The sequence below is a fragment of the Kineococcus sp. AC630 genome, from assembly GCF_979255925.1.
Map to the genome: position 1 here is coordinate 1 of NZ_CEEDMJ010000033.1, position 45,462 is coordinate 45,462.

46 protein-coding genes are annotated in these 45,462 nt (G+C 72.0%); 33 read left to right on the top strand and 13 right to left on the bottom strand.

What is annotated here, in order from left to right:
• The 3 genes from cydD to AC0I8G_RS23510 form a co-directional block, all read right to left on the bottom strand.
• A partial coding sequence (gene cydD / locus AC0I8G_RS23500) for a thiol reductant ABC exporter subunit CydD (RefSeq protein WP_471732111.1) occupies positions 1 to 1,597 on the bottom strand: 1,597 nt, incomplete at its 3' end.
• The gene (gene cydB, locus AC0I8G_RS23505) at positions 1,594 to 2,619 is read right to left on the bottom strand and encodes a cytochrome d ubiquinol oxidase subunit II (protein WP_471732112.1); all 1,026 of its coding nucleotides are present in this window, start codon (positions 2,617 to 2,619) and stop codon (positions 1,594 to 1,596) included. The genes cydD and cydB, both read right to left, overlap by 4 nt.
• 10 nt (positions 2,620 to 2,629) lie before the next feature.
• Entirely contained in the window at positions 2,630 to 4,072 is a 1,443-nt protein-coding gene (locus AC0I8G_RS23510) for a cytochrome ubiquinol oxidase subunit I (protein WP_471732113.1), read from the bottom strand.
• Positions 4,073 to 4,185: 113 nt separating this feature from the next.
• Here AC0I8G_RS23510 and AC0I8G_RS23515 point away from each other — a divergent pair, with 113 nt between their 5' ends.
• Together AC0I8G_RS23515 and AC0I8G_RS23520 are read left to right on the top strand one after the other, a co-directional pair.
• Positions 4,186 to 4,581 (top strand): BlaI/MecI/CopY family transcriptional regulator, encoded by a 396-nt coding sequence (locus AC0I8G_RS23515; protein WP_380161805.1) that lies wholly within the window; start codon positions 4,186 to 4,188, stop codon positions 4,579 to 4,581.
• Positions 4,582 to 4,602: 21 nt separating this feature from the next.
• Positions 4,603 to 5,532, top strand: coding sequence for a M56 family metallopeptidase (locus AC0I8G_RS23520; RefSeq protein ID WP_471732114.1), 930 nt, complete (start codon positions 4,603 to 4,605; stop codon positions 5,530 to 5,532).
• A 73-nt stretch (positions 5,533 to 5,605) separates the two neighbouring features.
• Here the strand turns inward: AC0I8G_RS23520 and AC0I8G_RS23525 are convergent, their stop codons facing one another.
• Complete coding sequence (locus AC0I8G_RS23525) at positions 5,606 to 6,190, bottom strand: hypothetical protein (protein ID WP_471732115.1); 585 nt, start codon at positions 6,188 to 6,190, stop codon at positions 5,606 to 5,608.
• Complete coding sequence (locus AC0I8G_RS23530) at positions 6,187 to 8,352, bottom strand: hypothetical protein (protein ID WP_471732116.1); 2,166 nt, start codon at positions 8,350 to 8,352, stop codon at positions 6,187 to 6,189. Before AC0I8G_RS23530 ends, AC0I8G_RS23525 begins: the two co-directional genes overlap by 4 nt.
• 434 nt (positions 8,353 to 8,786) lie before the next feature.
• On the opposite strand from AC0I8G_RS23530, the gene flgB reads away from it, so the two are divergent.
• The 16 genes from flgB to AC0I8G_RS23610 all read left to right on the top strand — a co-directional run bounded on the left by flgB (position 8,787) and on the right by AC0I8G_RS23610 (position 23,405).
• Positions 8,787 to 9,137, top strand: a complete 351-nt coding sequence (flgB, locus tag AC0I8G_RS23535) for a flagellar basal body rod protein FlgB (protein ID WP_471732117.1) — start codon at positions 8,787 to 8,789, stop codon at positions 9,135 to 9,137.
• 49 nt (positions 9,138 to 9,186) lie between these two features.
• On the top strand, positions 9,187 to 9,582 hold the full coding sequence (flgC, locus tag AC0I8G_RS23540) for a flagellar basal body rod protein FlgC (RefSeq protein ID WP_380262488.1): 396 nt from the start codon (positions 9,187 to 9,189) through the stop codon (positions 9,580 to 9,582).
• Positions 9,583 to 9,695: 113 nt separating this feature from the next.
• A complete protein-coding gene (gene fliE / locus AC0I8G_RS23545) occupies positions 9,696 to 10,034 on the top strand; it encodes a flagellar hook-basal body complex protein FliE (protein WP_471732145.1) in 339 nt (112 codons plus the stop codon).
• Positions 10,034 to 11,650, top strand: a complete 1,617-nt coding sequence (gene fliF, locus AC0I8G_RS23550; protein WP_471732118.1) for a flagellar basal-body MS-ring/collar protein FliF — start codon at positions 10,034 to 10,036, stop codon at positions 11,648 to 11,650. Before fliE ends, fliF begins: the two co-directional genes overlap by 1 nt.
• Positions 11,651 to 11,653: 3 nt before the next feature.
• The gene (gene fliG, locus AC0I8G_RS23555) at positions 11,654 to 12,679 is read left to right on the top strand and encodes a flagellar motor switch protein FliG (RefSeq protein WP_380262492.1); all 1,026 of its coding nucleotides are present in this window, start codon (positions 11,654 to 11,656) and stop codon (positions 12,677 to 12,679) included.
• The gene (locus AC0I8G_RS23560) at positions 12,663 to 13,418 is read left to right on the top strand and encodes a FliH/SctL family protein (protein WP_471732119.1); all 756 of its coding nucleotides are present in this window, start codon (positions 12,663 to 12,665) and stop codon (positions 13,416 to 13,418) included. The genes fliG and AC0I8G_RS23560 overlap by 17 nt, the downstream gene beginning before the upstream one ends.
• Positions 13,415 to 14,776 (top strand): FliI/YscN family ATPase, encoded by a 1,362-nt coding sequence (locus AC0I8G_RS23565; RefSeq protein WP_471732120.1) that lies wholly within the window; start codon positions 13,415 to 13,417, stop codon positions 14,774 to 14,776. Before AC0I8G_RS23560 ends, AC0I8G_RS23565 begins: the two co-directional genes overlap by 4 nt.
• Positions 14,773 to 15,225 (top strand): hypothetical protein, encoded by a 453-nt coding sequence (locus AC0I8G_RS23570; RefSeq protein ID WP_328291720.1) that lies wholly within the window; start codon positions 14,773 to 14,775, stop codon positions 15,223 to 15,225. The genes AC0I8G_RS23565 and AC0I8G_RS23570 overlap by 4 nt, the downstream gene beginning before the upstream one ends.
• The gene (locus AC0I8G_RS23575; protein WP_471732121.1) at positions 15,222 to 16,298 is read left to right on the top strand and encodes an NlpC/P60 family protein; all 1,077 of its coding nucleotides are present in this window, start codon (positions 15,222 to 15,224) and stop codon (positions 16,296 to 16,298) included. Before AC0I8G_RS23570 ends, AC0I8G_RS23575 begins: the two co-directional genes overlap by 4 nt.
• On the top strand, positions 16,295 to 18,193 hold the full coding sequence (locus tag AC0I8G_RS23580; protein ID WP_471732122.1) for a flagellar hook-length control protein FliK: 1,899 nt from the start codon (positions 16,295 to 16,297) through the stop codon (positions 18,191 to 18,193). Before AC0I8G_RS23575 ends, AC0I8G_RS23580 begins: the two co-directional genes overlap by 4 nt.
• An 88-nt stretch (positions 18,194 to 18,281) precedes the next feature.
• On the top strand, positions 18,282 to 19,079 hold the full coding sequence (locus tag AC0I8G_RS23585; RefSeq protein WP_471732123.1) for a flagellar hook capping FlgD N-terminal domain-containing protein: 798 nt from the start codon (positions 18,282 to 18,284) through the stop codon (positions 19,077 to 19,079).
• Positions 19,080 to 19,135: 56 nt separating this feature from the next.
• Entirely contained in the window at positions 19,136 to 20,530 is a 1,395-nt protein-coding gene (locus AC0I8G_RS23590; protein ID WP_471732124.1) for a flagellar hook protein FlgE, read from the top strand.
• 227 nt (positions 20,531 to 20,757) lie between these two features.
• Positions 20,758 to 21,069 carry a flagellar FlbD family protein gene (locus AC0I8G_RS23595; RefSeq protein ID WP_328291715.1) on the top strand — a complete coding sequence of 104 codons (312 nt, stop codon included), beginning with the start codon at positions 20,758 to 20,760 and terminating at the stop codon, positions 21,067 to 21,069.
• 3 nt (positions 21,070 to 21,072) lie between these two features.
• Positions 21,073 to 21,846 (top strand): motility protein A, encoded by a 774-nt coding sequence (locus tag AC0I8G_RS23600; RefSeq protein WP_380262508.1) that lies wholly within the window; start codon positions 21,073 to 21,075, stop codon positions 21,844 to 21,846.
• Entirely contained in the window at positions 21,846 to 22,862 is a 1,017-nt protein-coding gene (locus tag AC0I8G_RS23605; protein ID WP_471732125.1) for an OmpA/MotB family protein, read from the top strand. The genes AC0I8G_RS23600 and AC0I8G_RS23605 overlap by 1 nt, the downstream gene beginning before the upstream one ends.
• A gap of 33 nt (positions 22,863 to 22,895) precedes the next feature.
• Positions 22,896 to 23,405: a flagellar basal body-associated FliL family protein gene (locus AC0I8G_RS23610; RefSeq protein ID WP_471732126.1), complete on the top strand. Its 510-nt coding sequence runs from the start codon at positions 22,896 to 22,898 to the stop codon at positions 23,403 to 23,405.
• Positions 23,406 to 23,469: 64 nt separating this feature from the next.
• Here AC0I8G_RS23610 and AC0I8G_RS23615 read toward each other — a convergent pair whose 3' ends face one another.
• Positions 23,470 to 24,615, bottom strand: coding sequence for a hypothetical protein (locus tag AC0I8G_RS23615; protein ID WP_471732127.1), 1,146 nt, complete (start codon positions 24,613 to 24,615; stop codon positions 23,470 to 23,472).
• Positions 24,616 to 24,687: 72 nt separating this feature from the next.
• Entirely contained in the window at positions 24,688 to 25,464 is a 777-nt protein-coding gene (locus AC0I8G_RS23620; protein WP_471732128.1) for a COG4705 family protein, read from the bottom strand.
• 140 nt (positions 25,465 to 25,604) lie between these two features.
• Here AC0I8G_RS23620 and AC0I8G_RS23625 point away from each other — a divergent pair, with 140 nt between their 5' ends.
• Both AC0I8G_RS23625 and AC0I8G_RS23630 read left to right on the top strand, forming a co-directional pair.
• The gene (locus AC0I8G_RS23625; RefSeq protein ID WP_471732129.1) at positions 25,605 to 26,207 is read left to right on the top strand and encodes a DedA family protein; all 603 of its coding nucleotides are present in this window, start codon (positions 25,605 to 25,607) and stop codon (positions 26,205 to 26,207) included.
• 140 nt (positions 26,208 to 26,347) lie between these two features.
• Positions 26,348 to 27,007: a response regulator transcription factor gene (locus tag AC0I8G_RS23630; RefSeq protein ID WP_471732146.1), complete on the top strand. Its 660-nt coding sequence runs from the start codon at positions 26,348 to 26,350 to the stop codon at positions 27,005 to 27,007.
• Here AC0I8G_RS23630 and AC0I8G_RS23635 read toward each other — a convergent pair.
• Complete coding sequence (locus tag AC0I8G_RS23635) at positions 26,997 to 28,475, bottom strand: sensor histidine kinase (protein WP_471732130.1); 1,479 nt, start codon at positions 28,473 to 28,475, stop codon at positions 26,997 to 26,999. The genes AC0I8G_RS23630 and AC0I8G_RS23635 overlap by 11 nt on opposite strands.
• A 113-nt stretch (positions 28,476 to 28,588) precedes the next feature.
• Here AC0I8G_RS23635 and AC0I8G_RS23640 point away from each other — a divergent pair, with 113 nt between their 5' ends.
• From AC0I8G_RS23640 to AC0I8G_RS23660, 5 genes are all read left to right on the top strand, one after another.
• On the top strand, positions 28,589 to 29,437 hold the full coding sequence (locus AC0I8G_RS23640; RefSeq protein WP_471732131.1) for a COG4705 family protein: 849 nt from the start codon (positions 28,589 to 28,591) through the stop codon (positions 29,435 to 29,437).
• Positions 29,434 to 30,060: a DedA family protein gene (locus AC0I8G_RS23645; RefSeq protein WP_471732132.1), complete on the top strand. Its 627-nt coding sequence runs from the start codon at positions 29,434 to 29,436 to the stop codon at positions 30,058 to 30,060. Before AC0I8G_RS23640 ends, AC0I8G_RS23645 begins: the two co-directional genes overlap by 4 nt.
• 98 nt (positions 30,061 to 30,158) lie before the next feature.
• The gene (locus AC0I8G_RS23650) at positions 30,159 to 31,061 is read left to right on the top strand and encodes a COG4705 family protein (protein WP_471732133.1); all 903 of its coding nucleotides are present in this window, start codon (positions 30,159 to 30,161) and stop codon (positions 31,059 to 31,061) included.
• Positions 31,062 to 31,095: 34 nt separating this feature from the next.
• A complete protein-coding gene (locus AC0I8G_RS23655; RefSeq protein ID WP_471732134.1) occupies positions 31,096 to 31,854 on the top strand; it encodes a COG4280 domain-containing protein in 759 nt (252 codons plus the stop codon).
• Positions 31,851 to 32,081: a hypothetical protein gene (locus AC0I8G_RS23660; RefSeq protein ID WP_471732135.1), complete on the top strand. Its 231-nt coding sequence runs from the start codon at positions 31,851 to 31,853 to the stop codon at positions 32,079 to 32,081. Before AC0I8G_RS23655 ends, AC0I8G_RS23660 begins: the two co-directional genes overlap by 4 nt.
• An 8-nt stretch (positions 32,082 to 32,089) precedes the next feature.
• On the opposite strand, the gene AC0I8G_RS23665 is transcribed toward AC0I8G_RS23660, so the two are convergent.
• The 5 genes from AC0I8G_RS23665 to AC0I8G_RS23685 form a co-directional block, all read right to left on the bottom strand.
• Positions 32,090 to 33,094, bottom strand: a complete 1,005-nt coding sequence (locus AC0I8G_RS23665; RefSeq protein ID WP_471732136.1) for an aldo/keto reductase — start codon at positions 33,092 to 33,094, stop codon at positions 32,090 to 32,092.
• Between the two features lie 10 nt (positions 33,095 to 33,104).
• Positions 33,105 to 34,502, bottom strand: coding sequence for an MFS transporter (locus tag AC0I8G_RS23670; RefSeq protein WP_471732137.1), 1,398 nt, complete (start codon positions 34,500 to 34,502; stop codon positions 33,105 to 33,107).
• Between the two features lie 72 nt (positions 34,503 to 34,574).
• Entirely contained in the window at positions 34,575 to 35,351 is a 777-nt protein-coding gene (locus tag AC0I8G_RS23675; protein WP_471732138.1) for an FAD:protein FMN transferase, read from the bottom strand.
• Positions 35,348 to 35,791 (bottom strand): FMN-binding protein, encoded by a 444-nt coding sequence (locus tag AC0I8G_RS23680; RefSeq protein WP_471732147.1) that lies wholly within the window; start codon positions 35,789 to 35,791, stop codon positions 35,348 to 35,350. The genes AC0I8G_RS23675 and AC0I8G_RS23680 overlap by 4 nt, the downstream gene beginning before the upstream one ends.
• Positions 35,792 to 35,865: 74 nt before the next feature.
• Positions 35,866 to 37,278 carry a ferredoxin reductase family protein gene (locus AC0I8G_RS23685; protein WP_471732139.1) on the bottom strand — a complete coding sequence of 471 codons (1,413 nt, stop codon included), beginning with the start codon at positions 37,276 to 37,278 and terminating at the stop codon, positions 35,866 to 35,868.
• Positions 37,279 to 37,608: 330 nt separating this feature from the next.
• Here AC0I8G_RS23685 and AC0I8G_RS23690 point away from each other — a divergent pair, with 330 nt between their 5' ends.
• The 8 genes from AC0I8G_RS23690 (at position 37,609) to AC0I8G_RS23725 (ending at position 45,446) form a co-directional block, all read left to right on the top strand.
• The gene (locus tag AC0I8G_RS23690) at positions 37,609 to 38,553 is read left to right on the top strand and encodes a flagellar motor switch protein FliM (protein ID WP_328291683.1); all 945 of its coding nucleotides are present in this window, start codon (positions 37,609 to 37,611) and stop codon (positions 38,551 to 38,553) included.
• The gene (gene fliN / locus AC0I8G_RS23695) at positions 38,550 to 39,290 is read left to right on the top strand and encodes a flagellar motor switch protein FliN (RefSeq protein ID WP_380262530.1); all 741 of its coding nucleotides are present in this window, start codon (positions 38,550 to 38,552) and stop codon (positions 39,288 to 39,290) included. The genes AC0I8G_RS23690 and fliN overlap by 4 nt, the downstream gene beginning before the upstream one ends.
• Positions 39,290 to 39,820, top strand: coding sequence for a FliO/MopB family protein (locus AC0I8G_RS23700; RefSeq protein WP_471732140.1), 531 nt, complete (start codon positions 39,290 to 39,292; stop codon positions 39,818 to 39,820). Before fliN ends, AC0I8G_RS23700 begins: the two co-directional genes overlap by 1 nt.
• Entirely contained in the window at positions 39,817 to 40,704 is an 888-nt protein-coding gene (fliP, locus tag AC0I8G_RS23705) for a flagellar type III secretion system pore protein FliP (protein WP_471732141.1), read from the top strand. Before AC0I8G_RS23700 ends, fliP begins: the two co-directional genes overlap by 4 nt.
• A gap of 261 nt (positions 40,705 to 40,965) precedes the next feature.
• Positions 40,966 to 41,244, top strand: coding sequence for a flagellar biosynthetic protein FliQ (locus tag AC0I8G_RS23710; RefSeq protein WP_328291679.1), 279 nt, complete (start codon positions 40,966 to 40,968; stop codon positions 41,242 to 41,244).
• Between the two features lie 5 nt (positions 41,245 to 41,249).
• Entirely contained in the window at positions 41,250 to 42,056 is an 807-nt protein-coding gene (locus AC0I8G_RS23715) for a flagellar biosynthetic protein FliR (protein ID WP_471732142.1), read from the top strand.
• The gene (locus AC0I8G_RS23720; protein ID WP_471732143.1) at positions 42,053 to 43,135 is read left to right on the top strand and encodes an EscU/YscU/HrcU family type III secretion system export apparatus switch protein; all 1,083 of its coding nucleotides are present in this window, start codon (positions 42,053 to 42,055) and stop codon (positions 43,133 to 43,135) included. The genes AC0I8G_RS23715 and AC0I8G_RS23720 overlap by 4 nt, the downstream gene beginning before the upstream one ends.
• Before the next feature lie 91 nt (positions 43,136 to 43,226).
• Positions 43,227 to 45,446 carry an ATP-binding protein gene (locus AC0I8G_RS23725; protein WP_471732144.1) on the top strand — a complete coding sequence of 740 codons (2,220 nt, stop codon included), beginning with the start codon at positions 43,227 to 43,229 and terminating at the stop codon, positions 45,444 to 45,446.
• Positions 45,447 to 45,462 lie beyond the last annotated feature (16 nt).

The window sequence follows — 45,462 nt, forward strand, 5'->3', positions numbered from 1 at the left end:
GGACGGGACGGGTGAGGGTGGTCGTGCGGTCCGCGGCGGCGAGGAGGGCGGGGCGGTGGGCGACGACGAGGACGGTGCAGCCCACGTCGTGGGCGAAGGAGCGCAGGGAGTCCACGACCACGGCTTCGCTCACCGGGTCCAGGTGGGCGGTCGGCTCGTCGAGGACGAGGACCCGTGCGCCGCACCGGACCGCGAGGAAGGTGCGGGCCAGGGCGACCCGCTGGCGCTGGCCCGCGGAGAGCCCTGCGGCGTTCTCCCCGAGCGGGGTGTCGAGGCTCAGCTCGGGCGCGGCGGCGAGGTCGAGGGCGTGGCGGACGTCGTCGTCGGACACGTCGGGGGCGTCACGACCAGCACGGACGGCGTCCCCGACCGTGCTCGCGTAGGGGAAGGCCGGACGCTGGGGGAGGTGCGCGACCCCGTCGAGGGTGTGCTCGACCGAGCCCGCGTCGGGGACCAGGACACCGGCCGCGACGCGGGCCAGGGTCGTCTTGCCCGCCCCCGAGGGGCCGGCGAGGGCGTGCAATTCACCGGGGACGGCGTCGAGGTCGACGCCGTCGAGGACGGGGGTGGTGTCGGCGCGCCGCACCGTGATCCCGCGCAGCCGGACCCCGTCGGCGAAACCCGAACCGGGGACCGGCAGGGGAGCGGTGAGCACCTGGTCGACGTCGTCGACGACCGCGGCGGCGTCGGCGGAGTCGTGGAAGCGGGCGCCCACCTCGCGCAGCGGCCGGTAGGCCTCCGGCGCCAGCAGGATCACCAGCAGGGCGGTGTGCAGGTCCAGGGTCCCGCCGGCCAGGCGCATCCCGGCGGTCACGGCGACGAGACCGACCGACAGCGTCCCGACGAGGTCGAGGGCGGTGGAGGAGAGGAACGCGATGCGCAGCACCGACATCGTCGCCCGGCGGTGGGCGTCGGTGACGGCGGCTACGGCGCCGACCTGACGCTGCGCGCGGCGGTGCGCGCGCAGGGTCGGCAGCCCGCGGACGGTGTCGAGGAAGTGCGCGGCCAGCGTCCGCTGCGCCGACCACTGCCGGTCCGCGCGGGACTGAGCCGCGCGGCCCAGCAGGATCGCGAAGACCGGGATCAGCGGCAGCGTCACGGCGACGGTGATCGCCGACTCCAGGTCGGAGAACGCCAGGACCACCAGCACCAGCGGCGGCAGCAGCACCCCCGGCACCAGGGCCGGGAGGTAGCGGGTGAACCAGGCGTCGAGGGCGGGCAGGCCCTGGGTCAGCACCGCGGAGAGCCGGGCCCGCCCGAACCGCTCGACCCATGCGGGGCCCAGCGCCAGCGTGCGGGCCAGCACCTGCTCGCGCAGGTCGCTGCGGACGGCGCTCGCCGTCCGCTGGGCCAGACGGGCTGCGGCCCAACCGGTCACGACCCGCCCGGCGACCGCGGCGATCAGCACCGACAGTGCCCCGGAGGCCGGGGCCCCCCGCCACAGCGCCACGACGAGGTCGGTCAGGGCGAGGGCCTGGGCGAGGAGCAGCCCCGCGGAGACGGCCTCGACGACGCCGATCGCGGCGATCCCGGCCCGGGCCGGGCGGGCGTGGCGGAGGAGCCGGGGATCGACGGGTCCTCTGGATCGCGGGCTCACCGGGTCACGGGCACCCGACGCGGGCGGGACGTCGTCGAGAACCCGGTGTGGACCCGCTTGCGGAACACGACGTAGGACCAGACCTGGTAGGCGATGACCGCGGGCAGGACGATCACCCCGGCGACGGTGATGAGGTGCAGTGCCCCCTCGGAGGCCGCCGCACCCCGCAGGGTCACGTCGTTCGCGCTCGACAGCGTGCTGGGCAGGAGCACCCAGGTGGAGCCGAGGTGGGCGGTGAACACCGCCACGACGCTACCCGCGACCGCGAGCGACGTCGCCGCGAAGGCCAGCACCTCCGCGCGCCGCCAGGCGGCGACCGCGGCGACCGCGAGCAACGCCAGCGCACCCGCGACGGCGGCGTGCCCGGCCGCGATGAACAGGGCGAGAGCGATGACGGCCAGCGCGGGGGCGGTGGCGACGGTGAGGCGACGGGCCCGGGCACGCACGGGGCCGGTGGTGCGCAGGGCCAGGAACGTCGCCCCGTGGACGGTGGTCAGCAGCACGCCGGCGAAACCGCCGAGCACGGCCCAGGGCCCGAGGACGGGGGCCAGGGAGCGGCCCAGCCCGCTGCCCCGCACGTTCCCGCCGGGGTCGAGGGCGAGGCCGACGACGAGCGCGCCGAGGACCGCGCCCCAGGTCGCGGCCAGCAGCAGCGAGGAGGTGGCGAGGAACGCGTCGCAGCGCAGGTGCCAGCTCGCGGTGTCGTGCTTGCCGCGGAACTCGATGGCGACACCGCGCACGGCCAGCAGCAGCAGGATCGCGATCATCGGCAGGTAGAGGCCGGAGAGGAGGGCGGCGTACCAGTCGGGGAAGGCGGCGAAGGTGACGCCGATCGCGGCGACCAGCCACACCTCGTTGCCGTCCCAGACGGGGCCGACGGTCCGGATCGCGGCGCCGCGTTCGGCGTCGGTGCGTCCCAGCAGCGGCCCGAGGAACCCGACGCCGAAGTCGAACCCCTCCAGGACGAAGAAGAGCACCCAGGCCAGGACAGCGATGCCGAACCAGATGACGGGGAGGTCCATCACTCGCTCCTCAGTAGCTCACGGCGTAGGGCTCGACTGCTTCTTCGTCCACCGTCTGGGGCACCGGCATCGACGGGAGCCCCTTGCGCACGAGGCGGGTCACCAGCAGCGTCCAGGCCCAGGCCAGCGCGCCGTAGACGACGGTGAAGGCGACCAGGCTGGTGGCGACCTCGGCCCAGGTCAGCCCGGGGGAGACGCCGTCGGCGGTCTTGAACAACCCGAACACCAGCCACGGCTGGCGGGCGGTCTCGGTGAAGATCCAGCCGAAGGAGTTCGCGAACAGCGGCATCAGCGGCAGGACCGGCAGGGTCCAGAGGATCCCGCGGGCCAGGCGCGGGTCGGGGTTCAGGACGACCGACTTCCGGGTGACCCACAGGTGGACCAGGGCGATCATCGCGGCGGTCATCCCGACGCCGATCATCAGGCGGAAGCTCCAGAACGCGACCGGCACCCAGGGGATGTAGTCGCCCGCACCGAACTGCGCGGAGTAGGAGTCCTGCAGGTCCTTGAGGCCGAGGACCGTCGAGGAGAAGGACCCCTTGGCCAGGAAGGAGAGGAAACCGGGGACCTCGAGGGCGAAGGTCGGGCGGTCGGAGCCGAGCGGGGCGTAGGAGAAGATCGAGAACGGCGCGCCCGTCGTGGTCCGGTAGAGCCCTTCCGCCGCAGCCATCTTCATCGGCTGGACGGCGGTGATGACCTTGCCGAGGGCGTCGCCGCTGAGGGCGACCCCGGCGCCGGCGACGAGGGTGAACCAGGCGCCGAAGCGGGACAGCGTGCGGAACGCGGCGAACTCCTCGGAGGTCACGTCGTGGCCTCCGCGCAGCAGGTGCCAGACCCCGACGGCCATGACGAGCGCGCCGCCGGCCATGACGGCACCGGCGTAGGTGTGGGGGAAGGCGGCGAGGTTCAGCTCGTTGGTCAGCAGGTCCTCGAAGCTGCCGAGCCGCGCGCGGCCGGTGGCCGCGTCGATGCTGTAGGCGACGGGGTTCTGCATGAAGGAGTTGGCCGCGAGGATGACGAAGGCGGAGATGGCGGTGCCGATGGCGACGACCCAGATCGTCGCGAGGTGCACGAGCTTCGGCAGCCGGTCGCGGCCGAACCACCACAGGCCGATGAAGGTCGCCTCGAGGAAGAAGGCGAGCATCCCCTCGATGGCCAGGGTGGGCCCGAACACGTCGCCGTAGAAGCGGGCGAACGCGCTCCAGGAGAGGCCGAACTGGAACTCCTGGACCAGGCCGGTCACGACGCCGACGGCGAAGGTGATCATCATCAGCTTGCCGGTCAGCAGCGAGAGCCGGCCGTAGCGGTCGCTCCCGGTCCTCGCCTCGACGCGCAGGTGCGCGGTCTGCAGGATCGCGGTGAAGAGCGCGAGGCTGATCGAGAGCGGTACGAAGAGGTAGTGGTACAGCGTCGTCACGGCGAACTGCAGACGGGTCAGCGATTCGATGCTCACGGCTGGTTCCTGGCCTTCCTACGACGTCCTGTCGTACTACGACCAACTGTAGTACTTCAATCGGTAGTACGACGGCTCGCGTTCAGCGGTGTGGTTGACGTAACATCCACCCCGTGGCCCTGGGAGAACTCGAACGCGACGTCATGGACCGGCTGTGGGCGGCCGGTACGCCCCTCACGGTCCGCGAGGTCCACGAGCAGCTCGCCGAGCACCGCAAGATCGCCTACACGACGGTCATGACCGTGCTCGACCGCCTCGCCAAGAAGCACGTCGTGCGCCAGGAGCGCGAGGGTCGCGCCTTCCGCTACACCCCCGCCGCCACCCGCGAGCAGATGGTCGCCGACCTCATGCTCGACGCCCTCGGGGGAGTGCCCTCCGTCGACGACCGCCAGGCCGCGCTCGTCCACTTCATCGGCGGCGTCTCGCCCGCCGAGGCCGCCGCGCTGCGCGAGGCCCTGGACGCGATGGCGGGGACCGACCAGTCCGGGGACGCGACCACCACCGCCTAGGCGACCCCGTAGGTTCGTGGCGTGACCGCCGTCTGGTTCGCAGCGCTGGCGCTGCTCCTGGCGGGTCCGGCGCCGGCGCTGCTGGCCCGTGCCCGCTGGACCTGGCAGGTGCCCCGGGCCGCCCTGGTGCTGTGGCAGGCGATCGCCCTCGGCGCCGTCCTCGCCACCCTCGGAGCCGGCCTCGCCTCGCTCTCGCTGCTCTTCACCGAGGAGCCCGGCTTTCCCTTCCTCGAGCGCCACGGCCCCGTCCAGACGACCCTCATCGGACTCACCTCCACGCTCGTGGCCATCGTCACCGTGCGGTTCTGGGTCGTCGCGACCCTCGTCGGCATCCGCACCCGGCGACGCCGCAACCGCCACCGCGACATGGTGGACCTGTTGCACCGCAAGGAGTCCACCGGCGAGATCGACGCCGCCCTGCTCTCCCAGGCGGGGGTGCGGGTGCTCACCGGACCCGGCCGCGTCGCCTACTGCGTCCCCGGGGTGCGCTCCCGCGTCGTCGTCTCCGACGCCATGCTGAACTGCCTGACCCCGGAGGAGGTGCGCGCGGTCCTGGCCCACGAACGGGCCCACCTGCGCGCCCGCCACGACCTCGTCCTCGAGGGCTTCACCGCCCTGCACGCCGCGTTCCCGCGCTTCGTCTCCAGCCAGGCCGCGCTCGACTCCGTGCGACTGCTCGTGGAGATGCTCGCCGACGACTCCGCCCGCCGCCACACCGGATCGCTGCCCCTGGCCCGCGCGCTGGTGGCGCTCGCGGGCCAGCCGGACGGGGCCTCGGAGATGCCGCTCGGCTCGGCCGCCCTCGCCCGGGTGCGGCGACTCGCCGCCCGGCCCGCGACCCGCGGGCTCTCGCTGGCGACCTACGTCGCCGCGGCGCTCGTGCTCGGCGGGCCCACGCTGGCCGTCGCCGTGCCCTGGTTGCTGACCAGCTACCACGCCTTCGTCCACTGACCCACCCGTCGACGCGAAAGGCCGTGATCGTGCAGGGATTCCCTGCATGATCACGGCTTCTCGGTTCAGCGGGTCACTGCTGGATGAGGTAGAGCTCCAGCTGGACGACCCCGGCCTGGGGGGCGTCGGCGTTCACAGCCCGCCAGAAGTCGCGCTTGCCCGACCCGGTGAACACGTTCGGGGCGGCGACGTCGAGCTGGGCGTTGACCCGGCGGGCCAGCGCGGTGCCCGCACCCGGGGTGCCGGCGGTGCCGAAGGTCAGCACGAACGCGGCGCGGCGTCCCTGGGCGGCGAGGTCACCGACGGCCCCGGCCACCGCGGCGCGGATCGCCTCGTCGTCGGCCCCGCCGACGTTGACGTCCAGCACGACCGGAGCCTGGGCGACGCCGGCCGGCATCGTGGGCACGTCCACCGGGAGCGGTGCGGCGGTCACGGTGACCGTGGGGACCGGCGTGGGCACCGCGGTCGGGGTGGCGGTGGGGGCCACCGTGGCCGCGACGGCCGTGGCCTGCCCGGCCCCGGCGTGCACGGCACCCCCGGCGGCGAGACCGATGATCGTGAGGGCCAGGAGGGCGTCGGCGAACACCCAGCCCGCGAGGCCGATGGCGGGGTTCTCCTTGTTCCGCGGGCGCAGCGCGCCGCGGCCGGGGCGCCTCACTGGCCGGCCCGGGAGTAGCGGCGGGCCGCGAGGGCCTGCAGCGTGCGGGGCGCGACCGCCACGAACTGCTCCTCGACCTCGGGCTCGGCCGCCCGGACCGGACGGCGCTCCTCGACCCGGGGCTCGACCCGGGGCTGGGGTGCGCGCTCGACGCGCGGTTCGGGACGCGGTTCCTGACGCGGTTCCGGGCGGAGTTCCGGGCGCGGTTCCTGACGCACGACCGGACGGTGCGCCGGCACCGGGCGACGCTCCGGAGCGGGCTGGACCGGGGGCTGGACGGGGGTGCGCTGGCGCTGCTGACGGGCGGTCGCGGAGGCGATCCGCTCGGGCAGGGCCTCGACCTGGTCGGAGAGGCGGTCCATCACCTGGTCGACGACGGTCCCGAGCCCCGACCCGAGGGTCTGGGTCAGGTCGTGGGTCAGCTGACGGCTGGCGTCGCGGTAGGCGCGGTTGACCTGGCGGACGTGGTCGTCCTGGGCCATCGCGAGGGTCTCGGTGACGGCACCGGAGACGTCGTCGCGCAGCGTCGCACCGATGCTGCGCAGGGCGCGGCCCGTCGCGTCGGCGTGCTCGTGCTGCACCTTCTCCATCCAGCGCGGGACCGAGCGCATGTCGTGCGCGGCCTCCACGAGGCGGTTCTCGATCCCGCGCCAGGAGTCCAGGACCTCGTTCTGGGTGGTGAGCAGGTCCGCGAGACGCTCCTCGTGGCGCACCCGGCGGTCGGCGGACTCGGCCGCGGTGGCCAGCACGCGACTCGCGGTGGAGAGCGCGGACTCCGCGGCGGAGGAGGTGCGCTCGACGTCGCGACGCAGCGTCTCCATCGTCTGCGCAGCGTGCTCGGCGGAGGCCGAGACGTGCTCGCTGAACGCCTCGCCGGTCATCCGGGTGACCTTCTCGACGCTCTCCACGACCGCGAGGTGCATCGTCTCCACCGATTCCTTCGCCGTGCTCGAGAGCGCGGCGACGTGGCCGGTGACCTTCTCGCCGAAGTCGGCGCTGTGCCGGGTCATCGCGGAGGCGGAGGTGGCCAGCTCGGCCATCGACTCCCGGGTGGCGCTGGAGAGCAGCTCGACGGAGGCGCTGACGCCCTCGACGGCGGAGAGGACGCGGTCGCGTCCCTGCAGACCCTCGCGCAGCGCCTCGGCGGTGCCCTCCCGGACCTGGCTGAGGTGGTGGACCAGGGTCTCGGTCGACTCCGCCAGCGTGCGGGTGTGCTGCTCGCGATCCGCCGCGATCAGCTCGCCGTGACTGCTGACCGCCGCGGTCACGGCGCCCTGCAGTTCCAGCGCGGCGCGGGCCACGTCGGCGCCGCCGGTGTTCGCGGCGTTCGCGGCGACGATGGCGGTCTCGCTGGAGGTGCGGACGGTCGCGACGAGGGCGGAGGTGTCGGCGTGCAGGCGGATCGTCTCCGCCACCAGGCGACCCAGCTCCGTCAGCCCGCGTTCGAAGTGCGCGCCGAGCTGCTCGGCGGCGTTGGCGCGGTGCGGCGCGAGGGCCACCGTGGCGCGTGCGGCGAAACCGCGCAGGAGTTGACGGTGGGACTCGTCCGCGCTCGCGGCCTGGACCTCGTCGGTGCGCTGACGGCGGTCGGTGGCGACGCTGATCGCGATGGCGCCGGCGATCAGCAGGACGGCCATCTCCGCGACGCGGTCCAGGGAGAAGAACGTGCGCCCGCCGAAACCGTCGAGCCACAGCTGCAGGAACGACTCGCCGTCGGCGGCCTCACCGTCGGCGCTCATCCCGCCGTAGGCGCGGCCGGCGAAGAGCAGACCGACCCAGGTCACCATGACCGGGGCGAAGACGAGGATGGTGCGCAGCGAACCGGAGCGCAGGACGCTGCGGCGCTGGTCCAGCGGGGCGACGGCGGCGTCGACGTCGAGGACCTCGAAGAGGTCCGCGTCGGCCCAGCGGCCGAGGTGTCCGTCACCTCCGGTGGCGGCGGTGCGCAGGGCCGTGCTCAGCGAGGCGAGAGCGGTCGCGCGGTGCTGCGCGGGTTCAGCGGCGGCGAGCCCGTCCGCCTCGACGGCGAGCCCACCGAGTTCGGGGTCGCTGAAACGTTGCTCGCCCGCCTCGGCCTGCGCGGCAGGGGAACGCTCGATCGAGTCGTCGCCCTCCGCAGGGGCGGCGGTTCCCGCTGGAGTGCTCTCGTCCGCTGTGGTCATGGCCACTGCCTCGGCGGGAGTCGGCGCCGACTTGAGCCGCTGGATCGGCCGATCGGGTGACACCCGTCCGGTCGCACCGTGAGTGGGCGGTGAACCTCCCGCCCGACCGGGTCCCCCCGCTCGGCTGCGCCCGAACCGGTGACGACGGGTACGGGAAGGAGCACCCGGCAGGGTGTTCCCGGTCACTCAGGGTGCCGGCCCGTCCGTGTCAGCCGCCGAACGGGTGAACGGTGCGATCCCGTTCGGCGGAGCCACTGGTGATCGGTGGCGAAACGCACCGGTTGGGCACTCGTCCGGGCTCAAGACCCCGCCTGGATGGGCCGAAGGAGTGTGCAGGCCCCGGGGACCGCAACGGTCCCTCAGGGAGCACCCGAACACCTCGCACAACACCTCGCAAACGCAAGAGCCAGCAATCACCTACGGAGGGTGGCCTCGTGTCCGATCTCACCAGCGTCGCGCTGCACACGGCGTTGAACGGTCTGCAGGCGCGGCAGCGAGCCATCGCCGACAACATCGCCAACATCAACACGCCGAAGTACCTGGCGAACAAGGTGTCCTTCGAGAGCGAGTTGCAGAGCGCGGTCGCCAGCGGCGACGCGTCCTCGGCGCAGAGCTCGGGCATCGTCACGCAGAAGTCCCTGGAGCCGACTCGCGAGGACGGCAACAACGTCAACCTCGACGAGGAGACGATCTCCAACATCTCCACGAACCTCAGCTACCAGACGGTGCTCTCGGCACTGAACACCAAGTACTCGCTGCTGCGCACCGCGATGAGCAGCCAATGACGGGGAACACCCCCTGACCCCCGTCCCCTGACATCCGGAGCGAAACCCCATGAGCATCTTCGACGCGATCGGCATCGCCGGCACCGGCGTCACCGTCAACCGCAAGTGGATGGACGCCGTCAGCGACAACCTGGCGAACATCAACACCGCGACCAGGACGTCCGACCCCGCCTACGAGGCCAAGTACGTCGTCGCCACCGAGGCCGCGGACGGCAAGGGCACCCAGGTCGCCGGCATCGTCACCGGCAGTGCCGCAGGGCGGATGGAGTACGACCCGACCAACCCCCTCGCCGATGCCCAGGGGTACGTGAAGTATCCCGACATCGACATGAGCTCGCAGATGACGAGCCTGATGATGGCCCAGCGCGCCTACCAGGCGAACCTGCAGACCATCACGACGGCCAAGGAGGCCTACACGGCCGCCCTGCAACTCGGGAAGGGCTGACCGTGAGCATCGAATCGATCGGCGCGATCGGGTCCTCCACCGACATCGCCGGCACCCTGGGAACCCTCGCCACCGGCTACGGCCAGGGGATCGCCGACACCGACAACGCGCAGATGACCTCCTCGATCGGGGGCGGCACCGGGACCAGCTACACCGGCTCGGTCACCGGAACCCCCTCCGCCCTCGGGATCAGCGGCGTGGGCACCGACACCTCCGTCGACGGGACCTCGGGAACCGACTTCGCGTCCCTCCTCTCGGGCGGCATCGACAAGCTGCAGGGCCTGCAGTCCACGTCGGACGACCTGGCGGTGAAGGCCGCCACCGGTGACCTCACCAACGTCCACGACTACATGATCGCCAGCAACGAGGCCCAGCTGGCCACCCAGCTCACCGTCGCCATCCGCAACAAGGCAGTCGATGCCTTCAACGAGATCATGAGGATGCAGGTCTGATGGCCAAGGCCAAGGGAAGCGCGGCGATCGTCGAGAACGCCCAGAACTTCGTCTCCGGATTCCGGACCTTCTCGACCGGCCAGAAGGCCGTCGTCATCGCGGTGATCGCCGCACTCATCGGGGGAGCGGTCTTCTTCTCCCGCTGGGCCTCCACGCCCTCCTACACGCCGATGTTCTCGAACCTCTCGGGAACCGACGCGAGCGCCATCGTCGACAAGCTCACCGCCGACGGGGTGAAGTACCAGCTCAGCGACAACGGCGCGACGATCGCCGTCCCCGCCGACGTCGTCGACAGCGAGCGCCTGGCGATGGCCGGCGCGGGGCTGCCCGCCGAGACCGACTCCAGCTCCGGTTCCTCCCTGCTCTCCCAGCAGGGCGTCACCGCCTCGGAGTTCGTCCAGCAGCAGGCCTACCAGCAGGACCTGAAGAAGACGCTGGAGAAGACCATCGGCTCCATCGACGGCATCGACTCCGCCGTGGTGAACCTGGCCATCCCGCCGAAGGACGTGTTCCTCGACGAGCAGGACCCGGTGACCGCCTCGGTCCTGGTCAAGCTGCGCGCCGGCAAGACGCTGTCCAACGACAACGTCACCTCGATCGTCAACCTGGTCGCCGGCGGCGTCCCGGGCATGGACGTGAAGAACGTCTCCGTGGTCGACGACAAGGGCAACACCCTCTCCACCGACGGCACCGGCTCCAGCGCGCAGAACGAGAAGACCAGCGACTACAACGTCTCGGCCAGCTCGGACCTGCAGCGCTACCTCGAGAGCATCTACGGGGCCGGCAACGTCAAGGCCACCGTCAAGGCCACGCTGAACTACGACGACAAGACCACGCAGGCCACGGAGTACAGCCAGCCGACCACGATCGCCCCGCTGGCCCAGTCGACCTCCTCGGAGGTCTACAACGGGTCCGCCTCGGGCTCCGCGGCGACCGGTGTCCTCGGACCCGACAACATCGCGGTCCCCACCGGCACCTCGACCGCCGGGACCGGCGGGTACTCCAAGACGTCGTCGACGAACAACAACACGATCAACAAGACCGAGATCGTCACCAAGCAGGCCCCCGGCAAGCTGGAGAAGCAGACGGTCTCCGTCGTCGTCAACGCCGGCGCTAAGGGTGCCGCCGGCGCTGCCGACGTCAACCAGATCACCCAGATCGTCAACCAGGCGGCGGGGATCGACGCCACCCGCGGCGACAGCGTCTCCGTCGTCAAGACGGCCTTCGACAACACCGCCGCGACCGACGCCCAGGCCCAGCTGGCCGAGGCGAAGAAGGCCGACCAGCAGAACGCCTACATCGGCTACGCCAAGACCGCCGCCCTCGGGCTCCTGGTCCTGATCATGCTGATCGTGATCCTGGTGGCCTTCCGCCGCCGCAAGGTGGAGACGGTGGACGTCCTGGACGTCGACCCCCTTCAGCTCGGTGACATCACCGGAGAGCTCAAGGAAATCGCGCCGGCTGTCGAAAGGCCGGTGGCGCTCGAAGCAGCACCGGTGGACCCGGCCCTGGAGGCCGCGGCCGCCCGCCGCACCGAGGTCGTCGAACTCGTCTCCCGCCAGCCCGAGGAAGTCGCGGAACTGCTCCGCGGCTGGCTCGCCGATCGGAGGTCCTGACCCGTGTCGTCCACCGAGCTCGAGGTCGCCCCCATGTCCGGGGCACAGAAGGCCGCCGTCCTGCTCCTGCAGGTCGGACAGGACAACGCCGCCAAGGTGCTGTCCCACCTGCGACCCGCTGAGATCGAAGAACTCACCGCGGAGATCCTCCGGCTCCGTGCGGTCTCCCCGGAGATCGCCGGCATCGTCCTGGAGGAGTTCCACGGGATGATCTCCTCGCCGCTGCGCGGCGGGCTCGGTGGCCTCGACTTCGCCCAGTCCCTCCTCGAGGGCGCCCTGGGTGCGGAGGGGGCCGCGGAGGTCCTCGGCCGCGTCGCCGAGGCGGCCGTGGTGCAGCCCTTCCAGTTCCTGCACCAGGCCGACCCGCAGCAGATCCTCACCTTCCTCACCGGTGAGCACCCGCAGACCATCGCCCTGGTCGTGGCGCACCTGCGTCCCGACCAGGCCTCGATGATCCTCGGCGGGCTGAGCGCGGACATGCAGGCCGACATCGCGCTGCGCATCGCCACCATGGAGGCGACCAGCTCCGAGTACGTCCGCCTCGTCGAGGACGTCGTCCAGCGCCGCACCTCCACCGTGCTGCAGGCGAAGACGAACTCCGCCGTCGGCGGCGTCCAGCCCCTGGTCGACATCATCAACCGCGCCGACCGCGGCACCGAACGCTCGATCCTGGAAGGCCTGGCGACCAAGAACTCCGCCCTGGCCGAGGAGATCCGCGCGCTCATGTTCGTCTTCGAGGACATCACGACCCTCGACGACCGTGCCATCCAGCTCGTGCTGCGCGGCGTCGAGACCGCCGACCTCGCCACGGCGCTCAAGGGCGTCACCGAGACCGTCCGGGACAAGATCCTCAAGAACGTCTCCGAACGTGCCCGGGAGAACCTCATCGACGAGATCGAGCTCATGGGCCCGGTCCGCATGTCCGCGGTCGAGGAGTCCCAGCAGAAGGTCGTCGCGATCATCCGCCAGCTCGAGGAGTCGGGTCAGATCGTGCTGACGCGCGGTGGTGACGATGACTTCGTCGCGTAACACCTTCCAGGTCGCCGACACCACCCCCACGACCACCCGCGCCCCGCGGGTGTTCGTGGCGGCCCCGGCCGCCGCCCCCGGGTTCGAGCGCGCCTTCACCGGCCTCGACCTGGGCGACCGCGAGGACAGCGACACCGCCCGCCAGGTCCGCGAACAGGCCCGCACCCAGGGCTACGCGGCCGGCTGGGCCGCGGGCATGCGCCAGGCGGCGGAGAAGGCCGCCGCCGAGCTCGACGCCCAGCGCGAGGCCGCCCACGCGGCGGCCCGCGTGGAACGCGAGGAACGCCGCGCGTCCCGCAACCGGGCCGAGGAGGCGCTCTTCGCGGCCGGGGAGGCGTTGCGGGCCGAACGGGAACCCTCCATCGGGGCGCTCGCGGACACCGTCCTCGAGCTCGCCCTCGAACTCGCGGGGGCCGTCCTGGACCGCGAGGTCAGCGCCATGGACTCCCCGGTCCAGGAGGCCGTCCTGCGGTCGCTGCGGCCGCTGGAGGGCGAGAAACCCGTCACCGTGCGCGTCAACCCCGCCGACTTGAGCGCCCTGATGGGTGACAGCCTCAAGGGTCGCCACGCTCTGGCCGATGCAGACCTCGTGAGCTACCAGTCAGACCCCACCGTCCAACCGGGTGACGCCGTCGCGCGCCAGGGTGACACCGAGGTGGACGCCGGCCTGCGAGCCAGCGTCTCCCGGGCCCTGGCCGCACTCGTGGGTGACGAAGGGCCTGCCGGAGTCCTGGCATGACCGCCTCCCTGGTGTCGGACCGCCTCGCGGCCGGCGTGCGCGAGATCCTCGCGCCGCAGGTCGCGCGGGCCGTCAGCGCCGCCGCCCCGGAGATCCGCGGCCGGGTCTCGTCCATCGTCGGGCTCTCCGTCGAGGTCGCCGGTCTGGAGGCCGCCGTCGGCGAGACCATCCGTCTCGGTGACGCCACGCACTCCATCCCCGCCGAAGTGGTCGCAGCGGAGGGTGGGAAGCTCCGCTGCCTGCCGCTGGGCCACCTCACCGGCCTCGCCGCCGGTGCCCCCGCCACCGCCACCCGCCGCCCCTCCGACGTCCCCGTCGGCGCGGCCCTGCTCGGTCGCGTCGTCGACGCGCTCGGCAACCCCCTCGACGGTGGCCCGCCGCTGCACGCCGCGCCCCGCGCACCGCTGCACGCCACCCCGCCGCCGGCCATGACCCGCGGCCGCGTCGACGCACCCCTGTCCCTGGGCGTGCGCGCCCTCGACACCCTCGTGCCCGCCGGTCGCGGTCAGCGCTTCGGCATCTTCGCCGGTTCCGGCGTCGGCAAGTCCTCGCTGCTCTCGATGATCGCCCGCGGCACCTCCGCGGACGTCTCCGTGCTGGCGCTGGTCGGTGAACGTGGCCGGGAGGTCCGCGAGTTCCTCGAGGACGACCTCGGCCCCGAAGGCCTCGCCCGCTCCGTCGTCGTCATCGCCACCTCCGACGAGGCCCCCGTGCTGCGCCTGCGCGCCGCGCTCACCGCGACCGCGGTCTCGGAGTCGTTCCGCGACATGGGCGCCGACTGCGTCCTCATGATGGACTCCCTCACCCGCGTCGCCATGGCCCAGCGGGAGATCGGCCTCTCCGTCGGCGAACCGCCCGCGACCCGGGGTTACCCGCCCAGCGTCTTCGCCCTCATGCCGCGCCTGCTGGAACGCGCCGGCCCCGGCGTGACCGGGTCCATCACCGGGATCTACACCGTCCTGGTCGACGGCGACGACCACAACGAACCCATCGCCGACAGCGCCCGGTCCATCCTCGACGGTCACGTCGTGCTGGACCGCCGGCTCGCGACGGCCGGCCACTTCCCGACCATCGACGTCCTCGAGTCGGTGTCCCGCGTCGCCGGCCGCGTCACCACCCCCGAGCAGAAGGCCGCCGCGACGGCTCTGCGCCGGGTGCTGGCCGCCCACCGAGACGCCAAGGAACTCATCGACGTCGGCGCGTACCAGCCCGGCGCGAACCCCGAGGTCGACGCGGCGGTGGCCCAGCTGCCCGCGATCAACGCCTTCCTGCGCCAGGACATCCACGACATCACCCCCGCCCCCCAGGCGTGGGCGCAGCTGCAGCAACTCGTCTCGACCTTCGGAGGACTGCAGTGAGTGCCACCAAGGCGATCATGGCGCTGCTCAAGCTGCGCAAGGTGCAGCAGGAACAGATCAAGATCGACGTGGCCGCCGCCAACGCCGTGCTGCGCAACGAGCAGAAGCGCGCCGCCCGCGTCCGCCACGAACTCGGCGAGGCCCACCTCTCCGACGAGACGATGGCCGCCTGGACCGCCGCCGTCGCCCGCCGCGCCGCCCTCGTCTCCGACCTCGACAACACCCGGGCCCTCGTCGCCCGCGCCGAGATCGACCTGGGGGAGAAGCAGGCCGCGTGGGCCCGCGCCCGCCGCGCCGAACGGTCCCTGGAACGCATCGTCGAACGCCACGAGATCGCCCAGGAACAGGCCGCGCTGCACGCCGACCAGAAGTCCCTCGACGACCGCACCGTCGCCGAGTTCGCCGCGAAGGCACGTCGCCGCGCCGCCCGGGAAGGGGATTCCGAATGAGCGTCGCCGAGATCCAGGCCCGCATCTCCGACATCGAGGCCCGCATCGCGCAGTTCTCCGGAACCGTTGCCGCGCAGGCCACCAAGGCCGCGTCGTCGGTCTCCTCCACCGCCTCCTCCGCCTCGTCCTCGGTGTCGTCGGACTTCGCCGACCTGCTCTCCACCTCCGGCTCGCGCGCCTCGGGCGTCGTCAGCCGCGGACTGCGCACCCTCAGCTCCGGCGACACGGGGGAGAAGCTCCTCGCCGCCGCCAAGCAGTACACCGGCACCGCCTACAAGTGGGGCGGCACCACCCCCTCCGGGTTCGACTGCTCCGGCCTGATCCAGTACGCCGCCCAGCAGATCGGCGTCCACCTGCCGCGCACCGCGGCCCAGCAGGCCACCGTCGGCACCGAGGTGCCCTCGCTGGCCGAGGCCAAGCCGGGCGACCTCGTCGTCCTCGAGAACGGCCACCACATCGGGATCTACGTCGGCGACGGCAAGATGCTGCACGCGCCGAAGACGGGTGACGTCGTGAAGATCTCCAAGGTCTGGGAGACCCCCATGACCATCCGCCGCCTCGGGACGAGCGCCGCCACCACCGCAGCCGGGATCGGCGTCGCCGCCGCCACGCTGCTCTCCGGCGTCGCCACCCCCGACACCTCCAGCTACGTGCGCCCCGCCTCGCTCTCCAGCTCGTCGTCGACCGCGTCGAAGTCCGCCCCGTACGAAGCCGCCTTCACCGCCGCGGAGGCCAAGTACGGCCTGCCCGGCGGGCTGCTCAAGGCGGTCGCCAAGCAGGAGTCCGGGTTCAACGCCAACGCCAGGAGCGGCGCCGGCGCAACGGGCCTCATGCAGTTCATGCCCGCCACGGCCAAGAGCCTCGGCATCGACCCGAGCGACCCGTTCGCCTCCATCGACGCGGCCGGCAGGTACCTCGGGCAGAACCTCACGAAGTTCGGCTCCGTGTCGCTGGCGCTCGCCGCCTACAACGCCGGCCCGGGCAACGTCAGCAAGTACGGCGGCATCCCGCCGTTCACGGAGACCCAGAACTACGTCAAGAAGATCACCGCCGACCTCGGGAGTGCCGCGTGAGCAACAACCTGTCCGTGACGACGTTGCCCTTCCCGACCGGCGCGCCGCGCGAGGCCTCCCGCCCGTCCTCGTCGGACTCCAGCTTCGCGGACTCCTTCGGGCAGGCCGTGCAGGACCTGCGCACCACCGCCCGTGACCAGCGGGACGCGCGGGACGCGCGGGACTCCCGGGACGACTACGCGCGGACCTCCCCCGAGCGCACCTCGACCGGCGAGGACACCCGCACCGACCGCCCCGTCGACGACCGCGTCACCAAGGGGTCCGAGCGCACCGAACGCCCCGAGCGTCCGGAACCCGGACACAAGAACCCCGTGAAGACGGGCAAGAAGGACGCTGCCACGGGGGAACGCCCCGAGGCCACGGACGAGGCCACGGACGCAACCGGGGACGAGACCGGCGACACCGACCAGGTCACCGTCCCGGCCGTCCCCGTCGACCCGTCCCTGCTGGGTCTGCCCGCCGCCCTGCGCGCCGTGCTCACCCCCCGGACCGAGGCGACGACCCAGCCCGCCACCCAGGCCACCGTCACCGCCACCGACGGGGCCACCGCGCAGCTCGTGCCCGCCGCGACACCCGCCGTCGCACCGGTCGTGGGGGAGACCACCCCCGCCGCGGCGCAGCTCCCGACGTCGACCCCGTCGGCCAGCGCGGCCCCCGATCAGGTTCCTGCTGCCGCCCCCACCACCCCCGTCGCCGCCCAGGCCGTGCCGGCTCAGACCGCGGCCCCCGTCGCGGTGCCCGTCCCCACGCAGGCCGCAGCCGCCGTCCCCGCCACCCCGGGCGACGCGGCGCTCGCCGCCGCCACCGTCACCTCGACGCCCGTGGCGCCGGTGACCCCGCCCGTGGTGCCCGCTCCCGTGCAGACCGCCGTCACCGGGTTGCCGCAGAACGTCGTGAAGAACGCCGTGCTGACCGACCAGCCCACCGCGCAGAACGCCGGTCAGGTGGTCACCTCCGTTGCGACGCAGCCGGTCGTGGCCGTTGCCGCAGCGGCGCAGACCCTCCCGGCCGCCGGCACTGCAAAACCCGTTGCGACCGACGCTCCGGCGCCGACCGCCCCGACCTCCGGGGCGCCCGCCGTGACCGTCCCGACCGTCGCCACCGGCCAGTCGGGCGCCGACACCAGCGGTCAGCCCGGCCAGCAGCAGGGTCAGGCCGGGCAGCAGCCCGCCCCCCCGATCGTCGCGGCGGCACCGCGCACCGCCGCGGGGGAGGCGCCCGTGCCGCAGCCCGTCGTGATGGCCGCGAGCCCGACCGTCGCCCAGCCCATCGCCGCACCGGTGACCGCCGCCGCGAGGCCGCTCCCGCAGGCCGTCGACCCGAGCGCCACCGCGGTGCCGACGGCCGTCCCGACGCTCACCGGTACCGCGGCCACCGTCGCCCCGACGGTCGCCGCGGCCTCGACCCCGCCCGTCCCGCTGCCCCTGACCAACCCGGCCGCGTTCGCGCACGGGGTGGCCGGTCGGCTCGAGGACCTCCCCGAGGCCGACGCCGTGCACAAGATGACTGTCGAGGTCAGCCCGGAGGGCCTGGGGCCGGTGAAGATCACCGCCGAGGTCAGCGGGGGAGCCCTGCACGTCTCCCTCGCCGGCGCGTCCGAGGCCGCCCGCCACGCCCTGAAGGCCGCCGTCGGCGACCTGCAGCGGGAACTGTCGGGCTCCGGGTTCACCCAGACCACCGTCGACGTCAGCACCGGTTCCGGTTCGCCGCAGGGCCGTTCGGCCGACGCGCAGTTTGGTGCGGGACAGCAGGGTTCCTCCAACGGGCAGCAGGGACAGCAGCCCGGCTCCGGCCGCCCCTCGGGCGGGTCCCTGTTCGCCGCGGCCGCCGACGAGCGCCGTGCGGCCCGCACCGCCGCCGCCGCCGCCGCCGGGCGCCTCGACCTCAGCATCTGAAGCGTTCAGCGCGGGATTCACCTGGCAGGACGCTGTGGATCCCTCACCTGGGTTAAAGGCCGTCACCCGTTCGACCGAAGGAGTAGGCATGACCATCGACGCGGCAAGCGGTTCGAACGCCTACACGTCCCTGATCGCCAACTCCGACGCCATGGCGGCGGCCTCGGCGACCAAGAACGCGAACGCCACGGACACCTCCGCCGCGGCGAAGGCGAAGACCAAGGACGACAAGGACATGTTCCTCAAGCTCCTCGTCGCCCAGCTCCGCTACCAGGACCCGTCGAAGCCGGCGGACACCACCGCCTTCATGGCCCAGACCGCGCAGTTCTCGGCGCTGGAAGCCATGCAGGACGTCGCGACCCAGTCCAGCACGATGGTGGCGGGTCAGAACAAGCTGCAGGCCAGCACCATGGTCGGGCAGACGGTGTCCTACACCGCCGAGGACGGCACGCTGAAGACCGGCGAGGTCAAGTCGGTCTCCTTCACGCAGGGATCGGTCGGCGGCACCAACGGCGAACCGGTCCTCAACGTGGACGGCACCAGCGTCGTCCTGTCCAAGGTCTCCGGCATCGGTGAGGCAGCGGCCATGGCCGCCGCCGCAGCCGCGGCGGCCAAGGCGGCGGCGGACGCGAAGGCAGCCGCCGACGCCAAGGCCGCCGAGGGTTCGGCCACCACGACCCCGCCCACCACGAGCCCGACCGCCACGAGCCCGACCGTTCCGGGCACGGCCACCACGAGCCCGACCGTTCCGGGCGCCGCTGCGACTCCGCCCACGTCGACCCCGGTCACCGGATCGACCTCGAGCCCCACGACGGGGAACACCCCCGTGTCCGGCTCCACCGGGAGCACCCCGTCGGGTTCGTCGAGCCCGACGACCCCTGCCTGACCCGCTCCCGCTCGTCCCATCACAGTTCCCCGTCAGCCCCTCGAAAGGTCTGAAGCATGCTTCGCTCCATGTTCTCCGGTGTCAGTGGTCTCCGTGCGCACCAGACGATGATGGACGTCGTCGGCAACAACATCGCCAACGTCAACACGACCGGCTACAAGAGCGACTCCGTCGTCTTCGCGGACACGCTGTCGCAGCTGACCAAGGCTGCCGGCGCCCCCACGAACGCCAGCGGCGGTACCAACCCCTCGCAGGTCGGTCTCGGTGTCCGCGTCGACGCGATCACCCAGAACATGACGCAGGGTTCGGCACAGGCCACGGGCAAGGCGACCGACCTGATGCTGCAGGGCGACGGGATGTTCGCCATCCAGCAGGGTGACGGCACGTTCTACAGCCGCAACGGGTCCTTCACCCTCGACGCCAACGGATCCATCGTCACCAACGACGGTGGGTACGTCATGGGTTGGAAGGCCGACGCCGCCGGCGGCATCAACACCAACGCCCAGATCGGCAAGCTGGTCATCCCCTCCGACTCGGTGATGCCGGCGGTCGCGACGACCACCAGCGCGCTCAAGGGCAACATCGACCGGACCTTCAAGACCCCGACGATCGTTCCTGCGCAGGACGCCTCGCAGCCCTACACCGGGACGCCTGCGCTCTCCGGCACCGAGGAAACGGTGGCCGGCACCACCGTCACCACGGCGGTCAACGCCTACGACGCCCAGGGCAACTTGACCAAGTACAACGTCACTCTGACCAACACGGTGATTCACACCCCCGTCAACGGTGCGACCCCGGATCAGTACCGGCCGACCAACGACTGGAAGATGGTCGTCACGGACGCCAAGGGCAACCCCGTCGTCTCCACGACGACGAAGGGCGATGCCGCAGCGGGGACTGCGAGCGCCGTCAAGCAGGACCTGAACTTCGATCCCAGTGGCACCGCGGTCGACACCGCCCACAAGCAGGTGTTCGTCCCGGCCCCGGGCAGCCCGACGGGCCGGGAGCTCTCGATCGATCTCTCGGCGCTCACCGCGTTCGTGGGCTCATCCGGTACCAGCAACGTCAACCCCAACACCGACGGGGCCCCGATCGGAACCCTCACCAGCTACGCCTTCGGCACCGACGGTGTCATCACCGGCAACTACTCCAACGGCTACAAGCAGACGCTGGGCCAGATCGCCATCGCGTCCTTCAACAACGCAGCTGGTCTGCGCAAGGAGGGGAACTCCCTCTACTCGGTGTCGACGAACTCGGGCAACCCCGTCTACGGCATCGCCGGTCAGGCCGGTCGCGGTGGGCTGCTCGCGGGCTCGCTGGAGATGTCGAACGTCGACCTCTCCTCGGAGTTCACCGAGCTCATCCTCGCCCAGCGCGGTTTCCAGGCGAACTCGAAGGTCATCACGGCCTCCGACGAGATCCTGCAGGACCTGGTCAACCTGAAGCGCTGACCCTGGTTCCGGCGCTGGTTCAAGAGCCGGCGTAGAACTGCCGATCACCCTCCTGGAGCAACGCTCCAGGAGGGTGTTTTGGTTGCAGCCAGTGACGATGCGCGGGCCATTAGCACGAACGGGTGTACCGCGCAACCCTCTCTCAGATCCACCACGTGCGCGCCGATGGACTGGATGAACCAGCCCACGGACGGGCGCCCCACTCCACCGCCAAGGATGGAAACCCTGTGATCCTCGTGACTCGCCTCAACGGATCGGTGTTCGCTGTGAACCCCGACCTGATCCAGCGTGTCGATGCAACCCCTGACACGGTCATCACGCTCGTGGACGGCGCCAAGTTCGTCGTCACCGAACCGCTGGCCGAGATCATCGAGCGCGTCATGGCGTTCCGCGCGCGGGTCGTCGCGACCGCGCACTCCCTGGAGGAGACGGGCACGGCCGACGTCCTGGAGCTCCCGCACCACACCACCGAATCCACCCACAGCGACACGGACGGCGACCTGCCGGCCCCGGTCCCGCTGCACCGCAGGAGGCCCTGAGCCATGGACTTCGCAACCATCGGCGGTCTCATCGTCACCGTCGCCGCCATCCTCTGGACGCAGAACCACGAAGGTGGTTCGCCCACGGACCTCCTGCTGCCCGGCCCGCTCGTCATCGTCATCATCGGGACGCTCGGCGTCGGCTTCATGGGCGGGACGCTGAAGGACGGCATCGGGGCCTTCAAGTCCCTGCAGCGGGCCTTCCTGGGCAAGCCCAAGGACTCCGGCGCCACGGTCGGCGTCATCGTCAGCATGGCCGAGCGTGCGCGCCGTGAGGGCCTCCTGGCCCTCGAGGACGCCATCAAGGAAGTGGACGACGAGTTCCTCCGCGACGGCCTGCAGACCGCGATCGACGGCACCGACCCCGACGAGCTCTACGAGATCCTCAGCGCCCAGATCCAGGCCAAGAAGGCCGCGGACAAGCAGGCCGCCAAGATCTTCGGGGACATGGGTGGCTACGCACCCAGCGTCGGCATCTGCGGCACCGTCATCTCCCTCACCGTCGTCCTCGCGAACCTGACCGACGCGGCGGCCCTCGGGCCGCTCATCGCCGGCGCGTTCGTCGCGACCTTCTGGGGTGTCGCCAGCGCGAACATCCTCTACCTGCCCCTGCAGAGTCGCCTGACCCGCCTCTCCGCCATCGAGACCGCGCAGATGGAACTGGTCGTCGAGGGCATCCTCGCCATCCAGGCGGGCTCCAACCCCCGCTCGGTCGCGAAGAAGCTCGAGAGCCTGCTGCCCCCGGGCACCGCGGTTCCGGACAAGAAGGCGGCCTGATGTCGGCGGCGCACAAGCGGCGTCACAAGCACGAGGAGCACGAGGAGCACGCCAACCACGAACGGTGGCTGGTGGCCTACGCCGACATGCTCACCGTGCTGATGGCCCTCTTCATCGTCCTCTTCGCCCTCAGCCAGGTCGACCAGCTGAAGTTCGCGCAGTTCAAGGACGGTCTCACCAAGGGGACCGCCGCCTCCAACCAGGCGGTCTCCGGGAACTCCGGGATCATGGACGCGGCCAACGGCGACATGCCCATCGACATCAGCCCGAACTCGACCGGTCAGCCGTTGCAGCAGAGCATCTCCTCCGAGGTGAAGCAGGTCCTGCAGCGTCAGCAGACCGCCCAGACCCAGTCGGACCTCCAGGACGCCAAGCAGGAGGTCCAGGACTACCGCGAGATCGAGAAGCAGATCAACGACGCGCTCACCGCGAAGGACGACCAGGACCAGGTGACCTACCGGATCACCTCCGACGGGCTCATCGTCGGTCTGGTTGCCGACAACGTGTTCTTCGCCAACGCCTCCGCCGAGGTCGAGGAGAAGGGCCGCGAGGTGCTGGACGTCATCGCGCCGATCCTGGCGCAGCTGCCGAACGACGTCGCGGTCCAGGGACACACGAACTCGCTGCCGCTGAAGGGTTCCACTCGCTACCGCGACAACTGGGACCTCTCCGCGGCCCGCGCCATGACGGTCGTCCAGCGGTTCATCGCCGCCGGCATCCCCGGCGACCACCTCTCGGGCACCGGGTACGCCGACAGCCGTCCGCTGTACCCGAACGAGGACCCCAAGGCGCTGACGGGCAACCGTCGCGTCGACCTGGTCATCGCCTCCCCGAGCTCGGACGCCGTCAAGGCCCTCCTGCCCGAGGTCGCCGCCCAGACCGACACCGGGTCCGGACCGGCGGAGCTCACCGACACCACCGACACCGCGGGTGCGGAGAACACCTCGAGCGTCACCTCCACCACCGACCTCGCCACCGGCATCGCGCCGAACCTCGCCGCGAACGTCGCTCACTGACCCCCTGACGAACACGACCGAACGGAGTTCCCCATGGCCAAGGACAAGACCAAGGGCGACGGCGAGGCCAAGCCCGGCGGCAAGAAGAAGATGATCATCATCGCCGCGGGCGCGGCCGTGCTGCTCGCCGGTGGCGTGGGTGGAGGCGTCTTCTTCCTCACCAAAAGCGACAGCGCCTCCGCCGCGACGGCGACCCCCACGCCGACCCTGACCCCCGGCGACGTCACCGCGCTCGACCCGATCAGCGTGAACCTCGCTGACGGTCACTACTTGAAGATCGGCGTCGGGCTGCAGGGCGTCCTGGCCGCCGGCGGGGGCCACGAAGGCAGCAGTACCGCCCTCGACGGCTCCAAGGCGTACGACCTGATCATCAATGAGTACTCCAACCTCTCGATGACCGACCTGCAGAACACCGATCAGCGCAACCACTACAAGGACGAGCTGCAGGAGAAGGTCATCGAGGCGTACAAGACGCACGACGACAAGGGCGAGGAGACCGAAGGGGTCATGGGCATCTACCTGACCTCCTTCGTCATGCAGTGAGCTGAACCCTCCACCAGGAAGGCCCCGGGCACCAGCGCCCGGGGCCTTCCTGCGTCTGCAGCGCTCACCCCGCGCTGGTCGTCGGGACGGTGAGGTAGAAGAAGTCCCGCTGATCGGGCTCGAGGTAGCGGTCGGCCGGACGGGACATGTCGGGCAACAGCTTCGTCGGCGTGGGCGTTCCCGAACCGTCGGTCGGTTGCCAGCTGGCGAAGGACGCCATCCCGTGGTGCATGTCGAGTTCCATGGCGCGCACCGCCCCCGCGGTCACGAGGGCGTCGGTCAGGTGCACCAGGTCGAGGCCGTTGCCCGCGACGTAGACGGTGTCCCCGCGCGCGTCGACGCCGAGACCCGACCGCCAGGTGAACTGCTTCTGGTTCTTCGACGTCCCCCACGCACCGTGCGCGTCGTCGGCGAGCCCGGGAACGGGACGACCGCCCTCGACGACCATCTGCAGGTTCTGCCGCGCCGCGAGGGTCGTCGGGCCGACGGTGACGTCGGAGCCGAGCCTCCCGACGTCCAGGTGTCCCCGCGCGTCGATCACCGCGGTGGCCAGGCCGTCGACGAGCGGTCGCGAGGACCGGCCCTGCAGCAGGAACCCGCCGGGAGTGTCCTTGAACTTGAACCCCGAGTTGAACGTCGCCAACAGGTTCGGGACGTCGGTGGTGGCTACGCGGGCGTTCCCCGGCCAGGAACCCCGGTCCGGCTGGGTCGTCCCGGCGACGAGGTGGGCGACCGCTCCGGCCTTGATCCACGCGGCGCCGGCGATCACCTCGGGGTGGGCCGCGTCGGGTCGGAAGAACGTCGTCCAGAGGGCAGGGTTCCCGTCGGCCCCGGACCTCCCGGGGATCCACTGGTCCTCGCCGACGACCTGTGGGACTCCGAGGATCACCGGTGGCGCGACCTGGACCGTCCGCACGACGTGCGTGCTGCCCGTTCCGGCCCGGACGGTCGGCGTCTGACCCGCCGGCACGTGCCGGGCGTACCACCAGTTCTCGGCCGCGTCGACGACCCGGCCACCCCCGTTGTCCCGCACCCACTCCACGGAGCGCGTCGCGAACGGAGCGGACCCCGGGTAGGTGAGGGCCTGCACGTAGGAGACGGCGGGGGCGGCGAGGACCGCCGCGGTGATCCCGGCGGTGATCAGCAGCCGGCGACGGCGGCGGGGGTGTCGACGGAGCGGTCGGTGGGGAGGGGAGTCGGCGGTGCTCATGGGCACACCCTGCTCCGGCGTTGTTGAAACTCCGCTGAACCCGGGCGCGCTGACACCGGGCGGTTCAGCGCTTCAACGGGTCACGAGTCCCCGGTCGGGGGAGTCGATGCGACTGCGGGTCAGGTGCACCACGACGACGAGGATCGCGGCGAGGAAGATCGCGCTGGTGGCGGTGGTGCCGAGTCCGAGTCCACCGTCGCCCTTGGGCTGCGACAACAGGTCGCCGAGCGAGGCGCCGAGCGGGCGGGTCAGGACGTAGGCGGCCCAGAAGGTACCCACGGCGCTGAGCTTGACGCCGAAGCGCAGCACGGCGACCACGGCGATGGCCGCGGCGAACAACGCGACCGAGGGCAGGTAGCCGAGACCCGCCTCCTCCGCGATGAGGTCGCCGGCGGCGGTACCGAGGGCGAACGTGAAGAGGATGGTCAGCCAGTACCAGGCTTCGCGGCTGCGGGAGTCGACGGCGTGGATCGAGAGCGTCCCCTCCCGGGCGTACCAGACGGCGAAGGTGGCGGTCAGCAGGACCGCGAAGGCGATCGTCGAGGCGATCAGCGGAACTCCCGCGACGTCGGTGAGGTTGTCGGTGATCAGGGTGCCGACGACGCTGATGAGGACGACGGCGAGCCAGTACAGCGGGGGCCGGTAGGCGCGCGACCGGAACTGCGCGACGAGCACGATCGCCAGCAGCAGGCCCATGACGATGCTCGTGGCGCTCAGGCCGAACCCGAGGGTCTCGTTGAGGTAGTCGGCGGCCGTCTCGCCGACCGTGGTGGCGAGGACCTTGACGACCCAGAAGAAGGCGGTGACCTCGGGAACCTTGTTCGCAGCGGGGCGCAGGGGAGATGGCATGCAGTCACCGTGACGGGGTGGTGTTGAAGGGTTCCTGAGGACGACACGAGGAGGACCGGACCGTTCTCAGCGAGGGTTCAGCGCGCCCGTCGGATGCTCCTCGCAGTCGAGTGGAGGTGGTGAGGGCGGTGGAGCACGCGGTGGCTGCCCTGCTGGCGGTGCCGACGGTGTGGCTGCTCGTGGTCGTCGCCCTGCTGGTCTTCGCCGAGGACGCGCTCTTCGTGGGGTTCGTCGTGCCCGGTGAGACGGCCGCGATCGTCGCCGGCGCCTCCGCGAACCTCGGGCACACGCCGCTGCCGGTGGCCTTCGCCGTCGTCGCGCTCGCCGCGGTGGCCGGCGACAGCGTCGGCTACCTCGTCGGGCGCCGGTTCGGTTCCCGCCTGCTCGCCGCGGGGCCGCTGCGCCGGCACGCCGTCGGCCTGGAGAAGGCCCGCGACCTCCTGGAACGTCGCGGGGGCGGCGCGGTCTTCCTCGGTCGGTTCACCGCCTTCCTGCGGGCCGTCACCCCGGCCCTGGCGGGAACGGCGCGCATGCCCTACGGGCGCTTCGCCGCCTGGAACGTCGTCGGCGGGATCGTCTGGGCCGTCGCGGCCGTCCTGGTCGGCTACTCCGCCGGCGCGTCCTACTCCGTTGCGGCGCAGTGGCTCGGCCGGGGCAGCGGGGTGCTCGTCGCGGTCGTCGCGGTGGCCGTCCTCGTGGTCTGGTCCCTGCGGCGCCGTCGGCATCGCACACCCACCTCCTGATGACGTCCTCCGTGCTCCGGCCAGCGGTCCTGCTCAGCGCCGTCCTGGCCGGGGTCACCGGTCTGCGCGACCCGGTGGTGTCGTCGCCCCCGGGTGAGTCGTGGCAAACTCGCCTGACCACGGGTCCAGGGGGGATGACGGTGCGGGTGCTGCTGGTCGACGACGAGGTCACGCTCGCCGCGACGCTGTCGTCGGGGCTGACCGGGGTCGGGTTCAGCGTCGAGGTCGTCCACGACGGGGGGTCCGGGTTGGAGCGGGCCACCGCGGGTTCGTTCGACGTCGTCGTCCTGGACATCATGCTGCCGGTGCTCAACGGCTACGAGGTCTGCCGGACGTTGCGGGCGCGCGAGGTCTGGACCCCGATCCTCATGCTGACCGCCAAGGACGGGGAGTACGACGAGACCGACGCGTTCGACCTCGGCGCCGACGACTACCTGCGCAAACCCTTCTCCTTCGAGGTCCTCGTCGCCCGGTTGCGTTCACTGGTCCGGCGCGGTGCGCCCGAGCGGCCTGCGACGCTGAGCGCGGGGGAACTCGCCCTCGACCCCGCCCAGCAGCGGGTCCACCTGCGCGGCGAGGAGGTCCGCCTCACCGCGCGGGAGTTCCAGGTGCTGCACCACTTCATGCGCCACGCCGGCGACGTCCTGACCAAGACGAACATCCTCGAGAACGTCTGGGACGAGTTCTACGACGGCGACGAGAACCTCGTCGAGGTCTACGTCGGGTACCTGCGCCGCAAGGTCGGTCGCGAGTTCATCGAGACGATCCGGGGTTCGGGTTACCGCTTCGTCACTCCGTGAGTTCCGGGGAGTCCGGGAACTCCGAGATCGGGAGTTCGATCCGGAAGCACGTCCCCGGGCCGTCGCCGGGGTCGAGGACGCGGACGCTCCCGCCGTGGGCCAGGACGATCTCGCGGACGATGGCCAACCCGAGGCCGGTGCCACCGAGGTCGCGGGCACGACTCTCCTCCAGGCGCACGAAACGGTCGAACACGCGTTCGCGGTCCGGACCGGGGATCGGCGGGCCGTCGTTGACCACGTCCAGGACGGCCGTGGAGCCGTTGCGGCGCAAGGCGATGGACACCGTCGAGACGGCGTGCCGGGCGGCGTTGTCGGTCAGGTTGCGCAGCACCCGCGACAGCGCGTGCTCGTCGCCCAGGACCCGGGCCGGTTCGCGGTGCACGGCGACGTCGAGCGTCGTGGCCGTCCGCAACCGGCGGGCCTCGGCGGTCACCAGGTCGTCGAGGTCGACCTCGTCGCGCTGAGGGGTGCCCGCGGAACTGCGGCTGCGCTCGTCGACCCGGGCCAGCAGTAGCAGGTCGGCCACGAGCCGGTCCAGTCGTTGCGCCTCACCCCTCACGAGGACGGCGAGGTCCCCGCGGTCAGCGCGATCGGGGACGGTGAGGGCGATGTCGGCGGCGGCCCGCAGGGTGGCGACCGGGCTGCGCAGTTCGTGGCTGGCGTCGGAGACGAACTGCCGCTGCGCCGTCGTCGCCCGGTCGAGGTCGGCGAGCATCGCGTTCATCGTCCGGGCCAGTTGGGACACCTCGTCGTCGCCCGGCGGGACGGGAACCCGTTCCGAGAGGTCGCGCAGGCTGATCCCCTCGACGGTCGTGCGGATCTCGCTGACCGGGCGCAGCGACCGCCCGATGAACAGGTACGTGGCCCCGGCCACGGCGAGCAGCAGCAGCGGGCCGGCGACGGTCAGGGCGACCTCCGCGGCGTGCAGGGTGTCCTCGCCCGTGCCCAGCGACTGCCCGATGAGCACCGTGAACCGGGTGCCGCCGACCTCGCCGCCCAGCGCCGTGAACCGGTACGGGTCGTCGTCGAAGGGCAGGGCCCTCTCGAGCATCAGGGTCCCCCCCGCGGCCGGCAGTTCCCGGGCGAGCGCGGTGAAACCCCGCAGGTCGTCGCTGGCGGCGATGACGGTGCCGTCGGCGTCGAGGACCTGGACCACCGCCCGTCGCCGGGAGGCGGCGGAGATGGCGTCGCGCAGGTCCTCGCGGTTCGGGGAGTCGGTCGTGGCGACGGCGGTGGAACTCGCGATGTCCCCGTCCACCAGGGCCGAGACCCCCTGCGCGGTGGCGAGGTTGCCGGCGTCGATGCTGTTGTCCAGGTTGTTGCTCAGCGCCAGCAGCAGCACGGCGCCGGCCGCGGCGACGACCACGGCCTGCAGGACGGTGGCGGCGATCGTGGAGCGGATCTGCACCCCGGCCGCCCGCCACCAGTCGAGAACCCTGCCGAGCACCCGACGGGGCGTTGCGACCACTGGATCCACCTCTCTCAGTCTGGAACGGCCTGTCCCGGCTCTGATCGTCGCGCACCACCGTGCGCACCGAGCCGCTCAGCAGAGGTTCAGCATGCCTTCGCCACGCTGGGGGCATGACACAGACTCCTGGTCCGGAGGGACCCCGGGGCGGCACCGGTGCCGCCCCGCGCACGGCGGCGAACAAGGTTCCCGAGGTCACCGCGTTCTTCTGGATCGTCAAGGTGCTGGCCACCACGGTGGGGGAGACCGCGGCGGACTACCTCAACGAGACCCTCGGCTTCGGTCTCACCGCGACCAGCATCGTCATGACGGTGCTGCTCGCGGTCGTGCTCGTGGCGCAGTTCCACAGTCGTGGCTACCGGCCCCCCGTCTACTGGCTGGCCGTGGTCCTGATCAGCGTCGTGGGGACGTTGCTCACCGACAACCTCACCGACGGCCTCGGGGTGCCGCTCCTGGCCTCCACGATCGTCTTCGCGGTCCTGCTGACGGCGACGTTCCTGACGTGGCACCGGGTCGAGGGCACGCTGTCCATCCACGCGATCGACAGCCCCCGGCGGGAAGCCTTCTACTGGCTCGCCATCCTCTTCACCTTCGCCCTGGGCACCGCGGCCGGTGACTTCGTGGCCGAGACGACCGGCATCGGGTACCTCCCCTCCGTCCTCCTGTTCGCCGTCGCGATCGCCGTGGTGGCCGTGCTGCGCTTCGGGCTGCGCCTGAACGCCGTCGGGACGTTCTGGGCGGCCTACGTCCTGACCCGCCCGCTGGGCGCGTCCCTGGGTGACCTGCTGTCGCAGGACCGGGCCGACGGCGGTCTGGGTCTGGGGACCACGGTGACCAGCGTCCTGTTCCTCGCAGCGATCCTGGCGGTGGTGGTGTACCTCAGCCTCAGCCGGGTCGACGCCCCCGACCGTCGCGGCGTCCCGGCCGCCTCGTCGTCGTCCTCCTCCTCGTTGTCGTCGTGAGCGCGCTGCTGGACCCCCAGCACCTGCTGTCGTCCTTCGGGACCCTGGGGGTCTTCGTGATCCTCTTCGCCGAGACCGGGTTGCTCGTGGGGTTCTTCCTGCCCGGTGATTCGCTCCTCTTCACGGCCGGGCTGCTCACGGCGACGGGTGTCAGCTCCTCGGTCCACCTGTCCCTGGTCCCGGTGCTCCTGGCCGCGGTCGGCGGGGCCCTGCTGGGGGCGGAGGTCGGCTACCTCATCGGCCGGGCCGCGGGTCCGGCTCTGCTGGAGCGTCCTGAGCACCGCCGCCGCTACGCGGGGGTGCAGCGCGCCCGCGCCGTCCTGGAACGCTACGGGCACGGCAAGGCGATCGTCCTCGCGCGGTTCATCCCGGTGGTCCGGACGCTGATGAACCCCCTCGCGGGGACGGTGGGCGTCCCGGCCCGCACCTTCACCCTGTGGCAGTGCGTCGGGGGGCTCCTCTGGGCCCTCGGGGTCACCCTCGCCGGGCACGTGCTCGGCGGGCAGATCCCCGGGATCGACGCCTACCTGCTGCCGATCATCGCCGTCGTCGTGGTGGTCTCGCTGCTGCCGGTGCTGGTGGAGCTGCTGAAGTCACGGCGAGGAACCGCCTCCCGCCGCTGACCGCTCTCAGCCGCGGTTCAGCGACTCGCAGGCAGCATGGGGGGAGACCCCCGAACGCCGCCGCCACGCCCTACCCCCCTGTCTGGAGACGACGCCCCATGGCCCGCACGCCCCTGCAGCTGATCCCCCGCGCGCGTCCTCCGGTGGCGGCGAAGGTCCCCGAGATCACCGTCCTCTTCTGGGTGGTGAAGGTGCTCACCACCGGCATGGGGGAGGCCGCTTCGGACTTCCTCGGCACGACGAACCTGGTCCTCGGCGGGGTGGTCGGCGTCGGGGGGTTCGCCCTCGCCCTGTGGTGGCAGTTGCGCGCGACGCGCTACCAGGCGGTCCGCTACTGGTTCGCCGTCGCGATGATCGCCGTCTTCGGGACGATCGTCGCCGACGTGCTGCACGTGGCGACCGGACTGTCGTACTACGTGACCTCGGCGTTCTACGGGGTGGTCGTGATCGTCCTGTTCGCCTGGTGGCGGCGCAGCGAGGGCACCCTCGACATCCACAGCATCACGACGGCCCGCCGGGAGCGGTTCTACTGGGCCACCGTCATCGCGACCTTCGCGCTGGGGACGGCGGTCGGCGACCTGACCGGGTTGACGATGCACCTCGGTTTCCTGCCCTCGGGGTTGCTGTTCGCAGTCGCCATCGCGGTTCCCCTCGTGGCGTGGCGGCGCGGAGCGAACCCGGTCGCGATGTTCTGGGTGGCCTACGTGCTGACCCGTCCGCTGGGGGCCTCCTTCGCGGACTGGCTGGCCAAGGAACCATCCGTCGGAGGGGGTGTTGGCTTCGGGGACGGTCCCGTGACCCTCGTCGCCCTCGTCGTGATCGTCGCCCTGGTGGCCCACCTGGCGGTGAAGCGCGGCGACGTGCAGGAGCAGACCGCAGCGGTCCCGGAGGCTGCCGCGGACGTGCCGCTGCGCCGTGCTGCGCCGTCGTCGTCCTCGTCGTCGTCGCCCAGGGTCGCCAGCGAGTCCCTGCCCGGCGACGCCGGCGGGGACCGCAGCTGATCGGGCCTCCACCCGCACCGAGCCAGGAGCATCCGTGACCGCACCCTCTGCGCTCTTCCTGTCCGTCTTCCTGGCCTGCACCGTCGAAGCCGTCGAGGCGCTCACCGTGGTCCTCGCCGTGGGCGTGACGCGGGGCTGGCGTTCCAGCGGACTCGGCGTCCTCGCGGGTCTCGCCGCGTTGGCCGTCCTCGTGGCGGGCCTCGGGCCCGCGCTGACGGTGGTCCCCCTGCAGGTGCTCCGACTCGTCGTGGGGTCGCTGCTGCTGGTCTTCGGGCTGCAGTGGCTGCGCAAGGCGGTCCTGCGCGCCTCCGGGCGCAAGGCGCTGCACGACGAGGCAGCCCTGTTCGCCGCCCACGCGGAGGCGGCACGCTCGCAGGCGGCGCGGACGTCGGACGGCGTCGACGCCTACGCGTTCACCCTCTGCTTCAAGGCCGTCCTCCTCGAGGGTCTCGAGGTGGTCTTCATCGTCCTGACCTTCGGGGCCAACGCCGGACGCATCGGGCTGGCCGCGCTGGGTGCCGCGGCGGCGGTCCTCCTGGTCACCGTCGCCGGCCTCCTGGTCCGGGGCCCGTTGTCGCGGGTGCCCGAGAACCAGCTGAAGTTCGTCGTCGGCGTGCTGCTGACCTCCTTCGGGATGTTCTGGAGCGGTGAGGGCGCCGGGGTGCTCTGGCCGGGCGCCGACGCCGCCCTGCCGGTGCTCGTCGCGTTCACCGCCTGCGTCGCCGTCGGGTACACGGTGGTGCTGCGTGCGCGGACCCCGCGCGGGGACGCGTCCGCACGGGTCGGGTCGTGAAGGCGCTGCGCGTGGTCCTGGACGTCGTCCGCGACCTCGTCGTCGGTGATGACTGGCGGATGGTCGTGGGGATCGCGGCGATGGTCCTGCTCATCGTCGGCGGTCGTGCGGTGGGGGTTCCGGTGTGGTGGCTACCTCCGGTGACGGTGCTGGTGATGCTCGGTGTCGGCGTCTCGAGCGCGCCCCCGGAACTGCGCCGGCCCCGGCGTCGGGATCGGCGTCGGTGACGACCGGGTCACAGGTTCGTCTGCGATTCCAGCCAGTCGGGGTAGCGTCCGCCCTCGATCTCGAGGGCGCCCGACTGCCGGGACAGCTCCTCCACCTCCTCGGGCGTGAGGGTCACGTCGGCCGCGGCGACGTTCTCGCGGAGCCGGCCGGGGTTCGTGGTCCCGGGGATGGGGACGATCCACGGCTGCCGGGCCAGGAGCCAGGCCAGGGCGATCTGGCCGGGTGTGCAGCCCTTCCGCTCGGCGAAGCGCCGCACGAGGTCCACCACGGCCGCGTTCTGCTGCTGGGCCGCCGCCGCGAAGCGGGGGATGCTGGCGCGCAGGTCGCTCCCCTCGGCGAACGAGGTCCCGGTGGCGATGGTCCCGGTGAGGAAACCCTTGCCGAGGGGGCTGAAGGGCACGAACCCGACGCCGAGTTCGGCGCACACGTCGAGGACGGCGTCCTCGGGGCGACGCCACCAGAGCGAGTACTCGCTCTGGACCGCCGTCACCGGGTGCACGGCGTGCGCCCGGCGGATGGTGCCGGCGGCCGCCTCGGACAGCCCGTAGTGCTTCACCTTGCCCGCGGCGACGAGTTCCGCGACGGCGCCCGCGAACTCCTCGATCGGGAACTCCGGGTTGACCCGGTGCTGGTAGTACAGGTCGATCGCCTCGACCCCGAGGCGCTGCAGGGAACCGTCGGCGGCGGCCGCGACCTCGTCCGGTCGCAGCATCCGCCCGGTCGCGGTCCGGGTGACGGGGTCGACGTGCTGGGCGAACTTCGTGGCGATCACGACGTCGTCGCGCCCGGCGAGGGCGTCGTGCAGGGCCTCGCCGACGAGTTCCTCGTTGGCGTGGGGGCCGTAGACCTCGGCCGTGTCGAAGAACGTCACGCCGAGGTCCACCGCGGAGCGGACGTGGGCCAGCATCTGCTGCCGGTTGGGCGTGGCGCCGTACCCACCGGTGGTGGTCATGCAGCCCAGGCCGATCGCGGAGACGGCGGGGCCCTGCGGGCCGAGGGTTCGGGTGTGCACGGGTTCCTCCTCAGGAGCTTCGGGCGGGGACACGCAGACTCAGCAGCGCAGCGCCCAGGAGCAGCGCCGCGGAGATCAGGAAACTGGCGCGGGCGCCCGCGAGGAACTCGCCGGACACCAGGGCGCCGAAGACGGCGATGGCGACCGCGCCGCCGATCTGGCGGAAGGTGTTGAACACCGCGCTGGCCGTGCCGGACCGCTCCGGCGCGACGCCCTCCAGGACGACCGAGGTCACCGAGGGCATCGCCAGCGAACCGCCCGCCCCGATGAAGCAGACGCAGAGGGCCGTCCACCCGACCGAGCCGGTACCGACCGTGGCGGCCAGCCCGAGCAACCCCGCGACCATCGACGTCAACCCGGCGACCACGGGGACCCGCGCGCCGAAGCGGTTCGTGACCGGTCCGCTCGCCAGGTTCCCCGCGACGGCGAGGACCGCCGACGGCACGAAGACCAGTCCCGCCCGCAACGGGGTCAACCCCAGGTGCTGCTGCAGGTAGAGGCTCACGACGAACACGTTGCCGAAGTTCCCGACCATGAAGGCGAAACCCACCGGCAGCGCGATCCGCACCCCGCGGGCGCGGAAGAGGTCGAGCGGCACCATCGGGTGCGCGGCGCGGGCCTGGACGACGATGAACGCGGCGATCGCCGCGACGGCCACGACCAGGGTCGCCACCACGGTCGGTGACGTGAAACCCCGGTGACCGCCGTCGATCAACCCGAACACCAGGGCGGACAACCCGAGCACGGCCAGGACCTGACCGGCCACGTCGAAGGGCCTCGGTCGGCGCGGCGACGTCGCGACCCGGGTGAGGAAGACGAGCATCCCCCCGCAGACCGGCACGTTGACCAGGAACACCCAACGCCAGTCCAGCGAGGTCAGGAGACCCCCCACGGGTTGACCGAGCAGGCCGGCGACCGCTCCGCCGACGGCCCAGACCCCCAGGGCCCGGGATCGGCGACCCGGATCGGGGAACGCCTCCCGGACCAGGGCCATGGACGCCGGCAGCATGATCGCCGCGCCGGCTCCCTGCGCGCACCGCGCGGCGATCAACGCCCCCGCCGACGGTGCCGCCGCACACGCGGCCGAGGTGATCGTGAAGACGACGACGCCGAGCGCGAGGGCACGTTTGGCGCCGATCCGGTCGGAGAGGTTCCCGGCGAACAGCAGCAGGCACGCGAACAGCAGGGTGTAGCCGTCGATGATCCACTGCTGGCCCGTCACCCCACCGCCGAGTTCCGCGCGGATCGCCGACAGGGCGACGTTGACGATCGAGATGTCGAGGGTGATGAGGAAGAACCCCAGCGACGCGATGGTGATCACGACGCGGGCGTGGGGGGAGTCGGGGGATTCCGGCGCCGGGGGAACACTCGCAGCGGGGAGTTCCTCGACCTCGTCACGGTGGCGCACAAACCCACCGTAGGGGGGCTCGCCGGGTGGTGGGATGCCCTGGCAGTACCCCTCTCACCGCTCTCACCCCCGTCACGGGTCGCCGACGACCTCCGTGGTCCCGTCGGCCCACACGACCAACCCGGACGTCCCGGGCCGACCGCGGAGCCAGCGGGCGGCGTCGGGACCGAGGGCGTAGGCCGCGGTCGCGTCGACGTCGGCGCGGGTCAGCGACGGCGCGATCACGCTCACCTGGGCCACCGCGGTGGGCGCGACGCCGGTGCGGGCGTCGACGAGGTGCGCCCCCCGGTGCGCGGTGCCCGAGGTGGCGATCGCGCCGTTCTCGATCGCCACGGTGGCGATGATCCGCCGGGGATCGGCGGGGTCCTCGATGCCGATGCGCCAGGGCGGGGACCCGGGGGAGGCGTTGTGGCAGAGCACGTCACCTCCCCCGGAGAGGCAGGAGTCGGTGTCCGGCAGACCCGTCAGCCAGACCGCGGCGCGTTCCAGGGCCCAGCCCTTCACGACGCCGGCGGTGTCGAGGCGACGCACCCCGTCCGCTCCCGGGCGGTGGACGTCGAAGGCGCCGCCGGAGGCGCGACGGGCCTCCTCCGCGATCGCCAGGACCTCCGCCACCTCGGCCGGGCAGTCGGCGACGGTGACCTCCCCGCGCCCCAACCGCGAGGCCCACGACTGCGGCCGGTAGTGGCTGAAGACGGCCTCCGCCGCGCGCAACGAGGCGAGCACCGCGTCCCAGGCGTCCCGCCCCGCGGCGTCGTCGCGGTGTCGTCCCCGGATCGCGAGGCTCACGGGGAAACCCATGACCTGCTCGACCCGGCGGACGGTGGCGGCGTCGTGCTCCCCGCTCACAGTCCGGCCTGGTCCAGCGCGCTCTGCAGGGAGGTGAGGTACCCGGTGCTGGTCACGGTGGCTCCGCTGACCATGTCGATCGAGGCGTTCTGCGCGGACAGGGTCTCCTGCACGAGGGTGGGGAGGGCGCGGGCGTTGATCTCCTGGTCCCTCCCGTTCTCGCTGGGGTACTCCACGACGTCGACCGCGGTGATCTTGCCGTCCGCCACGGTGATCTCCACCTGCACCGGTCCCCACCGGGTGTCGGCGGCGGAACCGGTGAACGTCGCCGACGCGGTCGTCGAGGTGCCGCCCGAGGTCGCCGTGCCACTCGAACCCGTGGACCCCGAACTCGTGGACCCCGCGACGGCGGGGGACACGGCCGCGGTGCTCGTCGCGGCGGCCCCTTCGGTGGAGGTGTGGTAGCCGAAGAGGAGGACGAGCACCGTGACGGTGCTCATGCCGGCGACGACGATGCGGCGGGTGGAACCACCCTCGCCCGGTTCGTGCAGGGGAGCTTCTCGGGTCACGAGGTTCACCATCCGAAGTCTTCGCAGTGGAATCGCTCGGCCGGGACCCCGGCGGCGGTGGCGGCGCGGCGCACGTCCGCGGTCCATCCCGCCGGGCCGCAGACGTAGACGTCGCGCCCGGCGATGTCGGGGACGAGGTGACGCAGCGCGGTCACGTCGTCGATCGGGGGAGTTCCGGCGGGCAGCCAGGACCCCTCGGCGCGGCGGGGACCGGGGAGGTCCACGACCCGCAGGCCCCGGTCGCGGGCGAGGACGTCGAACTCCCGCGCGAACAGGGGTCTCCCCTGGTGGCGGTGCAGCAGGACCGCCTCACCGGGGGCGTAGCCGAGGCCTTCGGCCAGGGCCCGCAGGGGGGTGATGCCCACCCCGGCGCCGATGAGGACGACGTCGCGGCGGGTCCGGGCCCGGGCCGAGAGGCGACCGTGGGGACCTTCCACGAGGACCCTCGTCCCGGGTCGGAGGTGGCGCAGCCGGCGACCGCCGTCACCGGTGGTGCGGACGGTGATTCGCAGCCGGCGGCCGTCCGGGGCGGCGGAGAGGGAGTAGGGGTGGTTGCGCATCCAGCCCGGTCCGTCCAGGAAGCGGAACCCGAGGAACTGCCCGGCCTCGACCGGCAACCGGTGCAGGTTCCGACCGGTCATCACGACGGAGACGACGTCGGGTGCCTCCTGCACGACGGAGGTGACCCGCAGGTCCAGTCGCAGGCTCCGCACCAGGGGCACGGTGACCCGGTGCACCAGGACCGCGACCACCGTCGCCCCCCAGGCCGCCCACCAGAACACCGTCCGCAGCGGGTGGCCGGTGAACTCCTGACCCGTCCACAACTGGTGCGGCAGGGCCAGACCGACGCCGAGGTAGGCGTAGAGGTGGATCAGGTGCCACGACTCGTAGCGCAGCCGGCGCCGGGCGGCGCGGACGCTGGTCACGACCACGGCGACCAGGGCGAGCGTTCCCGCCCCGGCGAGCAGCACGCCGGGTTCCTCGACCAGGAGGTTCCACCCGGTCGCGGGGGTCTGCGACAGTTCCCCGCCGGCGTAGCCCCAGGTGATCGTGACGATGTGGGCGAGCATCAGGTCGAAGGAGCAGAAACCCACCCACCGGTGCACCCGGGCGAGGCGGTCCTGCCCGAACGCGGCCTCCAGGACCGGGACGCGGGCCATGAGGAACACCTGGGCCAGCAGCAGCACCGAGGCGACCAGGCCGGACAACCGTCCCAGCGAGGTCAGGGCGTCGGCCCAGCCGGTGAGGTCCTGCAGTCCGCGGTCGGCGGCCCACCAGGAGGTGACGAGCAGCAGGGAACCCCACAGCGAGCAGCCCGCGGCGAGGCGCACGCCCCGGTCGCGTCGGGCGCGGTCCGTGGGGGGACCGGGCGGACGACCGGGCTGCGACCGGGTGCCCGGTGACGTCGTGATGGTCATGCGGTGCTCCGAGGGGTTCGTGGGTGGGGACCTCGCCGGTGGCGTTCCGGTTCCGAGTGTGGGTCGAACCGGCTGAAGGCGACCTGAAGGACGTCCACGCACCTCCCAGGTCACGCACAGGTCAGCCCACGACCCGACCCAGGTCGCTGGTCCGGGGTCTGAGGGCACCGCGACTCCGGGCCCCGGGCACCCCGTCGAGCCGGGGACGCCGGCCGTCGTCCTGCCCGTCGGCCCCCTCGCGTCGGGGCGAACCCTTGAGCCGCAACGCCCGGAACCACCCGTTCGGGCTCGCGCTAAAGGGTGACGGCCATTCGTGCCGATAGAGGGCTCGTGGCAGCCGAGACCCCCAGTACCGCCGAGCGGACAGGCACCCGTCGCTCCCGGCGACGCGGTGTTCCCGTCCCGTACGACTTCAGACGGCCGACCAAGCTGTCCCGTCAGCACGCCCGCGTGCTCGAGATCACCTACGAGGGCTTCTGCCGTCAGTGGGCGACGCTGCTGTCCTCCACCCTGCGCACCACCGTGCAGGTCGAGCTCGACGGCATCCAGCAGTACAGCTACGACGAGTACGCCGCGTCGCTGCCGCTGCCGACCGTGATGGCCGTCTTCGACCCCGAGCCGCTGACCGGGGCGGGCGTCCTGCACCTCGACATCGCCTTCGTGCTCTCCTGCATCGAGCGGATGCTCGGGGGGAGCGGCCACAACGAGCAGCCCAACCGGCAGCTGACCGACATCGAGGCCGTCCTGGCCCGCGGGATGGTCGAACGCACGCTCGTCGAACTGGCCTCCTCGCTGGTGACGGTCGTGGACCTCAAGCCGAAGCTCACCGCGATCGACCAGAACCCGGCCTTCGCCCAGGCTGCCGCCGCGACCGACGTGATGATCGTGTCCTCCTTCCACCTCGAGGTGGACGGGGTCGCCGGCACCGCGACGCTCGCGATGCCGCTGGACCCGCTGTCCGCGGCGCTGACCGCGGCGGAACTGCGGGTCGCCAGCCCCGAGGAACTGCGGATCCGGCGCCTCATGCGCGACCGCCTCGACGACCACCTCGAGCACATCCCGGTGGACGTCTCGGTCCGGATGAAGGCGGCGCAGATGCGTCCCGACGAGATCCTCTCCCTCATCCCCGGTGACGTGCTGCGGCTGCCGCAACGCGCCGACGAGCCCCTCGAGGTGGTCGCCCAGGGCGCCCACGTCGCCTCCGCCGTGGCCGGTAGCCGCGGACCCCGACTCGCCTGCCTGATCGTCCCGACCCCCGAGGAGAACGCACGATGAGCACCGCAACCCACACCGACCTGACCGCCACGCTGCGTGAGGCCGCCCAGGCTGCGCTCGCCGTCCTCCCGCTCTCGGCGCCCGGCACCATCACCGGTGTCGTGACCGTCGCCCAGGCCCCCGACCTCGGCGAGGAGGGCATCGCGGTCTCCGCGAACTTCGCCGGTGCCGCCAACGGCCGCGTCACCGTCGTCGTCGGCGAGGAGACCCTCAACACCCTCCTCATGAGCCCCGAGGGCGCCCTCGACCCCGTCGACGCCCTGCGCCCGGCCCTGGAGACCGTCGTGCACTCCCTCGGGCAGTGCACCCTGGACGCGGGCGTCGAGGGCGACCCGGCGCAGGCCCTGTCCCAGCTCGACGGCGGTGCCGTCGCGGTGATCGGCGCCGGCGGGGAGACCCTGGCCCTGATCGGGCTGACCCTCACCGCCCAGAACGACACCCCGCAGCCCACCGCCTCGGCGTCGTCGTCGTCGCCCGCGGTGAGCCGCCCCCGCACGATGGACCTGCTGCGCGACGTGCAGATGGACGTCACCGTCGAGCTCGGGCGCACCAGCATGACCGTGCAGGACCTGCTGGCCCTGACCCCCGGCTCCGTCGTCGAGCTGGACCGCGCCGCCGGCAGCCCCGCGGACATCCTGGTCAACGGTCAGCTCATCGCCCGCGGCGAGGTCGTCGTCGTCGACGAGGACTACGCCATCCGCATCACCGAGATCGTCACCCCGGAGGCCGGCGCCTGATGGACGCCGTCGCCGCGATCGCCCGCACGAGCATCTCGCTGGTCGCGGTGCTCGGCCTCCTCTACCTGATCTCGCGCTGGTTGCGCCGCCGTCAGGGCGGCGTGACCGGCGGGGCGGACTTCTCCGTCCTGGCCAAGCAGAGCCTCGGCGCGAAGGCCGCCGTCGCCCTCATCAAGGTCGGCGACCGGGCCCTGGTCGTCGGGGTCTCCGACGCCGGCGTGAACCTGCTCGGCGAGACCGACGTCGCCTCCGTGTTCGCCCGGACGGGTGAACTCAAGGAAATCGCCGAAGGTGTCGAGGTAGGGGACAGCACCGCGGAACCCTCCACGGTGGACGTCACGGACGGACCGGAAGTCGTTGCGGCCCAGCCGAACGTGGGGGAGCGCTACCTGCGCAAGGACGGCGAGACCGTCGCCGCGAAGCTCCCCGCGCGCCACGCCCCCCAGCCGGGCGTCACCGGTTCGGCCCTGTCGCCGGCCACCTGGACCAAGGCAGTCGACGTTCTGCGTGAGAGGACGACCCGCAGGTGAAGAACTCCCGTGCCCGCACCCTGGCCGCGGCGCTGGTGCTGTCCGGTGGACTGATCGCCGGAGGTGCCGCGTCCGCTCAGGCCGCCACCTCCGCCCTCGCCCCCCTCAGCGTCTCCGCCGCCGCCCCTGTCGCCTACGTGACGGGTGTGAGCGCGGGCAGCCCCGCCGGTGCCGTGGCGCCGGCCGACCCGGTGGCCCCGGCCGCCCCGGCCGCCCCGGGTTCGGTGTCCCTGGACATCAACGGCGTCAGCGGCAAACCCAGCCAGTCGGTCACCGTCATCATCGCCCTGACGATCCTCTCGGTCGCCCCCGCGCTGCTGCTGCTCACGACCTGCTTCACCAAGATCCTCATCGTCCTGGGCCTGACGCGCAACGCGCTCGGCCTGCAGGGCACCCCGCCCAACCAGGTGCTGGCCGGCCTCGCGCTCTTCCTCACGATGTTCGTGATGGCCCCCACCTTCAGCGCGATCAACGACGCCGCGATCCAGCCCTACCTCAAGGGCGACAAGACCGCGACGGTCGCCTTCACCGACGGCAGCGAGCCGCTGAAGCAGTTCATGCTCAAGCAGACCCGGCCCGAGGAACTGGCCCTGATGACCAAGGCCGCCAAGCGTGACCTGCCCGCCACCCGCGAGGCCACCCCGCTGACGACCCTCGTCCCCGCCTTCGCCCTCTCCGAACTGCGCAGCGCCTTCATCATCGGCTTCGTCATCTTCATCCCGTTCCTGGTGATCGACATCGTCGTCTCAGGAGCCCTGATGAGCCTCGGCATGATGATGCTCCCCCCGGTCACCGTCTCCCTCCCCTTCAAGCTCCTCCTCTTCGTGATGGTCGACGGCTGGGGCCTGATCATCAAGGCCCTGGTCTCCAGCTACGCGGGCTGAGCCAGCGCGAAGGTGACCTGGAAGGACGACTCACGGGGTGGGTTCGTCGGATGTCCGAAGTGAGCGCCGGCCCACCCCCGTGAGGGAGTGCGAGAACTCGCGCGAACGGAGTATCCGACGGGCCCACCCCGTGAGTCGTCCGGGCCCGAACCCGACCCAACGCCCTCCTGAGCCCGATTCAAGAACCTCACCCGATCGGCCGAGAACTACGCCAGAAGCGTGAACACCCCCGCACCACCCTCCCGACAGGAAGGCACCGCGATGACCGACGTGACCGTCATCCACATCGGGATGACCGCTCTCGTCCTCGCTGCCAAGCTCTGCGCCCCCATGCTGCTGACCGCGCTGGCCGTCGGCTTCGGCATCTCGCTGTTCCAGTCCGTGACCCAGCTGCAGGAGCAGACGATCGCCTTCGTCCCCAAGGCCATCGCCGTGGGCGTCGCGATCGTGGTGTGCGGCAAGTGGATGCTGCACGAGATGACCTCCTTCACCACCGCGCTCTACGACCAGATCCCGTCGCTGCTCTCGCACGGCGGCTGAGCGGCGTGCAAGGACTGCCCTCGATCCCGCTGGACCTGATCCTGGCGGTCCTGCTGGCCTCGGTCCGCTCGGCGGCGTTCCTGATGTTCGCCCCGCCGTTCGCGAACAAGGCCGTCAACGGCCAGGTGAAGGCGATGCTCTCGGTCGCGATGGCCCTGCCCGTCGCGGGTCGGCTGCGCGACTCCGTGCCCGCTGCGGAACCGGGTCCGCTCATCACCGCCGTCGTGCAGCAGGCCCTCGTGGGCGTCGTCATGGGCGCCTTCGTCGCGTTGCTGTTCACCGCCGTCCAGGCCGCGGGCGACATGCTGGACCTCTTCGGCGGTTTCCAGCTCGCCAGCGCCTACGACCCGTTGATGCAGGTCCAGACGGCCATCTTCGGCAAGCTCTACAGCTGGACGACCACCGCGCTGCTCGTCGTCACCGGCGGGCACCTGCTGATCCTCCAGGGCTTCCTGCGCTCCTACGACGTGCTGCCCCTGAACGCGGGGATCGACACCGGGACCGTGGGGCGGGTGTTCACCCAGGGCATCAGCCAGCTGATGCTCTCGGCGCTGCAGATCGCGGCACCCCTCATCGCGGTGCTCTTCATCACCGACATCGGCCTGGGGCTGCTCTCGCGCGTCGCCCCGGCCCTGAACGTCTTCGCCATGAGCTTCCCGGTGAAGATCCTCATCGCCCTGACCCTGGCCGGGTTCACGTTCTCGATGCTGCCCGGGGTCGTCGCCGACATGGCCGGCACCGCGCGCGAGACCGTCGTCCGCCTCGTCACCCCCGGTGCCGCGGATCCTGTGAGCGGGGGTGGGGGCGGGTGAGCGGGGAGAAGACCGAGAAGCCGACCGCCAAGCGCCTCAAGGAGGCGCGCGAGGAAGGCAACATCCCGTTCTCCCGCGACGTCGCGGCGTGGTTGTCGACGGGCGCGGGGGCGATCGCGATCCCGCACACCATCGAGGCCGGCAAACTGCTCATGACGCAGGCGATGACCGACATCGCCACCGTCGCCGCCGATCCCGAACCGGCGCGGGCCCTGTCGGCGATGTCGGACACGTTCTCCGGCATCCCCACCGTGCTGGGGCCGCTGGCGTTCACGACGTTCATGGCCGTCGTCGTCTCCGGCGCGATCCAGGGCACCCTGCGCCCGGCGACGAAGAAGCTCAAACCCAAGTTCAGCAACCTCAACCCCGTCAACGGCTTCAAGCAGCACTGGGGCCCCCAGGCCATCTGGGAGGGCACGAAGTCGCTGCTGAAGACGGCCGTCATCGGCTTCGTCATGTGGATGATCGCCAAGAACCTCGCCCCCGACCTCGTCGGGCAGGGAGCGATGTCGATGTCGGCGGTGCTGGCCCTGACCAAGTCCGCCATCGCGAAGATGCTGATGGTCACCGTCCTCATCGGGCTGATCATCGCCGCCGCCGACTACGCCATGAGCTACCGCCGCACCATGAAGAAGCTGCGGATGTCCAAGCAGGACATCAAGCAGGAGCACAAGAACGCCGAGGGCGACCCGCTGCTCAAGGGCGCGATCCGCTCCAAGCAGATGGCCATGTCGCGCAACCGCATGATGTCCGACGTCGACAAGGCCGACGTCGTCCTCGTCAACCCCACCCACATCGCCGTCGCCCTGCGCTACGAACCGGGCACCGGCGCGCCGAAGGTCGTCGCCAAGGGCGCCGGCGCGATCGCCACCAAGATCCGCGAGAGGGCCAAGGCGAACGACGTCCCCCTGGTCAAGGACGTCCAGCTCGCCCGCACGATGTACAAGAGCTGCAAGGTCGGCCAGGAGATCCCCCCGGAGTTCTTCGCCGCCGTCGCCAAGGTCCTCGCCTTCGTCATGAGCCTGCGCAGCCGCGGGTCCCTGACGGCCTTCGGCGAAGCCCACACCGTGCCCGCCTGACCGCACCGGGCCGTGCCGGTTCAAGGTCGCGGTGACCGCGACCGATGGTGACGGTGTGGGCCGACAGGGTGATGCGCGCAGTGCGCCGGACGTGAGCAGCCGCCCCGCTCCCGCCCCCCACCCCGCACTGGGGGAGCGGCTGCACGAACTGCTCCCGCAGCCCGCCCCGCGCCCCGGCGCCCTGCACGAGGCCGCCCTCGCCCACGGCCGCACCCGTCGCCGCGTCGACGAGCGCGCGGCCGCCGCCGGCGGCACCTCCGTCGGCGCCCGCCTCACCCGCGCCCTCGGCGTCGTCGTCGCCCTGCTGCTGCTCGTCGGGGTCTCCGGCGCCGGGGGCCTGCTCGTCACCGGCTCCTCCCGCGCCCGGGAGACCCAGCTGCGTCAGCTCGAGTCGGCCAACGCCTCCCTCCAGCTCACCCTCTCCGACGCCGACTCCGCCCTGCGCGACCGCCGCGACAGCGGCTCCGCAGCGCTGCCGGCGACCTACACCACCGCCCTCGACGCCCTGCCCGCCCTGCGGGGACACGTCCAGACCCTCCTCACCGACCCGTTGCAGCGCAGCCTCTTCGCCGAGCAGTCCCGACTCATCGACACCTGGGTCGCCGGGAACGCGGACGACTCCGGCACCGACGACCCAGGGACCGAGCAGACGCAGGCCTTCGCGCGACTGCGCGACGCCAACGCCCGCCTCGACGTCCTCGTCCGCGACCAGCGCCACGACGCGACCTCCGCGGAGGACTGGGTCCGCTACGCGGCCCTCGCCGGCACCGGACTCACCCTCGCCGCCGCCCTCGCCGTCGTCGCCACCACCGGACGCCGCACCCGCCGGGCCCTCGTGGACCCCCTGCGCTCCCTCGTCGACGTCCTCGACGCCCACGGCCGGGGCGATCGTCGCGCCCACGCCGACCCCACCGACGGCCCCAGCGAAGTCCGCTCCGTGGCGCTCGCGGTCAACGACCTGGCCCGGGAGAACCAGCGGCTGCTGGACGCCGCGGAGCAGTCCGCGCGCCTGCACCGCCTCGCCGGGGACATCGGCCGCGAGGTCCGCGACCAGCTCGTCGCCCAGGACGCCCTGCAGGTGGCGGTGACCCGCCTCGGCGAGGAGCTCGACGTCGCCCGCGTCTGGGTCCGGATGCTCACCGACGCCGGGCTGGGCCCCGTCACCCGGGAGTGGGCCCACCCCCCGCTGTCGCCGCTGACCGGTGGCCCCGGAGGCGGCGCGGGCGGCGCCGTCCACGGCGGCGGGTGGGCCGTCTTCGAGGACTCGCGCAGCTGGCTCCAGGAGCTGCACACCAGCGGCGAGGTCTACGCCGTGCCCGACACCCGCACCCTGCAGGGACGCTCCGCCACCCTCGACGCCTTCCTGCACGACTGCGGCGCGCGCGCCCTGCTGCTGGTGCCCATCGGTGTCGGGGACACCCCGCACGGTCTGCTCAGCGTCGTCTGCGGGGCCGGGGCCCGCGACTGGTCGGTGCCGGAGGTCGAACTGGCCCGTTCCGTGGCCGTGGACCTCGCCCGGGCCCTGGTCCTGGCCGGGCTCTACCGCGCCCAGGAACGGCTGCTGGGGGAGCTGCGCGACGTCGAGAACGTCAAGTCAGACCTGCTGGCCACCGTCTCCCACGAACTGCGCACCCCCCTCACCTCCATCTCCGGCTACCTCGAACTGCTGCGCGACGGCGCCGTCGGGGAGGTCTCCGCGGACGTGTCCTCGGTGCTGGGCATCGTGGAACGCAACACCGAACGGCTGCGCTCCCTCATCGAGGACCTGCTGCTGCTCTCGCGCGTGGAGTCCGCCCCCACCGCCGAGGTGCGCGGCTCCACCCCCGTGGCCGACCTCGTCGCCGGGGTGGCCGCCGCCGTCGCCACCGGCGCCACCAGCGGCGGGACGCTGCGCTGCACGACGTCGCCGGAGGAGCTGAGCGGGATGCGGGTCAACGGCGACGCCGGGCACCTGCACCGGGCCGTCCTCGCCGTCGTCGACAACGCGGTGAAGTTCTCACCCGTCGGCTCGCTGGTGCGCCTGCGGGTGGAGGAGCACAGCGGTCGCGTGCGGATCGTCGTGCAGGACAACGGGATGGGCATCCCCGCGGGAGAGGTCGACGCCGTCTTCGGGCGGTTCGCACGCGGGTCCAACGCCGCCGTGCTCGCCGTGCCCGGCACCGGTCTCGGCCTCACCATCGCCCGCGACCTCGTCCGCCTGCACGGCGGGTCGCTCGCGCTGGACTCGGTGGAGGACCAGGGCACGACGGCCGTGCTCGAGCTACCGCTGATCGACCCCCTCGAAGACCTGCGGATCGGAGGAGCACGGTGACCCCCCTCACCCACCC

Coding starts and splice junctions, on each gene's coding strand:
- AC0I8G_RS23530 (WP_471732116.1), bottom strand. CDS start 8,352: ATGACCACAGCGGACGAGAGCACTCCAGCGGGAACCGCCGCCCCTGCG.
- AC0I8G_RS23590 (WP_471732124.1), top strand. CDS start 19,136: ATGCTTCGCTCCATGTTCTCCGGTGTCAGTGGTCTCCGTGCGCACCAG.
- AC0I8G_RS23575 (WP_471732121.1), top strand. CDS start 15,222: ATGAGCGTCGCCGAGATCCAGGCCCGCATCTCCGACATCGAGGCCCGC.
- fliF (WP_471732118.1), top strand. CDS start 10,034: ATGGCCAAGGCCAAGGGAAGCGCGGCGATCGTCGAGAACGCCCAGAAC.
- fliE (WP_471732145.1), top strand. CDS start 9,696: ATGACCTCCTCGATCGGGGGCGGCACCGGGACCAGCTACACCGGCTCG.
- AC0I8G_RS23560 (WP_471732119.1), top strand. CDS start 12,663: ATGACTTCGTCGCGTAACACCTTCCAGGTCGCCGACACCACCCCCACG.
- AC0I8G_RS23700 (WP_471732140.1), top strand. CDS start 39,290: ATGGACGCCGTCGCCGCGATCGCCCGCACGAGCATCTCGCTGGTCGCG.
- AC0I8G_RS23615 (WP_471732127.1), bottom strand. CDS start 24,615: ATGAGCACCGCCGACTCCCCTCCCCACCGACCGCTCCGTCGACACCCC.
- AC0I8G_RS23565 (WP_471732120.1), top strand. CDS start 13,415: ATGACCGCCTCCCTGGTGTCGGACCGCCTCGCGGCCGGCGTGCGCGAG.
- AC0I8G_RS23680 (WP_471732147.1), bottom strand. CDS start 35,791: ATGAGCACCGTCACGGTGCTCGTCCTCCTCTTCGGCTACCACACCTCC.
- AC0I8G_RS23605 (WP_471732125.1), top strand. CDS start 21,846: ATGTCGGCGGCGCACAAGCGGCGTCACAAGCACGAGGAGCACGAGGAG.
- AC0I8G_RS23710 (WP_328291679.1), top strand. CDS start 40,966: ATGACCGACGTGACCGTCATCCACATCGGGATGACCGCTCTCGTCCTC.
- AC0I8G_RS23620 (WP_471732128.1), bottom strand. CDS start 25,464: ATGCCATCTCCCCTGCGCCCCGCTGCGAACAAGGTTCCCGAGGTCACC.
- flgC (WP_380262488.1), top strand. CDS start 9,187: ATGAGCATCTTCGACGCGATCGGCATCGCCGGCACCGGCGTCACCGTC.
- AC0I8G_RS23640 (WP_471732131.1), top strand. CDS start 28,589: ATGACACAGACTCCTGGTCCGGAGGGACCCCGGGGCGGCACCGGTGCC.
- AC0I8G_RS23610 (WP_471732126.1), top strand. CDS start 22,896: ATGGCCAAGGACAAGACCAAGGGCGACGGCGAGGCCAAGCCCGGCGGC.
- AC0I8G_RS23600 (WP_380262508.1), top strand. CDS start 21,073: ATGGACTTCGCAACCATCGGCGGTCTCATCGTCACCGTCGCCGCCATC.
- cydB (WP_471732112.1), bottom strand. CDS start 2,619: ATGGACCTCCCCGTCATCTGGTTCGGCATCGCTGTCCTGGCCTGGGTG.
- AC0I8G_RS23585 (WP_471732123.1), top strand. CDS start 18,282: ATGACCATCGACGCGGCAAGCGGTTCGAACGCCTACACGTCCCTGATC.
- AC0I8G_RS23685 (WP_471732139.1), bottom strand. CDS start 37,278: ATGACCATCACGACGTCACCGGGCACCCGGTCGCAGCCCGGTCGTCCG.
- fliN (WP_380262530.1), top strand. CDS start 38,550: ATGAGCACCGCAACCCACACCGACCTGACCGCCACGCTGCGTGAGGCC.
- AC0I8G_RS23650 (WP_471732133.1), top strand. CDS start 30,159: ATGGCCCGCACGCCCCTGCAGCTGATCCCCCGCGCGCGTCCTCCGGTG.